Consider the following 57,671-nt stretch of genomic DNA (forward strand, 5'->3'; position numbering starts at 1 on the left):
CGCACCCCAAGTTTTCAGGGAAAAAACAATGTTCTCTTTTGTAAACCACCCATTTTTATGTCCGGCTATCCCAATGGCCTCTTCCAATTTTAGATGCCAAACATCTTCAAAAGTTTCCGAGACTTCTTTATTATGGTATTCGGAATAATCCCGAAAGAATTTTCCAAGTTCTATAAAAGCGTTTAATCTTTCTGCTTGCCCAGCCATAATATTTGTAAAGAAATGATTTTGGGTTTACCTTTGGCAAAAATAAGCATGCTGGAGCTATTTCAGTTTAAAAGAGAAAGAAATTATGGCAATTATTATTACAGATGAATGTATAAATTGTGGGGCTTGCGAACCCGAGTGCCCTAATACAGCAATTTACGAAGCAGCGGATGATTGGAGATACAGTGATGGTACTTCTTTAAAAGGTAGTGTTGTCTTGCCTAACGGTACGGCGGTAAATGCCGATGAAGTTCAGGAACCTGTCAGCGATGAAGTGTACTACATAGTACCTGATAAATGTACCGAATGTAAAGGTTTTCATGATGAACCCCAATGTGCCGCCGTTTGTCCGGTAGACTGTTGTGTTCCCGATGAAGACCATAAAGAAACGGAAGATGAATTATTGGCGAAACAACGGTTTATGCATCCTGAGGATTAGGGTTTCCCATTCTGGAAAACATAACACATTTAGTATTTAATGAACAAATAAAGCCCAGGACCATTGGTTCGGGCTTTTTGTTTGTTAGTAAAAGGTGTAAATACAAATGAAAAACTATCTTTGCACCCAATTTTGAAAATAGTTTTTTTCGAACCCTGAAATGAATTTATAATGAAAGCAGGTATTGTAGGATTACCGAATGTGGGAAAGTCCACCTTATTCAATTGTTTATCCAATGCTAAGGCGCAAAGTGCAAACTTTCCGTTCTGTACGATCGAACCTAATATAGGTGTGGTCAATGTTCCCGATTCCAGATTGGAGAAATTGGAAGAATTGGTAAACCCGGAGAGGGTTTTGCCTGCGACCGTTGAAATAGTTGATATCGCCGGATTGGTAAAGGGCGCAAGCAAGGGAGAAGGACTTGGAAACCAGTTTTTGGGGAATATTCGGGAAACGGATGCCATTCTGCACGTACTTCGTTGTTTTGACAATGATAATATCGTACATGTCGACGGTTCTGTAAATCCTATTAGGGACAAGGAAACCATTGACATGGAGCTACAGTTAAAAGATTTGGAAACCGTAGAAAAGAAATTGGATAAAGTTAAAAGGGCCGCGAAAACAGGAAACAAAGAAGCCCAAAAAGAAGAAGCGGCACTTATAAAAGTAAAAGATGGCCTTGAGGCCGGGATTTCTGTCCGTGCCATTGAGTTTTCAGATGATGAGAAGAAAGAATATGTAAAACCCTTACAGTTCATTACCGATAAACCGGTAATGTACGTATGTAATGTTGATGAAGAAGCGGCCACGACAGGTAATGATTATGTTGAGACCGTAAAAAAGGCAGTTGCCAATGAAAACGCAGAGGTAATATTTCTCGCAGTGGGTACCGAAGCCGATATAACCGAACTGGAAACCTATGAGGAACGTCAAATGTTTTTAGAAGACTTGGGACTTTCAGAACCGGGTTCTGCCAAATTGATACGTGGGGCATATAAATTATTGGATCTTGAAACTTATTTTACAGCTGGTGTGAAAGAGGTACGCGCATGGACCATTCCGGTTGGAGCAACCGCACCACAAGCAGCAGGAGTAATACATACCGATTTTGAAAAAGGTTTCATTAGGGCAGAGGTCATCTCCTATAATGACTACATAGAATATGGGAGTGAAGCCAAGGTAAAGGAAGCAGGTAAAATGCGGGTTGAAGGAAAGGATTATATAGTTAAAGATGGCGACATTATGCATTTTAGGTTTAACGTATAACCAAAATATTCCCACAAATTAAATCATAGAAGCCCTAAAAGTAACACTTGTCCTTTTTGGGCATTGTATTCGTACTTCTTATATCCTTATGATTTTATAACGAATGATATAGCTTGTCGGCATGTTAAAGAATATTTCAGCCACAGGCAGTGGTATTTTGTTCGCCATATTGGGTGTGGTTTTATTTTCCGCCAAGGCGGTCATGGTAAAATTGGCTTACACCTATGATGTTGATCACTTAACACTCTTATTGTTTAGAATGGTGTTCGCGCTACCATTTTATATTATTATCGCTTTCTGGAAAAAACCCTCGCATCCCCAAACCATAAAAACCAAAGATTACCTATGGTTGGTATTCTTTGGATTTATCGGTTATTATTTGGCCAGTCTCTTCGATTTTATGGGACTGCAATATTTAAAAGCCGGATTAGAGCGAATCATCCTATTCATTTACCCAACAATGGTGGTACTACTTTCATGGATTTTCTTCAAGAAAAGAATCACCAAACTTCAAAGTCTAGCCATTTTAATCACTTATGTTGGCGTATTGATTACTTTTTGGGATGAAATTGCCCTTAAGGATGAATCATTGGCCCTAGGTTCCTTTTTAATATTCTTGAGTGCACTTACCTATGCGGGTTATTTGGTAGGTAGTGGCTGGTTGATTCCAAAATTCGGGGTAGTACAATTTACTTCTTACGCCATGATCGTTTCAACAGTTGCAATAATCATACATTACTTGTTTAAAAAGGGTATTTATATTGCCGATTATCCGATTGAGGTCTATGCACTAGGCGGTGCAATGGCCATTCTTTCTACCTTGATTCCATCATTCTTGGTTTCTGCCGCAATTAATCGGCTTGGCGCTTCCACTTTTGCGATTTTCGGAAGTTTAGGACCTATATCAACCATAATCTTGGCCTTTTTCTTTTTAGACGAACGTATTTCAACTTTACAGGTTTTTGGGATGTTGGTGGTTATCAGTGGGGTAACCTTGGTTTCGAGGAAGAAGACTTGATAAGTGACAGCATAAACCTTTACATTTTGGGACTTAACCCCAATAGGATAAACCATAGCACAGAACATTTGGCAGCATTCACATTGATTAATACGAACAAAATTGGTATTTTCGTTGTTGATTACTTTCCAAGCCAAAAGCTTTGAAAATTGCTTTGAAATTTTATATTAGCAGGGATAAACCCTGATTAACTATGGCAGAGTCCCAATATACTGAAGATAACATTCGTTCCCTCGATTGGAAAGAACATATTCGTTTACGACCCGGTATGTATATCGGTAAATTAGGCGATGGTTCTTCCGCTGATGATGGCATCTACATTCTTTTAAAGGAAACCATAGACAACTGCATCGATGAATTCGTCATGGGAGCAGGTAAGACCATTGAAATCACGATTAAAGATAAAATGGTACGCGTAAGGGATTATGGCCGTGGCATACCCCTAGGAAAAGTCGTTGATGTGGTTTCCAAAATGAACACGGGGGGCAAGTATGACAGTAGGGCGTTTAAAAAATCGGTAGGTTTAAACGGTGTTGGTACAAAAGCGGTAAATGCCCTTTCAAGTTTTTTTGAAGTTCAATCTTCGCGGGAAAACCAAATTAAGACCGCCCAATTTGAACAGGGGAACCTTACATTGGAAGAAGGCCCAGCTGAAACATCCAAAAGAAAGGGAACTAGGGTTTCTTTCATTCCGGACGAATCCATCTTTAAAAATTATAAATTCAGGAACGAGTATGTGGAACGCATGCTTAAAAACTACGTTTACCTGAACCCTGGATTGACCATTGTATTCAATGGGGAAAAGTTCCATTCGGAAAACGGATTGAAAGATCTTTTGGAAGACAACAACAATGCCGAGGATTTATTATATCCTATCATCCACCTAAAGGGAGATGATATTGAGGTCGCCATAACGCATAGCAAAACACAATATAGCGAAGAATACCATTCTTTTGTGAACGGTCAGCATACCACCCAAGGAGGAACGCACCAAGCAGCCTTCAGGGAAGCTTTGGTAAAGACCATTAGGGATTTCTATGGAAAAAACTATGATGCCAGCGATATTCGTAAATCCATCATATCGGCTATTTCCATAAAGGTTATGGAGCCCGTTTTCGAAAGTCAGACCAAGACAAAACTAGGCTCGACCGATATGGGAGGTAAATTCCCGACGGTTCGCACCTATATCAATGATTTTGTCGGTAAATACCTAGACAATTATCTACATAAAAATCCGGAAACCGCTGAAAAATTACAGCGAAAGATCATGATGGCCGAAAAGGAGCGTAAAGATCTTTCCGGAATACGGAAATTGGCCCGTGACAGGGCAAAGAAAGCAAGCCTTCACAATAAAAAGTTGAGGGATTGCAGGGTGCATTTGGGCGATATGAAAAACGATCGCCGATTAGACAGCACCCTCTTTATTACAGAAGGGGATTCAGCATCCGGTTCCATTACCAAATCTAGGGATGTAAATACCCAAGCCGTTTTTAGCTTACGTGGTAAACCTTTGAATTCTTACGGTATGTCCAAAAAGATCGTATACGAAAACGAGGAATTCAATTTACTACAGGCAGCTTTGAATATTGAGGAATCTATGGAAGATCTTCGATATAATAATATTGTAATAGCTACGGATGCCGATGTCGACGGTATGCACATTCGCCTGCTGTTGATCACGTTTTTCCTTCAATTTTTCCCTGAATTGATCAAGGAGAACCATTTATATATTTTACAGACACCCTTGTTCAGGGTTAGGAACAAAAAAGAGACTATTTATTGCTATAGCGAGGAAGAACGAAGAAATGCCATATCCAAATTAACAGGGAAACCGGAAATAACCCGATTTAAAGGGTTAGGTGAGATTTCCCCTGATGAGTTCCAATATTTTATAGGAGAGGATATTCGATTGGAACCTGTGATGTTGGATAAAGCAATGTCAATCGAGAATCTATTACAGTTCTACATGGGGAAAAATACCCCGGACCGACAGGAATTCATTATAAACAACCTTAAAGTAGAAATAGACCTTATAGAGGAAAATCAATTATAAATCAAGATAATACGAATCTTTCTTTATGGAAGAGAATGAAGAGCTGAACGAAGCACCAAACGAAAATTTGCCAACTGACGATACTACAGAAAATGATAATACCGGACATGCACTGACCAAAGTCACGGGCATGTACAAAGATTGGTTTTTGGATTATGCCTCATACGTAATCCTAGAGCGTGCGGTACCTGCCATCGAAGACGGATTTAAACCGGTACAACGAAGAATCTTGCATGCACTGAAGGAGCTCGATGATGGCCGTTATAACAAAGTCGCCAATGTCGTGGGTCACACCATGCAATATCACCCCCATGGTGATGCGAGTATTGCCGATGCCATGGTGCAGATCGGTCAAAAAGACCTTTTGATCGATACCCAGGGAAACTGGGGAAACATTCTTACAGGGGACAGGGCAGCGGCTTCTCGTTATATTGAAGCACGATTATCCAAATTTGCTTTGGAAGTGGTTTTCAGTCCAAAGATTACCGAATGGCAACTTTCCTATGACGGACGTAAAAAAGAACCCGTTAACCTTCCAGTTAAATTTCCGCTGTTATTGGCCCAAGGTGCGGAAGGTATCGCTGTTGGATTATCGACCAAGGTGTTGCCCCATAATTTCATTGAACTTATTGATGCTTCCATAAAGCATTTAAAAGGACAACGTTTCACCCTATTTCCAGATTTCCCTACCGCGGGAATCATAGATGTTAGTTCGTATAATGATGGTATGCGAGGTGGCAAGATACGTGTTCGTGCTAAAATATCCCAAAAAGATAAAAATACACTGGTAATCAATGAAATACCATACGGAACCAATACTTCTTCTTTAATCGATTCGATCCTTAAAGCTAACGAAAAAGGGAAGATTAAAATTAAAAAAATAGAGGACAACACAGCTGCCGACGTTGAAATCCTGGTACACTTACCAAGTGGTATTTCCCCGGATAAAACCATAGATGCCTTGTATGCCTTTACGGCTTGCGAATCGTCTATATCACCCTTGGGTTGTATCATCGAGGACAATAAACCACTTTTCACAGGTGTATCGGACATGTTACGACAATCTACCGATCTAACGGTTGAATTATTGAAAGCCGAACTGGAAATAAAGTTATCGGAACTTGAGGAACAATGGCATTTTGCATCCTTGGAGCGCATATTTATCGAGAACCGTATCTATAGGGATATTGAAGAAGAAGAGACATGGGAGGGTGTTATTGCCGCTATTGACAAAGGCTTAAAGCCGCACACCAAACACCTGAAACGAGCAGTTACCGAGGAAGATATCGTACGGTTGACGGAAATACGGATTAAAAGAATTTCCAAATTCGATATCGACAAAGCCCAACAACATCTCGATAGTCTGGAAGAAAGCATAGCCGAAGTTAAACATCATTTGGATAACCTGATAGAATTCGCTATCGACTATTTCAAAAACCTTAAGACCAAATATGGCAAAGGACGTGAGCGCAAATCAGAAATAAGGATATTTGATGACATCGAAGCCACCAAAGTAGTTATCCGTAACACAAAATTGTACGTAAATCGCGAAGAAGGATTTATAGGAACCTCCTTAAGACGCGATGAATATGTTACCGACTGTAGTGATATTGATGATATTATCGTTTTTACCGCAGATGGCAAAGCCATGGTAACCAAAGTGGACAGCAAAACATTCATTGGCAAGAACATTATACATGTCGCCGTATTCAAGAAAAAAGACAAACGCACCACCTACAATATGATATACAGGGACGGAAAAGGCGGCCCTACTTATATAAAGAGGTTCAATATCACCAGTGTAACACGTGACAGGCCTTACGACCTAACCACCGGAAAACCAAATTCATTGGTTTATTATTTTTCAGCCAACCCCAATGGGGAAGCAGAAGTAGTAACCGTGAATTTAAGACAGGTTGGTAGTATTAAAAAATTAAAATGGGACATCGATTTTGCAGATGTATTGATTAAAGGAAGGGGCTCTAAAGGGAATATCGTAACAAAATACACTGTAAAACGAATTGAGTTAAAGGAAAAAGGTGTATCGACCCTTAAACCAAGGAAGATTTGGTTCGATGATGTCGTGAGACGCCTAAATGTAGATGGCAGGGGAGAGTTATTGGGAGAATTTAAAGGTGACGACCTTCTGTTGGTCGTCAATCAAAAAGGGATAGCCAAAACTATTTTGCCCACCATGACCTGTCGTTTTGACGACGATATGATCATTCTTGAGAAATGGAATCCAAACAAACCCTTGTCCGCAATTTATTGGGAAGGGGAAAAAGAACGGTTTTACGTAAAACGTTTTTTAATAGAACACGAAAATAAGGAAGACCAATTTATTTCCGAGCACCCTAAATCCTATTTGGAACTGGTTTCTACCGATTGGCGTCCTGTCGCGGAAATAGAATTTTCCAAACCAAGGGGGAAAGATGCCAAACCAAGCTTAACGATTGATTTAGAAGAGTTTATATCAATTAAAGGAATAAAAGCTTTAGGCAATCAATTAACATCCGAAAAAGTAAAAAACATTAATTTGCTTGACCCTTTGCCTTATGAAGAACCTGAATCCAAGGAGACCAATGAAATGGAGGTGATTGACGAGGAAGATGTAAGTTCCACTGACAAAGCACCAAAAAGCAAAGAGGGTAGTAAGGGGAATGACAAAAAAGACCCTGATACCGATGATGAAGGCCAAACTGCTTTATTTTAGACAATTTTTGCCATGAAGAGTTTCTTTCAAGAATTCAAGGATTTTGCGATAAAGGGAAACATGATGGACATGGCCATTGGTATTATTATCGGTACCGCATTCAACAAAGTGGTCGATGTTCTGGTCAAGAAAGTGATCATGCCACCATTATCACTAATGACAGAAGATGTTCATTTATCCGAAAAAAAGTATATCTTACGCGCTGCAGCGGAAAATGTTTCGGAAATTGCCATTGGCTACGGGGAACTTATAGAGGTTGTAATTGATTTCGGTATTATTGCACTTACGATTTTCGTTGTCATTAAATTCATGAACCGATTTAGAAGCAAAGCCGAGGATCCGAGCGACAAGGAAGAAAAAACCCCTAAGAATATTGAGCTATTGGCCAATTTGGAAAAACTAATGCAAGAACAAAACAATATTCTAAGAAAAAACAAAGAATAAACGTGCGTTTCACAAAGGTCGCACATAAAACGATACCTTTGATATAATTTAAAAAGATATATGGATTTTACCAACCCCCTGGTATACGGAGTACCTTGTTTTATTGCATTTATATTACTGGAATTAACCTACAGTAAAACCCACGGAGATGACGACCTATACGAATGGAAAGATCTTTTTGCCAGTGGTTTTATGGGAGTTGGATCTGCGATAATCGCCCCCTTGATCAAAGTTATTTCCGCAATTGTAATTTTTGAGTTTACTTATGAATTGTTCAATCCCCTTGTAGACGGGGTAAGAACCAATATCATGGGTTACGAATCTTTTGGCTACGCTTGGTATATTTGGCTCCTGTGCCAATTGGCCGATGATTTTACATACTACTGGTTCCATAGGGCCAATCATGAAGTGAGGATATTATGGGCCGCGCACATCGTACACCACTCATCGGACAATTTTAACCTGGGTACAGCTGTTAGAAATGGCTGGTTTACGATATTGTACAAGCCTTTATTTTATATGTGGATGCCAGCACTGGGTTTCCCTCCTGAAATGGTCGTAGTGTGCCTCGGTATAGAAGCCTTATGGCAATTTCAACTACATACGGTTTACGTACCTAAATTGGGATTTTTGGAAAAAATCTTCAATACCCACACTATGCATCAAGTGCATCATGCCCAAAATGTGGAGTATTTGGATAAAAACCATGGCGGATTTCTGAATATCTTCGATAAGATATTCGGCACTTGGAAAGAGTATGACGAAAATATAGATGTTAAATATGGTGTAATTCATGCACCGGACTCTTACAACCCGATCGTAATTCTGACACATGAATTCAAGGATATTTGGAACGATGTAAAAAAGTCCAAAAAACTCTCCCATGCATTAATGTATATTTTCGGCCCTCCCGGATGGAGTCATGACGGTAGTACCTTGACCGTAAAACAACAACAGCGACTCTTTAAGCAACAGAAAAAGAAGAATCCTAAAATAGCTTATTCCAGACCTAATTAATAAGATTATCCGGATTTTGGACCTAGCTAAATCTTTTATCCGAAAAAACACTCTGTTCACAAGGGCATAGCTAACTATTCCAGATATAAGTTTGTTTAAACTAAACTTAAACCAGACAAAGACATAAAGCCATCTTGTAGCGGTTATTGCTTCTTCAAAGGAATCATCATATCATTTAGGACACTAAGCCTTTTAGCTTAGTTGATGTCATCAGAAATCGTTTGTTTCGGATTTTTGTTTTTCTTCATTCGCATATTGAAGAATTCCACCATAAGTGAAAAAGCAATGGAAAAATAAAGATACCCTTTGGGTATGGTCCCTACTTCATTACCGAATACTACTAGATGAGATAAATGCGCCGATTCAGCAATCAACATAAATCCGATCAATATAAGGAAAGACAGGCCTAATACTTGGATTGAAGGGTGTTTATTCACAAATTCCCCAACAGGATTAGCGAACAACATCATAATTATAACAGAGACTACAACCGCAATGACCATTAAAATCAATGCATCATTAGGGTTAGGGGAGATACCATTGGTCATACCTATAGCGGTTAAAATGGAGTCGAACGAAAACACGATATTGATTACGGTAATCTGGACAATGGCATTCGTCAAAGATGTAGACCTATGACTTTTAACCTCTCGCTCATCATGCCCTTTATCCTCGATTTTCTCATGAATTTCACTCGTACTCTTATATAATAGGAACAATCCACCAGCGAACAATATCAATCCTTGCCCGCTAATCCCTCCAGACACCCATTCACCATCCAGAACCCAAAAAGGCTTTTTCATACTGGTCAACAAAGAAATACCGAACAACAACAAAATACGCATGACCATAGCGAGCACCAAACCAAGATTCGTTGCTTTTTTACGTTGCTTTTTTTCCAATTTGCCCGCAGCTATCGATATAAATATGATATTATCGATACCTAAGACTATTTCAAGGAAAGTTAAGGTAAGTAATGCCACCCAGGCATCAGGACTTGTTAAAATGTCGAACATGGTTAGTTGGTTTTTATAGCTGTTCCTCTAGATTTATTGTTATCACCCACAATATTGTATTCAAAGGTATATGAATTCCCCGTAGTTGTCAATATTTTCACATGAATCGACTTTTCCTCGGCTTTGTTCTTCGGATGCATTTTTTTCATGATATATTCACAGTCATTGATCCAGCGCACTGAAGAACTGTCTATCTTACCATCAAAATAATCGATTTCAAGGTCTCCATTTCGCTCAAAAACAGTACTCACTTCCTTATTATCGATTATAGAGGTAAAAGTAAATTTACCATCCTTAAAAGCCTTGCAATCCCTTTGTGGTTGATAGCAGGAAACAAGAAGCGAAAATGCGATAAATATTAGAATGAATCTTATTTGCATAATCACAAATTAAAGGATTTACCAGCAAATAGCACAACCGCATTCCAAATAAAATTACTTTTCAAGCCTAGTTTCATTCCCGATAAGATTTAAAACTCCCGTCAGAAAAGAAGATGACTATCCGGTCAATACTTTTCCCCTCCTTTGTTTTGGGAGGTTTTTTCATTTCTTGGTCTACCGGGGTCGGAGCGGGTAAAGGTTTTACAGACTTGATCTTGGTTTTAGACACAGGAAAATCACCTTCCCCTTTCAAGAGCCAATACAAATCAACTTCGGGAAAAGTATCCACAACCTTCATCACGAACTCTAAACTAGGCTTGTTTCTACCTGATAACAAATGGGAAATACTGGAGCGCTGTACTTTTATGCGATCAGCGAAAACCGACGCCGATAGGTCGTAATAGCGTAGAATTTCCTCCAGACGTTTTATAAAATCCTCTATGTTTACCATTGTAATTAAGTAGTGCGCAAAGGTAAGCAAAAAGTAACTTCAATCTTTAAAATTAAACAATATAAACGGTCCAATTATATATACTATCACTTTACTTAAAATACTTTATATAACTAGTATAATGTTAATTATAAATCTTTTTATACTGTTTAATACTTTTTAGGGGTTTTTGTTTACAATTGTTTATTCAAACGGGATGAAAACCTAATTTTTGAAGTTTACAAATGTAATTTTACGTTTTACATTTGTAACTTAAAGAGGTGTTACATTTGTATCCGCTTGAAAAACATTTAAATGAGATTATCCCATATAGATTACAATTCGATAAAAGAGAAAGCCTTAAAAGGAAGGTATATTACACATAACCACATTACCCCGATTCTTAAAGATCTTCCCGCTGTTTTTAAGTTGGAAGAAATTGGTCGATCAGTAAAAGACCTTCCTATTTATACCGTGACATTCGGAAATGGCCCGAAGAAAATCTTAATGTGGTCCCAAATGCACGGAAATGAATCTACAACCACAAAAGCGATTTTCGACCTTTTTAATTTAATCGTCGGTTCTTCTAAAATCAGCTCAACCATATTAAGTACCTGTACGATTAAGATCATACCTATTCTTAATCCTGATGGTGCAATGGTATATACCCGAATGAATGCGAACATTGTAGACCTGAATCGCGATGCACAAGAAAGAAGTCAACCAGAAAGCAAAGTTCTTCGAAATTGCTATGAACATTTTAAACCTGATTTTTGTTTTAACCTTCATGGACAACGTACCATATTCAATGTAGGAAACTCATCAAAACCGGCAACAGTGTCATTTTTGGCCCCTGCTTTTGATAAGGAGAGAAATATTTCATTTACAAGGGCACAGAGTATGCGATTGATCGTTGCTATGAACCAAGAGCTTCAAGAATCGATTCCCGGACAAATTGGTCGTTACGATGATGGTTTCAATGCTAATTGCGTTGGTGATACCTTTCAAATGTTGAATATTCCGACTATTTTGTTCGAAGCGGGTCACTATCCAAATGATTATGACCGTGAGGAAACACGAAAATTCATATTCATTGCCATGTTAAAGGCTATAGATGTCATTTCTAGCGACACCCTGGAAAATTATGATCAATCTGCTTATTTTGAGATACCGGACAACAATAAACTATTTTTCGATATCCTTATAAAAAATGTACACATTATTGATCCGATTAAATATAAAGAGGGTGATTCATTAGGCATTCTTTACAAGGAAGTTCTTAAAAATGAGCAAATTACTTTTGAGGCTTCATTAGAAAAATCAGGAAACCTAGAAGGTTATTTTGGACATAAAACATATGATTGCACTTCGGAAAATGATTTTTCTTACTTAAAATCAGCAACTTTCGCTAAACTTATTTAAAATATTTTTTGAGCATTAAACTCAAAAAAGAATGTTTAATTACATTTTTGTTAAAAAATAACAACTTTTATTAAGTTTAATTTCTTAATTACTTATTTTTGTACCAAATATTAAGTAACAATGACAAAAGTTAAATTAGACGAAATTGACCACCAGATTCTGGACATGCTGATTGATAACACCAGAACCCCTTTCACTGATATAGCCAAAAAACTATTAATCTCTGCCGGCACAGTTCATGTACGTGTTAAAAAAATGGAAGAAGCAGGAATCATACGTGGTTCTTCTTTGACATTGGATTACGTAAAACTAGGATATGCTTTTATAGCTTATGTTGGTGTATTCTTGGAAAAAACCCATCAGACAAAATTTGTTTTGGAGCGCTTAGAACAGATACCGAATGTTACCGTAGCCCATATAACTACTGGTAAATTCAACATATTCTGTAAAATCAGGGCGAAAGATACCAATCACGCTAAAAATATTATTTTCAAGATAGATGACATCGATGGCATCAGTAGAACCGAGACCATGATTTCACTAGAAGAAAGCATTAACGATAAAAAACGTTTAATGCATATGATTTTTAACGAACTATAACAAGATTTTTACTCTACAATACAAATCCCAAAAACGAAAGTCTTTGGGATTTTTCATTTTCACTTTATGAGAGTCACTGAACTGAAGACTGAAGAATATGGTTCTTTTTACAAAACCTACCTGGATGCATTGGGAGATGCTGAATTATTCAACATTCTTACCAACCAACTTTTAAACTTCCCACAATTTCTTGATAGTATCCCCGACGACAAATTGAACTATGCATATGCAGAGGGTAAATGGACCGTTAGTGAAGTTTTGGTTCACATCATGGATACGGAAAGGGTTATGCAATATAGGGCGTTGCGATTTATGAGGGGAGACCTGACACCCTTGCCAGGATTTGATCAGGATATTTATGTGCCCAATTCCAATTCGGCCCTAAGAACCAAAGAAGATATTATTGAAGAATACAAGATTATAAGGCAATCAACAATCGCACTCTTTACCAATATGGATAAAAAAGCGCTTGGAAATGTTGGAACGGCAAGTAACAACCCTATGAGCGTAGCGGCATTGGGTTTTATTATTTGCGGTCACCAAAAGCACCATAGAAATATAATCAGGGATAGATATTTAAACGGGAAAACTTAGACCCCGTCGCTGAGTTCTTCCTCTGATTGCATTCCCATTTCATTGGCAGATACTTCTTCTTCGAAAATAGGTTCTTCCCTAGTCTCAAGGCCTTTTTCAATATTTTCTTCAAAGTTAGAAATGAAATTCGAAAGACTTTTACTGATTTTCACTAAGTAGATGGTATCATCGGTTCTTAATTCGACCGTTTCAATGATTTCACCTCGGACATTCTTGAAAGTAATAATGTCTTCATCGCCATATCCATCGGAATAGGTTTCTATGAGTTTTGCCACTAAATTGTGATCTAACTTTTTGTAATCGACAAGTTTACGGATCATGATAGCTTGGTTTATTGGTTGTAATTCATTTATACATCCAAACTAACCAATAATACAACGTAAAATATCAAAGAGTTGTAAATCAATGATTTTAGTATACGAAGCGTTTAATCTTTGTAGTAAGCAAAAGCCGCCGTATATAAATCATTGGGGATTTTGACATCTATAACGGGTTCGCCGATCGTTTTCAATAAGACAAAATTGATATTACCATGTGAATTTTTCTTATCAAACTTCAACATCGATAAAATAGTCTTTATGTCTTCGTCCGTAAAGGCTACTTTTGGATATCGGCTCAAAAAAGTGGATTTAATATCTTCCAGTTCACTTAAGGACAACCCTGTCAGTTGATGGGAAAGATACCCTTCCAGAACCATCCCAATAGCTATCGCCTCACCATGCAACAAGGTTTCTTTTTCATTGTTTTCAAGAAAATAAGACTCCACAGCATGCCCCAAAGTATGTCCAAAATTCAATATTTTTCTTAAATGTTGTTCCGTTGGGTCCTGAAGAACAACTTCATTCTTTATCGATACCGATGTTAAAATATGATCATCGATATCTTCGAAAGAATCCATCGCCTTTAATTCTTTCCAATAAGATGCATCTTTTATAAGTCCGTGTTTCAACATTTCGGCGAAACCACTGTGCATTTGGCGATCCTCAAGTGTGTTTAAAAACATACTGGCTACCAAAACCATTTTAGGTTGATTGATTACGCCGATCTGGTTTTTCAATGACCCAAGGTCAACGCCAGTCTTACCACCAACCGATGCATCTACCATTGACAACAAGGTTGTGGGGATATTTATGAAATCGATGCCCCGTTTATAGGTAGAAGCGACAAACCCTCCTAAATCGGTCACAACGCCACCACCTAAATTGATCATGAGGCTTTTACGGTCAGCATCCATTTCCGATAAGGCCAACCATACCTTGTTACATGCCTCGATATTCTTATTTTCCTCCCCAGCTTGTATAGTAATCAATTCGAATGATAAAGCATCCGCCATTAATTCTTCAAATACCGGTAAACAGTGCACTTTGGTGTTTTCATCCACTAAAACGAATACCTTGGAATAAGAATTCAATGTCAGGTATTTTTTTAATTCGAAAAACGCTTTATCATTAAAATGAACAGCGTAAGAAGTTGTCGTTATCGATTCCATGTTTTATTATATCTAAAGCACAAAATAAACGTTATTTTTAATCATTAGAATATAAAATCTGTGATTATATTTGATATGTTAAATTATGTCATAAAATGAAGCGAATTTTTGAGGATACCACAACGGCATTTGCTTTGAAATCAGATTCCGAATTAGAGAGAGCCTACTTTCTGTTTAAAATGATAGCCAATGAACCACTCGTTCGCATTGGTACGGCAATGACCAATTTTGCCCTAAAAGCACATCTCCCCGTTGACGGATTGATACGTGCCACGGTTTTTGATCATTTTTGCGGAGGTGTTAGTGAAAAAGACTGTATGCCGGTCGTGGACAAAATGTATGAAAAAGGGGTTTCTTCCGTACTTGATTATTCCGTAGAAGGCCAAGATGACGAAGACCCATTAGATCACGCACTTGCCAAAATATTGGAAATCCTGGATTTCGTGAAACTGAAAGATGGAATACCTTTTGCTGTTTTTAAGCCGACAGGATATGGTCGATTGGCTTTGTTCACTAAGGTTACAGAAGGTCAGCCGTTATCGGACAAAGAGCAGGAAGAGTGGAAGAGGGTAGTGAATAGATTTGACATAACCTGTAAAAAAGCACATGACCTAGGGGTTTCGTTATTGATCGATGCCGAGGAAAGTTGGATGCAAAGCGCTGCTGACGAATTGGTTGAGGATATGATGCGCAAATACAATAAAGAGAAAACCATTGTATTCAACACTTTACAGATGTACCGATGGGACCGAATGGAATATCTTGAAAATTTATATGCCCAAGCACAGAAAGAAGGCTATAAAATCGGGGTAAAAACCGTTAGAGGGGCTTATATGGAAAAAGAAAATGAACGAGCTGAAGAAAAGGGGTATAAAACGCCTATTTGTGCCACCAAAAAAGAAACGGATGAGAATTATGATACTTGCACCAAGTATATTTTGGATCGAATAGATACCATTTCCTTGTTTGCAGGCACCCATAATGAAGAAAGCAGTTATTATTTAATGGATTTAATGGCAGAAAAGGGATTGAAACCTAATGATGAGCGCATATGGTTTGGGCAATTATACGGCATGAGCGACCATATTTCGTTTAATCTGGCCGCACATGGTTACAATGTGGCCAAATATCTTCCGTTTGGACCTGTACGTGATGTTATGCCATATTTGATTCGTAGGGCTGAAGAGAATACTTCGGTGGCCGGGCAAACCAGCCGTGAACTAAACTTGTTGAAACAAGAAAGAAAACGCAGAAAAATATGATTTCTGGTTTGTTTAAAACCTTATGTTTTGAACAACCGCACTGTCCGGGCAATTTTGAACGGTCATTTTGGCAAGTACATCATTAACCTCTGACTCGATCAAATAGGTTTTACAAGGCGTTGACTTGGTATCACTATTTTTAAAATCGACCTCGCCATCATTCAGGAATCCCATTATCGTAAGGGAATCGAGTTGTTTGTCCCGAATCATTTGGTCTATTTCGTTAGAATAGGATATTTTTTTAGATCGAATATCCTTCAGGGTTCGGCAATTTGGGAAATAACAAAACTCAACACCGGTTTCCTCTGATTTGTTCTTAAGAAAAATAGTTAGAAAAACAAGCCCGATAGAAAGCCCGAAAAGATAAAATCCCAAACGTTTTAAAAATGCCATGTGAATTTAAAATGGTTTTTAATAAGCGCGCAAGATAGGGTTTTGTTTACAAAAGTCTAGTTTTAAAGGAGAGGTCTTCCCTAAAAAATCAAGAAATTAATATCGCTGTATTGCAGGTCGAACCATTCTCCTACAGCCTTACTGGTAAGTATCCCATGGTAAATATAGAGTCCGTTCCTCAAACCTTTGTCAAATCGAAGGGAGTTTTCCAATCCACCATCTTCACCCAATTTTAAAAGGTAGGGTGTAAAAATATTGCTTATTGATATGGATGCCGTTTTTGGATAACGAGACGGAATATTGGGGACACCATAATGTATTACCCCGTACTTTTCTACAATAGGCTTAATGTGATCGGTAACTTCACTCGATTCGAAACAGCCCCCCATGTCTATACTAACATCTATGATAACCGCTCCTTTTTTCATATGTTCTACCATGGTGTTCGTTACCACGATCGGGGCCCTTTCTTTGCCTCTTACAGCTCCTATGGCAACATCACACCTTTTCAATGATTTCAATAGGTTTTTAGGTTGAATGGTAGAGGTGTAAACCGTCTGTCGAAGATTGGTCTGTATATTCCGAAGCTTCGTGATTGAATTATCGAATACCTTCACATTAGCCCCTAGACCGATTGCCGAACGGGCAGCAAATTCACCTACCGTACCAGCGCCGATAATAACTACTTCGACAGGAGGCACACCACTGATATTCCCGAACATTAATCCGTTACCCTTATTGGTTGCCGCCATTAACTCAGAGGCAATCAGAACAGAAGAAATCCCCGCAATCTCACTCAAGGAACGCACAGCGGGATACTTCCCGTCCTCATCCCTGATAAACTCAAAAGCTATAGCGGTTAGGCGCTTTTTCGCCATTTGTTCAAAATACGCTTTTTGTTGTGTTTTTATCTGAAGTGCTGAAATAACGGTTGTTTGCGGATTCAACATTTCAATCTCAGAAAGGGTAGGGGGCTCAACCTTTAGAATAATAGGGCATCCAAAAACTTTTTTTACGTCATTGGTTACCTCTGCTCCAGCATTTGTATATTCTATATCTGAGTAATCGGCTCCTTCTCCGGCTCCTGCCTCGATCAATACTCGATGGCCGTGTGCCGTAATGGCATTGACCGCATCTGGGGTTAAACAGATACGTTTTTCCTGGTATTGATTTTCTTTGGGAAGACCTATAAAAAGTTCCCCCTTTTGTTTAAGGACTTCTAAGGTCTCTTCTTGGGGCAACAATTGTTGTTTGCTAAACGGTGAGGTGGGTTGCTTCATAAAATATACTTCTTATCGCAAAAAAATGACGATAAAAGTAAATTTACAACTTTAAATTGAAAATAATAATGAATTGGGATTGTTCAAAGTGGGATTATGGGAATCTTGTTCTTATGCCCGACTTGTATCAACATTTTTCAACTCCCTCTGATTTTCCGAACTAATTGATTTTTTGGAATTCTTTAGATCTTCTTTTTCTTTCATTGCTTGTTGTTTATCTTTCAGACCTTTCAATTCGGCTTCCATAGCTTCCAAATCAATTCCATGTACATATTTATCATATAGCTTGATCCTGATAAAATATACGATGGGTATAATGACCATTAAAATCGGCAACAACCACCAGATATTTTCCGTATCTACATAATCATCAGAATCGAATACCACCTCAAAAACTTGAAATGCGTACATGGCTATTGGTATTAAAATAATGTGATACCACCAATTCTTTGCGGTCATAAACCAGAAAACCATTAAATAAAGGGGGATGATCTTGCTCATTAAGAACCAAAAATAGGTGGCAACATCTGAAAATCCATGATTGTCAATTACAAAACCAAATATTGAGATTGTTTCTTCAGGTTCCTTTGGCATAAAATCATAAATTTTATACAAAAAAGGGGAAATTGCAATAAAAAACACGAACACGGACTCAATGATAATCTTCCGTTTCACCCTTAATCTAGCCTTCGAATCGTTCATCTCCTTATTAAATTATATAAGGCGCTAACGTAAGAATTCTGTAAATAGTATAAAAAAAGGGACAACTTACATTGTCCCTCGATAAACGGTCAATATAACCGATTAAATTCTTCTATCAAGTTTATCTTTATGAATTCCTTGCTCAATTGATTGTCCTTCATCAGCACTAGAGCCGGTGTCATAAGTAACTGCTGCTAATGCAACAAAAGCCAAAATTCCAAAAATTAGATTTTTCATTTTCATTTTAGAGGGTTTTTTAGGTAATTATTCTCGTTTGATGTCTCGAATGTAGGAAAAAAAAACCAAACATGAAGTATTTCGTCGAAAAAAACTTACATTTCAACTTAAAAAATGTACTTTTTGTCGAATAACCCGCGTTTCATCGAATAATTATACTAAAAATTGGCGGGTTCCGTTGCATCGTCCCCCATCCTAACCAGGTAAAACCAAGGCTCTGGTCATTTTATCAACTATACTAATAGTGATTTCTGTTGTATCCTCCGGTAAGATATTCGATACTTTTTCTGCCCATTCCATAAAAATCCAAGCATCGGAATTAAAATAATCCTCAATACCCAAATCGTAGGCCTCATTTTCATCGTTTAATCGATAAAAATCAAAATGATAAGCCAAAATATGCTCGTTTTCATCTTGATATTCATTAACAATACCAAAAGTAGGACTACTTGCATCACCCACAACTCCCAATTCCTTAACGATAGCCTTTATAAGGGTCGTTTTACCAGCACCCATTGGACCATGAAAACATACGATTTTGGAAGGAAAGGCAGCAATCAATTTTTTGGCAACATCAATTATTTGGTCCTCGGTATAGGTTATTTTCATCTTTTAAAAGACTTATTTAGATTCAAAAACAATAAAAGGTATAATCATTTCTTCTAGAGAAACCCCACCATGTTGGTAGGTGTTTCGATAATAACCCACGTAATGGTTGTAATTATTGGGATAAGCGAAAAAGAGGTCGTTTTTGGCAAAAATGAACGAGCTGCTCATGTTAATACTGGGTAAATGTATATCAGCAGGGTTCTTTGCCTCTAAAACATCCTTATCTTCATAACTTAAACTACGTCCTGTTTTGTACCGAAGGTTTAAACTGGTTTCTTTATCCCCAATCACCTTAGATGGCTGTTTTACGTTAATGGTACCGTGATCTGTGGTAATAATCAATTTAAGCCCCATATGTTGGGCTTGCTGAATAATTTCCAATAACGGGGAGTTCTTGAACCAACTCTGGGTCAAGGAACGATACGCCTTATCGTTCGATGCCAGTTCCTTGATAACTTCCATTTCTGTTTTTGAGTGGGATAGCATATCCACAAAATTATAGACGATTACCGTTAAGTCATTGTCTTTTTGTGATTTGAAGTTTTGGGACAACTGTTTTCCCTGCTTTAAACTACTTATTTTATGGTATTCCCATTTAAGAGGTAAGTTCAAACGCTTAAGCTGCTCTTCTAAAAACCTATCTTCAAATAGGTTTTTCCCCCCTTCTTCCGTGTCATTTTTCCACCATTCGGGGAACCTTTTTTCCATGGCCAAAGGGGTTAGCCCTGAAAAAATTGCGTTACGTGCGTATTGCGTGGCCGTTGGCAAAATACTGGTATAGGACTTTTCTTTTGTTTTTTTGTAGAACGGACTAACCGTACTTTCAAAAGCCAGCCATTGATCATATCTTAAATTGTCGATAACGACTAGTAAGGTCGGAGTATCGATTATTTCTGGTTTGATCCATTTTTTGAATAGGGTATGGGACATTACCGGGCCGTCATTATCATTTAACCATTCTTCATAATTACGCTCCACGAATTTACCAAACTGATTGTTGGCTTCGGTTTTTTGGGACTCCAATATTTCAATTAACCCGGTATCTTCGATATTCTCAAGACGCAACTCCCAGTGTATCAATTTTCGGTATAACTCGACCCATTCATCATAAGAATTGACCATCGAAAGATCCATTGCTATTTTTCTGAATTCTTGTTGGTAATCCGCTGTAGTGCGTTCCGATACCAGTCGAGAATGGTCCAAATTCTTTTTTAGGGACAATAATATCTGATTAGGGTTAACAGGCTTAATTAGATAATCCGCTATTTTTGAACCAATGGCCTCTTCCATGATTAGCTCTTCCTCACTTTTGGTAATCATGACCACGGGGATTGAGGAGTTTATCAATTTGATCTCACTCAAGGTTTCCAATCCTGAAAGACCGGGCATATTCTCATCCAAAAAAATAATATTGACAGGTATTTTCTGGATCTCTTCCAACGCTTCCTGTCCACTTTGGCAAGTAACAACCTCATAATTCTTCTTTTCCAAAAACAGAATATGTGGTTTTAAAAGATCGATTTCATCATCGACCCAAAGGATTGTTATCTTGTTCATAGTATGATAAATGTATTATTTATGGCTTGAAAGGTTTAAAAAAATCAGAAATACAGACTATTCAAATCCAAACACTAGGGCAACCCGGTTAAATGCTAGGGTTATCGTTTCAAATGTATAACTTTGATCTTTATTTAAAAAAAGCCATTTTGACAAATTCAAACAAGCTTAAAATATTCAATGATCCAATTTACGGATTTATTAGAATTCCCAGCACACTGATATTTAACCTCATTGAAGAACCCTATTTTCAGCGTTTACGCAGAATTTCACAAATGGGATTGTCCTATTTGGTATATCCTGGGGCCCATCACACCCGTTTTCACCACGCCTTGGGCTGCATGCATTTAATGCAACATGCCGTACAAGTGCTTCGTTTTAAGGGTATTGAAATAACAAAAGAAGAGGAAGAAGGTTTGTTGATAGCTATTTTATTGCACGATATTGGTCACGGCCCTTTCTCACATGCGATGGAGAACAGTATCGTAGAGGGTATTTCCCACGAAGAAATCTCCTTACTGTTCATGAAGGAACTTAATAAGAAGTTTAACGGAAGTTTAACGCTTGCCATTGATATCTTTCAAGGGGTTTACCATAAAAATTTCTTCCATCAATTAATGTCCAGTCAATTGGATATGGACAGAATGGATTATTTAAAACGTGATAGTTTCTATACAGGGGTTGCTGAAGGAAGCATAAATGCCGAAAGACTCATTAGCATGCTCAATGTTGTGGACAATGAACTTGTGGTTGAGGAAAAAGGGGTGTATTCGGTCGAAAAATTCTTGATGGCAAGGAGATTTATGTATTGGCAGGTATACTTACATAAAACCGGTCTAGCGGCCGAACAACTTTTAATTAGAATTTTAAAAAGGGCCAAGGAACTTTTGGTAAAAGGAGTACAACTGAATTGCAGTGAATCTTTATTGTTCTTCATGGAGAATAAGGTTGATGTGAATAACTTCTCCTCTAAAAATTTATATCAATTCTCCCAATTAGATGATACTGATATAATTTCAGCTTTAAAGCAATGGCAATATCATGATGATTTTATTCTTTCCAAATTAAGTGGAATGATCATCAATAGAAAGTTGCTTACGATTAAGTTGAAAAACAAAGCTATGTCATCTAGAAAGGTGCGCGAACAGTTCGACAAAACCAAAAATAAATGGGGACTTTCCGATGATGAAACCTCATATTTCGTGTTTACCGGGGAGATCACCAATAGGGCTTATAATATTGACAAACAGAATATTAACATCTTGCGAAAGGACGGTAAACTTAAAGATGTAGCAAAGGCCTCCGATCATTTGAATTTAAAAACCCTCTCAAAAGAAGTAACGAAATATTATATCTGTTACCCTAAAGAAACTGTTTAACTATTTTTCTTACTTTTGTGGCCATGGTATTTACAGCAGGTCAGATTGCGGGCATTTTAGAGGGCGAAGTCGAGGGTAACCCCGAGATTTCAGTCCATAAACTCGCTAAGATAGAAGAGGGCGAGACAGGTTCGTTGACATTTTTGGCCAACCCCAAGTACACTTCTCATATATACACTACGAAAGCTTCGGTTACTATTGTAAATAAGGATTTTATTCCCGAACAGCAGATTGAAACCACTATGATAAAGGTGGATGATGCTTATGAATCCTTTTCAAAATTATTGCAATATTACAATGAAGTAAAGAATAATAAAACAGGTATAGAATCACCTGTTTTCAAAGCCGAGGACGCAGTCTATGGAGACAATTTTTATCTCGGTGCGTTCGCATATATCGGTAACAAGGTAACTATTGGCAATAACGTAAAAATCTATCCGAATGCATTTATAGGCGACAATGTCAAGATCGATGACAATGTGACCATATTTGCAGGAGCCAGGATTTATTCTGAAACTGTCATAGGTAAAAATTGCATGATTCATAGTGGTGCCATCATAGGCGCCGATGGCTTTGGATATTCCCCTAATAAAGACGGTGAATTCATTAGGATACCCCAAACAGGAAACGTTGTTTTAGAAGATAATGTAGATGTGGGTGCGGGTACTACTATTGATCGGGCCACTCTGGGCTCCACCCTTATAAAAAAAGGGGTTAAATTAGATAACCAAATACAGATAGCACATAATGTCGAAATCGGGGAAAACACGGTCATTGCTGCCCAAACGGGAATTGCGGGCTCTGCCAAAATCGGCAAAAATTGCATGATCGGTGGGCAAGTAGGCATAGTTGGCCATATTACAATAGGTGACAATGTTAAAATACAGGCTCAATCCGGTATTGGTAGAAATATAAAGGACAATGAGGTTTTGCAAGGATCACCTTCGTTGGCCTATGGAGATTTCAATAAATCCTATGTTCATTTTAAGAACTTACCAAAGATTATAAAGCAAATTGAAAAACTTGAAAAAAAGATTAACGGTGATCACAACAACGAATAAACAAAGAACCATTGCAAAGGAGGTTACACTAACAGGTGTAGGGCTACATACAGGGGGTAATGTTACTTTGAAATTCACACCTGCTCCCGAAAACCATGGTTATGCCTTTAAAAGAGTAGATTTAGAGGGTGAACCTATTATAGAAGCAGATGCCAATTATGTGGTCAACACCCAAAGAGGCACCAACTTAGAGAAAAGAGGGGTAAAGATCCAAACTTCAGAACATGTTTTGGCCGCTTTGGTCGGTTTGGAAATCGATAACGTTATTATTGAGCTAAACTCACCAGAACCCCCGATAATGGACGGATCTTCCAAATTTTTCGTTGAAGCCTTGGAAAATGCAGGAATTGTTGAGCAAGAAGCTGAAAGAGAAGAGTACGTTGTCAAAGATGTCATATCTTATAAGGACGAGGCCACCGGGAGTGAGATAACCATTATACCTTCAGATACTTATCAAATAACCGCAATGGTAGATTTTGGTACGAAGGTGTTGGGAACCCAAAATGCCAACTTGCAAAAATTATCCGATTTCAAGACTGAAATCTCCAATGCACGAACCTTTAGTTTCCTTCATGAATTGGAAACGCTTTTGGAAAACGGTTTGATAAAAGGAGGAGATCTCAACAATGCCATCGTTTATGTGGATAAGGAGATTTCACCAGAAACCATGAGCAAACTGGAGAAAGCCTTCAATAAGAAGAAACTTTCCGTAAAACCAAACGGAATCTTAGATAATTTGACACTTCATCAACCCAATGAGGCAGCCCGTCATAAATTACTGGATGTAATCGGTGATTTGGCATTGGCCGGGATTAGGATTAGGGGTAAGGTCATTGCGAACAAGCCTGGACATTTTGTGAATACACAATTTGCCAAGAAATTATCGAAAATCATTAAAATGGAAAAAAGGAATAACATTCCTAAATATGACCTGAGTCAGCCGCCATTGATGGATATTCATCAAATCATGGCCATGCTGCCCCACAGGCCCCCGTTTTTATTGATCGATAGGATCTTGGAACTTTCAGAAACCCATGTTGTAGGCATGAAGAACGTCACCATGAACGAACCCTTCTTTGTAGGGCATTTTCCTGGGGCTCCCGTTATGCCAGGTGTGTTGCAAGTAGAAGCAATGGCTCAAACCGGAGGAATACTCGTCTTAAGTACGGTTCCGGATCCAGAAAATTACCTCACCTTGTTTATGAAAATAGACAATGTCAAATTCAAACAAAAAGTACTACCCGGAGATACACTTATTTTCCATTGTAGCTTAATTACTCCTATACGTAGGGGAATTTGTCATATGCAAGCGTATGCTTATGCCAATGATAAATTGGTATGTGAGGCCGAAATGATGGCCCAAATCATAAAAAAGAATTAATATGAACCAACCGCTTGCCTATATTCATCCGGGCGCTAAGATTGCAAAAAACGTTGTCGTTGAACCATTTACCACCATACATAATAATGTTACTATAGGTGATGGTACTTGGATCGGATCTAACGTAACCATAATGGAGGGGGCTCGTATCGGAAAAAATTGTAATATTTTTCCAGGTGCAGTGATCTCTGCTTCACCCCAAGATTTAAAATATGAAGGGGAAGAAACCGTGGTGATTATTGGGGATAATACTACAATTAGGGAATGTGCGACTATTCATAAAGGCACTTCTGACAGGATGAAAACGGTAATTGGCAATAATTGTCTTATTATGGCCTATTGCCATATTGCACACGACTGTCTTGTTGGGGATAATTGTATTTTCTCAAACAATTCTACACTGGCCGGTCACGTTACCATTGGAGATAATGTTATTTTAGCCGGTCTTGTGGCTGTGCATCAATTTGTATCCATAGGTGGTCACGCTTTCGTTACTGGGGGATCCTTGGTACGAAAAGACGTTCCTCCCTACGTAAAAGCGGCACGTGAACCATTATCCTATGTGGGTATAAATTCAGTAGGTTTACGAAGAAGAGGTTACACTTCAGAAAAAATACACGAGATACAGAACATATATAGAATACTGTATCAAAAACATTATAATAATACCCAAGCTGTCCAGATTATCGAAGCAGAAATGGAAGCAACTCCTGAACGGGATGAAATCCTTCAATTTATCAGGGATTCACAACGAGGTATTATGAAAGGATATTTCAGTACTAATTAAAATAAAATATGGCATCAACATCAGATATTAGAAAAGGACTTTGCATTAGATATAGTAATGATATTTATAAGGTTATAGAGTTCTTACATGTAAAACCGGGAAAAGGCCCTGCATTCGTAAGAACCAAACTTAAAAGTGTTACTACCGGAAAAGTAGTTGACAATACATTTTCTGCAGGTCACAAGATTGAGGATGTACGTGTTGAAACCCAATCTTTTCAATATTTATATGCGGAAGGGGACACCTTTCATTTTATGAATACGACGGACTATAATCAGATTACGCTTGAAAAAAGCTCTTTAGATGCTCCGGATTTGTTGAAAGAAGGAGAGGTTGTAACAATATTGTTCAATACGGAAGACAATATGCCTTTATCCGTAGATATGCCGGCCAGTGTAATATTGGAGGTAACCCATGCAGAACCGGGAGTAAAAGGTAATACTGCTACCAATGCAACCAAACCTGCAACGGTAGAAACAGGAGCTAGGGTCAATGTTCCTCTTTTCATTAACGAAGGTGATAAGATCAAAATCGATACCGAAAAGGGCAATTACATGGAAAGGGTAAAGGAATAATTTATTTAATATTTCTTACCAAATGAGATTTCCAAATCCGCATACCTTAGAACAGATCGCTACCATTATCAATACCAAATTTGTTGGTCCCGCCGACTTTCAAGTATTGGGAATGAACGAGATTCACGTGATACAACAAGGTGAAATAGTTTTTGTTGATCACCCCAAATATTATGATAAAGCTCTAAGCTCCAGGGCCTCTGTTGTTCTTATCAACAAAGAGGTGGAGTGCCCTGAAGGAAAAGCACTATTGATTTCCGATGATCCATTTAGAGATTTCAATAAATTATCTACATATTTCAAACCCTTTATTAAATCTACATCTTCCATATCCGAATCGGCAAAAATCGGTGAAGGAACGGTAATACAACCTAACGTATTCATAGGCAATAATGTTACCATCGGAAAAGACTGCCGTATTCATTCGAATGTAAGCATTTATGATAATTGTGTCATTGGAGACAATGTCAGTATTCACGCAGGAACCGTATTGGGAGCAGATGCATTTTATTATAAAAACAGACCTGAAGGATTTGATAAATTGATATCTTGTGGTCGTGTTGTCCTCGAAGACAATGTTGATTTGGGCGCCCTCTGTACAATTGATAAAGGGGTTACCGGTGACACGACTATAGGAAAAGGATCTAAGTTGGATAACCAAGTTCATGTAGGGCATGATACGGTAATTGGTAAAAAATGCCTTATAGCTTCCCAAACAGGAATTGCCGGTTGTGTAATTATCGAGGATGAAGTTACGATTTGGGGCCAAGTTGGTACTAACAGTGGAATAACCATTGGTGCAAAAGCCGTTATTATGGGGCAAACGGGAGTGACAAAATCCGTAGCGGGAGGAAAAAGCTATTTTGGGACCCCTATTGAAGAATCCAGGGAAAAGCTAAAGCAATTGGCTTATGTGAAGAAAATTCCAGAAATAATTGAGAAATTAAAAGAATAACAACTTTAGTTTTTGAAATAATAATCAAAAACATATTTTTGTTTCCATATAATTAAAAAAAACTTACATGAGTGTTCTAGTCAACAAAAACTCCAAAATAATAGTTCAAGGATTTACCGGCAGTGAAGGTACCTTCCACGCAGAGCAAATGATAGATTACGGTACCAATATTGTTGGTGGTGTAACTCCAGGAAAAGGGGGGCAAGAACACTTGGGAAAGCCCGTTTTCAATACTGTTGAAGAGGCTGTTGAAAAAGTAGGTGCGGATACCACTATAATTTTTGTGCCGCCAGCTTTTGCTGCTGATGCCATAATGGAGGCGGCTAATGCCGGTATCAAGGTAATCATTACCATTACTGAAGGTATACCTGTGGCCGATATGGTAAAAGCTGCGGATTATATTAAAGATAAAGACTGCCGTTTAGTAGGTCCAAATTGCCCTGGAGTAATAACCCCGGGTGAGGCCAAAGTGGGTATAATGCCCGGTTTTGTTTTCAAAAAGGGAAATATAGGCATTGTTTCCAAATCAGGAACTTTAACTTATGAAGCTGCTGATCAAGTGGTTCGCCAAGGGTTAGGTATTACCACTGCTATTGGAATCGGTGGTGACCCGATTATCGGAACAACAACAAAGGATGCAGTAGAACTATTGATCAATGATCCTGAAACGGACTGCGTCGTGATGATCGGTGAAATTGGTGGGCAATTAGAGCCAGATGCAGCCAAATGGTACAAAGAAAGTGGTAGTAAGAAACCTATTGTCGGTTTTATCGCCGGTGAAACCGCACCAGCGGGAAGAACAATGGGACATGCCGGTGCTATTGTTGGAGGAAGTGACGATACCGCACAAGCCAAAAAACGTATAATGCGGGAATGTGGAATACATGTGGTGGATTCTCCCGCCGAAATCGGAATAAAAGTTAAGGAAGTAATGGGGTAACCCGTTTCAAAACTTATAAAAGTTAAATGGAATACTCCCGATTATTCTGAAGATAATTCAGGATTTTCGGGATTTTTTTCATCTTTGGATAAACATAGACTATCTTTGATAAACAACATAATAAAGAATTGACCAATGAAATTATTAGAAGGGAAAAACGTAATAATTACCGGGGCCAGTAGAGGAATTGGAAAAGGCATAGCTCAAATTTTTGCCGATCATGGGGCCAATGTTGCTTTTACTTTTAGTTCAAGTGAAGGTCCGGCATTGGAATTGGAAAAGGAATTAACCGCAAAAGGTGTAAAGGCAAAAGCTTATAAAAGTGATGCGGCCAGTTTTGAGGCTTCTGAGCAATTGGTGGCTGATGTATTAAAGGATTTCGGCGGTATAGACGTATTGATAAACAATGCAGGTATCACCAAGGACAACCTTCTTATGAGGATGGGTGAGAACGATTTTGACCAAGTAATCGAAACCAACCTAAAGTCGGTATTTAATATGACCAAGGCCGTACAACGCACCTTTTTAAAACAAAGAAACGGTTCCATAATAAATATGAGTAGTGTAGTTGGCGTTAAAGGAAATGCCGGACAATCAAATTATGCTGCTTCCAAAGCCGGGATGATCGGTTTCACCAAATCCATTGCTTTAGAACTAGGCTCCAGGAACATTCGTTGCAATGCAATAGCACCTGGTTTTATCGAGACAGAAATGACAGATAAATTGGATGATAAGGTTGTACAATCATGGCGCGATGAAATCCCTTTGAAAAGAGGGGGTACCCCAGAGGATATTGCGAATGCATGTCTATTCTTGGCATCGGACCTATCTTCTTATATCACAGGAGAGGTATTGCATGTAAACGGAGGAATGTTAACCTGATAATTGGGCAAACCACTCGTTCATTTGCTTCTTGTTTATAATCGAAACAAGAAATAAAGCACTGAAAATTATAGTATAACGATAAATGCAAACAACAACGGTACTCGCCATTACATTAGCTGCAATAGCTGCTTTGTTACTTGTATTTTTTCAATATTATTACAAATCCGAATTAAAGGGAAAGCTACGTTTTTGGCTTTCCCTTTTACGTTTTATAGCTATTTTCGGTACATTGTTATTATTGGTCAATCCAAAATTCATTAAAAAGGATTTTTTTCTTGAAAAATCAAACTTGATAGTTTTGGTAGACAACTCGTCCTCGATAAATAATACCATTGGGGAGGGCCATGTCAATTCTTCTTTGGAAAATATTAAGGGGTCTACCGAATTAGCCGAAAAATTCAATTTGCATTACTACAAATTCGGCAAAGAGACAAAACTATTAGACAGCCTTGACTTTAACGAAAAGGTTACCGATATAAGTAAAAGTCTAAAAACCCTAAATACGATTTTCGGCCATTCTGAAAGTGGCGTAGTTTTATTAAGCGATGGTAATGCGACATTAGGGGAGGATTATGAGTTTTATGGCAGAAAACAGAAGTTGCCTATCTTCCCGATTGTATTGGGTGATACGACCCATTATGAAGATTTGAAGATCGTTCAAATCAACAGCAATAAGTATGCTTTTCTGAAAAATAAGTTTCCTGTAGAGATTTTTGTTTCCTATGAAGGTAATAATGATGTTAAATCACTTTTAAATGTTACCATGAACGGGAAAAATGTGCATTCCCAACGAATGGATCTTTCAAATAAACAAAATTCTAAATCCGTTACGGTGCTCTTGAACGCTGCTACAGTGGGTCTAAAGACCCTTCGCGTAAGTTTGGAATCCTTGGAAAATGAAAAGAACATAGTAAATAACACTAAGAATATTGCCATCGAAGTTATAGACGAGAAGACCAATGTTGCCATTGTTTCCGATATTATTCACCCAGATATTGGTGTGCTTAAGAAATCCATAGAAAGTAATGAACAACGGTCGGTCACGATTATTAATCCAAAAAGTAAAGATAATGACCTAAAGGATATTGATTTGATGATCCTTTATCAACCAACTCCTACTTTTCAGGGGATATATGATTTAATAGCAAAGTCGAACATCCCGACATTCACTATCACGGGGCCAAAAACTAATTGGAGTTTTCTCAATAAGGTCCAAAATTCGTTTACTAAAAATAGTTTCGGTCAATCCGAGGAAGTAATCCCATCACTAAACAACAGTTTTGGCAAATTTATCCTCCCTGAAATCCAATTTGAAAATTTTCCGCCATTGGAAACTAATTTGGGCGAAACCATGATTATCAAAAGTCATGAAGTACTGTTATCCCAAATTATAAAAGGAAACGATATTGGAGAACCTTTGCTTGCATTACTTGATATGGATAAAAGGAGGGAAGCCGTGCTTTTTGGGGAAAATATCTGGAAATGGAGGGTACAGAACTATAGGGAACGACAAAATTTTGAAGATTTTGATGAGTTGATCGGTAAAATTATTTTTTATCTCTCAATCAGTGAACCAAAGAATAGACTGGTATTGAATTATGAATCATTTTATGATCAAGGTAAAGAAGCGAAGATTTCCGTCACTTATTTTGACGAATCCTTTACCTTCGACCCCAATGCCCAGATTACATTAGAACTTAAGCGACGGGATGATGGTACTGCACAAGAATTTCCCATGTTGTTGAAAGGACGTTCTTATGAGGCCGATTTAAATAACTTGTCTCCAGGGGAATATGATTTTACGGTCAAGGTCATTGACGGAAACTTGATGAAATCAGGTAGGTTCAGCATTATGGATTATAATGTGGAACAGCAATTTACTACGAGTGACCAACATAAATTGAAAAGACTGGCCGATGAAACAGGCGGCTCACTTTTTTATCCTTCGGAAATAGTTGGTTTGATTGGCAATTTGAAGGATAACGCTAAATTCAAACCTGTCCAGAAAAGCAATCAAAATGTCGTATCTTTGGTTGATTTCCGATTCTTATTGGGAATTATAATTGCTGCTTTGGCAATTGAATGGATTATAAGAAAATATAACGGATTAACTTAAATAAAAATACAAATGGATAAATTACCAAAAATAGCACTGCCAGCAGTTTTTATATTGATCGTACTGGTCATATTATTTTCAAAATCGGCCATTACCATTGGCTCTGGAGAGGCCGGGGTACTTTACAAAACTTTTGGTGGCGGTGTGGTTACAGATGAACCACCATTAGGGGAAGGCTTTCATATCGTTGCACCTTGGAACAAGGTGTATATCTATGAAGTACGTCAGCAAGAGGTGTTTGAGAAAATGCAGGTATTGTCATCCAACGGATTGGAAATCAAATTAGATGCCTCTGCTTGGTTTGAGCCTAAAAGAGAAGTACTTGGTAAACTACATCAGGAAAAAGGTGAAGCCTACGTTCAAAGGGTATTATTACCAACAATACGATCAGCAGCAAGAAGTGTTGTAGGGCGTTATACACCTGAACAATTGTATTCTAGTAAAAGAGATGCCATACAGGCTGAGATTTTTGAAGAAACTAAAAAAATCGTCGACGGTCAATATATTCAATTGAACGAGGTACTTGTAAGGGATGTAACATTGCCTGCGACTATAAAAGAGGCTATTGAGCGTAAATTAAAACAGGAGCAAGAATCTTTGGAGTATGAGTTTAGATTGGTTACGGCCCAAAAGGAAGCTCAAAAAGTAACTATTGAAGCTCAAGGTAAGGCTGATGCGAACAGAATTCTTAGTGCTTCGTTGACCGATAAGATCTTACAGGACAAAGGTATCGATGCTACTTTGGAACTTTCAAAATCACCAAACGCCAAAATCATAGTTGTTGGTGGAGGTGAATCTGGACTACCTTTAATACTGGGTAACAACTAACCTGTTGAATATGATACGTTCTAAATAAAGAATTGTTCTATTTTCAACAATTCTTTTTGTGAATTGAAAATAAGTTATAATTTTACAACTGTAATGAAGAACATTAATACACATCATCATCATTTTTATACTTGCTCTCAAGCGAGGTAAAAATGTATTGTAGTATTACAACATATTTAGAACCCGTTTGAGCAATCAAACGGGTTTTATTTTTAGAGCCTATTTGATTGCTCGGACCAAACCAATAAACAAAAATGACAAAAATTAGAATTGCTATCCAGAAATCGGGCCGATTAAATGAGGATTCCCTTGAAATCCTAAAAAATTGTGGCATATCAATAGACAATGGAAAAGACCAATTAAAGGCCTCTTCACGTAATTTCCCTATGGAAGTTTTTTACTTGCGTAATGGGGATATTCCTCAATATCTTAGAGACGGAGTGGTAGACATTGCCATTATCGGAGAGAATGTATTAATTGAAAAAGGCCATGATATAGATATAGCCGTAAAATTGGGATTCTCTAAATGTAGGGTGTCCTTGGCTGTGCCAAAATCAGTAAAGTACAACTCGGTTCAAGATTTTGAAGGTAAGCGAATAGCTACTTCATATCCGAATACCGTTAAGAATTATTTAGAGGAAAAAGGGGTGAAAGCAGATTTGCATATTATTAATGGATCTGTTGAAATTGCTCCTAACATTGGTCTAGCAGATGGCATTTGTGATATTGTCTCTAGTGGCAGTACCCTTTTCAAAAACAATCTGAAAGAAGTTGAGGTTATGTTGAAAAGTGAAGCAGTATTAGCGGTTTCACAAAAAATAACGGAGGAGAGAAAAGCCATTCTTTCCAAATTACAATTCAGGATCAAATCGGTTCTACAGGCCAGACAATCAAAATATGTTTTATTGAACGCTCCGAACGATAGATTGGATGCCGTAATAAAATTATTACCCGGAATGAGAAGTCCAACGGTCTTACCGCTTGCCGAAGAAGGGTGGAGTTCGGTTCACACGGTTATCAATAAAGATAAGTTTTGGGAAGTAATCGATGAGTTAAAGCAAGCTGGGGCAGAAGGTATTTTGGTTTGCCCTATTGAAAAAATGGTGTTGTAATGAATAAAATATACAATCCAGACCGAAAAGATTGGCTAAGCATTTTAAAAAGGCCTACGCAAACTGTATCAGATATTGAAGATGTAGTTAATGAAGTGTTTGCAAAGGTCGAAATGGAAGGCGATTCAGTCTTAATGGAGTACACCCAAAAGTTTGATGGGGTTACCTTGAAAAGTTTGCAGGTTTCTGAATCAGAAATAGCTGAGGCTGCGGACTTAGTTGGTCAAGAATTAAAAACGGCTATTGCCTTGGCCAAAAGAAATATTGAGGCGTTCCACAAAGCACAGGAAACAGACAAAGTAGAGGTCGAGACTACTAATGGTGTTTTGTGTTGGCAGGAAAAAAGACCTATTCAAAAGGTCGGATTATATATTCCAGGAGGTTCTGCTCCTTTGTTTTCCACAATTTTAATGTTGGCTGTACCCGCAAATATTTCAGGATGTTCAGAGATAGTTTTATGTACACCACCGAATAAAGAAGGAAAAGTTCACCCAGCCATTTTATATACAGCAAGCTTATGTGGTGTAACCCAAATTTATAAAGTTGGGGGAATTCAGGCAATAGCAGGAATGACCTTTGGTACTGAAAGCATTTCCAAAGTGTATAAGATTTTCGGGCCAGGCAACCAATATGTAACAGTGGCAAAACAGATAGCAACCAAACATGGTGTAGCCATTGATATGCCAGCGGGTCCCAGTGAACTTCTGGTAATGGCTGATGACACTGCCAATGCTGCATTTGTAGCATCAGACCTTTTGAGTCAAGCTGAACACGGTGCCGATAGTCAAGTCATTTTAGTGTCTACTTCAAAGAAAATGATTGATGATGTAGAAAAAGAGGTGGAAAATCAACTTGAACAATTGCCAAGAAAAGACATTGCGACCCAAGCCATAGAAAACAGTAAATTAATATTTGTTGATCAGGAGCAGATTGCCATTGATTTGATCAATGAATATGGTCCTGAGCATTATATCCTTTGCGTCGAAAAAGAAGAAGAATACTTAAACCAAATCATGAATGCTGGTTCGGTATTCATTGGCAATTACACTCCTGAAAGTGCAGGTGATTACGCATCGGGTACAAATCACACCTTACCCACAAATGGGTATGCCAAACAATATAGCGGTGTAAATCTTGATAGTTTTAAAAAGAGTATGACCTTTCAAAAAATAACTGAAGAGGGAATTAAAGAGATAGGTAAGGCAATTGAGGTAATGGCAGATGCAGAGGGTCTACAAGCCCATAAAAATGCTGTAACACTTCGATTGAAAAGTTTAAAAGATTGACCCAAATAAATAGGAGATAGGTAAGATTCCTTAATGGTAGATAATTATAAAAATGTCAGGATTTAATATAAACAATATAATCAGGGAGAATATCAAAGGTTTACAACCGTATTCCTCTGCTAGGGATGAATATGTATCAGATGGTACTGAAATGGTATTCCTTGATGCCAATGAGAATCCATTTGAGAATGGGGTAAATAGGTATCCAGACCCACATCAGCGCAGTCTTAAGTCGGTTTTGGTAGAACAAAAGGGAGTAAAAGTTGATAATATCCTATTGGGAAATGGTAGCGATGAGGTTTTGGATTTGATTTTCAGGGCTTTTTGTGAACCCAAAGTTGATAACATCATTACCCTGCCACCTACATACGGAATGTATAAGGTCTTATCAGGCATCAATGATATTGGGAATAGGGAAGTACTTTTGACGAAAGATTTTCAATTGGATACCGATACTATTTTGGCTTCTGTTGATGAAAATAGTAAACTTATTTTTATCTGTTCCCCGAACAATCCCACAGGAAACAGTATTGAGGAAACGGCCATCCTAAAGCTTCTAAAGAAATTCAACGGTTTGGTAGTTATCGATGAGGCATATATCGATTTTTCGGATAAAGAAAGTTGGTTGAAACGTTTGGATGAATTTCCGAACCTGATTGTGACCCAAACCTTGTCTAAAGCTTATGGGTTGGCGGGTATTCGTCTAGGACTCTGTTTTGCCTCCTCTAATATCATTACGGTATTGAATACGATAAAACCACCGTACAATGTAAACGGATTAACCCAAAGACGGGCATTGGAGCAAGTACTGAAACCAGAGGTTTTAAAACATGAAGTGACCCAGATTCTTAAAGAGAAAGATCGACTGTTGAAAGTATTGGCAAAAGTGGATATTATCGAGAAGGTATATCCATCAGATGCGAATTTTGTATTGGTAAAAGTGAATAATGCCAATGAGATGTATGATCTACTATTGAAAAAAGGAGTTGTTGTCAGAAATAGGACTACACAGCCCCTTTGTGAAAACACCTTACGTTTTACCATAGGTACCATAGAAGAAAACGAAAAATTGATTACCGCGTTAAAGGAAATAGCATAACATGAAAAAAGTATTATTTATAGATCGAGACGGTACCATCATCAAAGAAACGGCTGATGAGCAGATTGATGCGTTCGAGAAAATGGTTTTTTATCCAAAAGCCTTTACCTATTTAGGCAAAATTGCGAAGGAACTGGATTACGAGCTGGTGATGATCACGAATCAAGACGGTCTTGGTACCGATGTTTTTCCTGAGGAAACATTTTGGCCCGTACACAATTTCATCCTAAAATCTTTTGAGAATGAGGGAGTGGTATTCGACAAGGTATTCCTTGACCGAACATTTCCCCATGAAAATGCAGATACCCGAAAACCGGGAACAGGGTTGTTGACCGAATATTTCTCCAAGGAATATGATTTGGCCAATTCTTTTGTGATCGGAGACCGTTTAACCGATATGGAACTAGCCAAGAACCTAGGTTCAAAAGGTATATTCATCAATGACAACACCAATTTGGGAACTGATGAAATTTCGGTAAAAAGGGATGAATTGAATAGCGTGATAGCATTGGAGAACAATGACTGGGAAAAGATATATGAGTTTCTGAAATTGAATGACCGCATCTCTGAAATCACGCGTAAAACCAATGAAACCGATATTTTCATCAAGTTAAATCTTGATGGGACCGGAATTGGAAATATTGATACAGGTCTATCTTTCTTTGATCATATGTTGGATCAATTGGCAAGACATGGGCAAATGGATTTGGAAATCAAGGTCAATGGTGATCTTGAAGTAGATGAGCACCATACCATAGAGGATACCGCCATCGCACTGGGTGAAGTTTTCAATAAAGCCTTAGGCAACAAATTGGGTATTGAGCGCTATGGTTTCTGTCTTCCCATGGATGATTGTTTGGCTCAAGTTGCCATTGATTTCGGAGGCCGTAACTGGTTGGTTTGGGAAACCGATTTTCAACGTGAAATGATCGGCAAAATGCCTACGGAAATGTTTTATCACTTTTTTAAATCGTTTACCGATGGTGCCAAAGCCAATCTGAATATAAAAGCCGAGGGTAAAAATGAACACCATAAGATCGAAGCCATTTTCAAGGCTTTTGCCAAAGCGATTAAAATGGCGGTGAAGCGCGATGTGGAAAAAATGGTTTTACCTTCAACAAAGGGTATGTTATGAAAATAGTAATCATAAATTATGGAGCAGGGAATATTCAAAGCATAAAATTCGCTTTTAAACGATTGGGATATGATGCCATATTGACCAACAATGTGGAAGAAATCAAAAATGCCGATAAGGTTATTTTCCCAGGGGTAGGCGAGGCAAGTAGTGCTATGAAAATGCTTAGGGAAAGTGGTTTGGATACCTTGATTCCCAATCTGAAGCAACCCGTTTTGGGAATTTGTTTGGGAATGCAGTTAATGTGCAATTATTCGGAAGAAGGAAATACGAAGGGGTTGGGAATTTTCGATTGTGATGTGGTCCGCTTTACGAATGAAGTCAAAGTTCCGCAAATAGGTTGGAATGCCATCACTGATTTGAAAACAGGTTTGTTTAAGGATATAGTGAAGACAGAGTACATTTATATGGTTCACAGTTATTATGCCCCTAGTTGCGAAGAAACCATCGCTATTGCCGATTATGGAATTCCATACAGTGCTGCATTGGCGAAGGACAATTTTTATGGGGTACAGTTCCATCCCGAGAAAAGTAGTACCGTGGGGGAACAAATATTAAAGAACTTTTTACAATTATAATATGCGAATAATACCTGCCATCGATATTATCGAAGGAAAATGTGTTAGACTCTCCAAAGGGGATTACAGTACTAAAAAGATATACAACGAAAATCCGTTGGAGATTGCCAAGGAGTTCGAGGCCCATGGCATCGAATACCTACACTTGGTAGATTTAGATGGGGCAAAATCACACCAAATCGTAAACCACAAGGTCTTGGAGCAACTAGCGACCAAAACCCATTTGAAAATAGATTTCGGTGGTGGATTAAAACGGGATGAGGATTTGAAAATTGCTTTTGAAAGTGGAGCCAATCAGGTAACAGGTGGTAGTATTGCAGTTAAGGATAAGGTAACTTTTTTAAGTTGGTTTGAAAAATATGGAGCCGATAAAATAATCTTAGGCGCAGATGCCATGAACGAGAAAGTAGCGGTTTCAGGCTGGTTAGAGGAGTCTGAAGAAAACCTGGTACCTTTTATACAATCGTACCAAAAAGAAGGGATTTCTTATGTTATTTGTACAGACATAAGCAAAGACGGTATGTTAGAAGGGCCTTCTTTCAATTTATACCAAAAAATATTAAAAGAGGTGCCGGATCTTAATTTAATTGCCTCTGGCGGAATCTCAACGTTTGATGAGCTTCCCAAATTGGCTGAAATCGGTTGTGAAGGTACTATTATCGGCAAAGCGATATATGAGAACAGAATCAGCTTAAAACAATTGGAAGAGTATATTTTAACCACCTGAGCATGGAAGAAATCATAAAAGAGGAGTTTGTGCAGAATTCATTGTACCGTTTAGACGAGAACACGAGAATGAATACTATTTCCTTGGAAAAACTGTCAGAGGCTGATGTATGGAAACGACCCAACGAATCCCTAAACAGTATCGGTAATTTAATACTACATATATGTGGTAACATAAACCAATACGTTATTTCCTCATTGGGTCAACAAGAAGATACCCGTGAACGTGATTTGGAATTCGAAACACGATCCGGACATACAAAAACAGAACTTCTGGAAAAATTAAAAGAAACGGTAGAAACGGCTAAAAGAGTTATCAATGATGCCAGTATTGAACAATTTGTTAGAAAACGTGATGTTCAAGGATTCTATTTTTCAGGAATAGGGGTTGTATTGCACGCCGTTGAACACTATTCGTACCATACCGGACAAATCGCGTTTTGGACCAAACAGTTGAAAAATACAGATTTGGGATTTTATGACGGATTGGATTTGAACATAAAAAATGAATAAAGGTTTTGGAACGATTACTTTGCCATATAAAGACAAATAGTATAAGGCCAAAAACATAATATTAATCAAGAAATAGGACAAAGTGCTGACAAAAAGAATCATTCCTTGTTTGGATATAAAAGATGGCCGTACGGTAAAAGGTATCAATTTTGTTGATCTTCGCGATGCGGGAGATCCAGTAGAGCTAGCTGAAATTTACGCCCGGGAAGGTGCTGATGAATTGGTCTTTTTAGATATTTCGGCTACAGAAGAGAAACGCAGAACCCTTGCTGATCTAGTTTATCACGTGGCTGAAAAGGTGAATATTCCGTTTACCGTAGGTGGTGGTATTTCATCTGTGGCAGATGTTGATGTATTACTTCATAATGGGGCCGATAAGGTCTCGATTAACTCATCAGCCGTAAAAAATCCACAATTGATCAATGACTTGGTGGCCAAATTCGGATCCCAATGTGTTGTTGTTGCCATAGATGCCAAGGTTATAGATGGGGAATGGATCGTGCATTTGGTTGGGGGTAAGGTCCCTACGGAAATTAAACTGTTCGATTGGGCCAAGGAAGTAGAGGAACGTGGTGCAGGCGAAATTTTATTCACTTCTATGAACCATGACGGTACCAAAAATGGTTTTGCCAATGAAGCTTTGGCCAGATTGTCAACAGAATTGAACATACCCATTATTGCTTCCGGAGGTGCCGGAAACATTCAGCATTTCGCTGATACATTTATCGATGGAAAAGCCGATGCGGCCCTAGCCGCAAGTGTTTTTCATTTTAAGGAAATAGAAATAAACGATTTAAAAAAGGAACTCCGATCAAAAGGGATTCCCGTACGATTATAAAAAATAAGTCCTTGCATAATTAAGTTATCCAAGGCATTTAAAAACATTTAAAATGGATATTGATTTCAATAAGAATAACGACGGACTTGTACCTGCCATCATTCAAGATGCAACTACAAAAACAGTATTGATGTTGGGGTATATGAACAAAGAAGCCTATGAAAAAACCATGGATACCAAAAAGGTTACCTTTTATAGTAGAACCAAAGAACGTTTATGGACAAAAGGTGAGGAAAGTGGTAATTTTTTGAACCTTGTCGATGTTAAGAATGATTGTGACCAAGATACCCTTTTGATACGGGTAAATCCTGTAGGGCCCACCTGTCACAAGGGTTCCGATACTTGTTGGAACGAAAATAACAATCAGGACTTCGGTTTTTTAACCGAATTAGAGAGTGTTATAGAGCAACGAAGAAAAGCTGCCGATGGCAGTAAATCCTATGTAGCCTCATTGTTCGACAAAGGCATAAATAAAATAGCCCAAAAGGTCGGGGAAGAAGCCGTTGAAGTAGTGATCGAGGCCAAAGACGATAATGATGATCTGTTCTTGAACGAGAGTGCCGATCTTCTATTCCACTATTTAATTCTTTTACAAGCAAAAGGGTATGCCCTTAATGACATTGTAGAGGTCTTAAAAGGAAGGCACTGAGATTACGCCCCTAACTGTTTTTTAAAGTAAGCGGTCTATTTATTCATGGGATTCGGCCCAAAGGTCCAAAATAGTAATCAACTCTTGAGTATTTAAATATACCTTTTTACTATAATAACGTCCACGTGCCCAATCTACAGGATCAGCGGCTTTTTTGGCATCCATGGTAATGTCTAGTATAAGCTCGGCTGCGTTTTTACAGTCACACGCTTTCATGCCATCAGCTATTTTTTTATAAGCTTCCAAGGTTTTACCGGAATAATAAACCTGATGGTCAAAATTATGGGCTTTTAAGGCCTTCTTGGAATGGGACAAGGCATACGTTGCCCTATTATAAACAGCAGAGCAATCATCATCGTTGGTTCCAGGAACCATTGATACTATAAATAGGAAAAGTAAAATCAACTTGTTCATAGGTTATATAGATTGGGATCGATTTCATGTTTAACGATATAAACAAATCAATATTGTAAGAAATAACTTATAATTTAAGCTATCTAACCTTATCCATAATCCTTCTAAAAAAAGTCTGGAACGAAGTTTTTGGAAATTCGTACTATCGTTAAGTTTTTCTAAAAACGAATTACCTTCATTTTTAATACCTTAATTTTATGATATGGCTATGAATTTAAGAAAAGGATTTCGTTTTACAACCTACGAAGCTCCAGAGCAAACCCCGTTTGAAAAACTCTTCGAAATTTTTCAAGAGTTGATCACACATACATCCGGTGATGTGGATGAGGCCTTGGATTGGTTACGGGAGTTGGATAAGGAATATGAGCTTACAGATGAGAACTACACCATTGATGATTTTATAGAGGACCTAAAGGCAAAAGGATTCCTGAAGGAAGAATTTAAAGATGGTGGGGGTGAAGGTGAAGAAGAGGAAGGCCCCAAGGGGAACCTTTCGATTACGGCAAAAATGGAGCGTATAATACGACAACGTGCCTTGGACCAGATCTTCGGTAAGTTGAAACGTAAAGGTGCCGGTAACCATAGAACCAATAAGGCAGGCCAGGGAGACGAACATACTGGGGATTTTAGGGAGTACAGGTATGGTGATGGTTTAGAACACATTTCTATGACCGAAAGTTTAAAAAATGCCCAAATCAATAATGGTGTGGGTGATTTTTCGTTGACCGAAGATGACCTCGTTGTTGAGGACACCCATTTCAAGGCACAAATGAGTACGGTTCTAATGATCGACATTAGCCATAGTATGATTCTCTATGGTGAGGACCGGATTACACCTGCAAAGAAAGTAGCCATGGCATTGGCCGAATTGATTACCACGAGATACCCTAAAGATACATTGGACATTCTTGTTTTTGGAAATGACGCATGGCCCATACCCATAAAAGACCTTCCGTACTTAAAGGTGGGGCCTTACCATACCAATACCGTAGCCGGCCTACAATTGGCCATGGATATGCTCAGAAGAAAACGGAACACCAATAAACAGATTTTCATGATTACCGATGGCAAGCCAAGTTGTCTTCGTTTACAGGATGGCACATATTATAAGAACAGCGTAGGCCTTGATGATTATATTGTGGAAAAATGCTACAATATGGCCAGTCAGGCCAGAAAACTACATATTCCCATAACAACGTTCATGATTGCCCAAGACCCTTATTTAAAGCAATTTATTAGACACTTTACCGAAGCAAACAAAGGGAAGGCGTTCTTTACAGGGCTTACTGGTTTGGGAGAAATGATCTTTGAGGATTATGAAAGTAATAGAAGGAAAAAATTAAGAGGTTAAAAAATTAATTTGAATTCCTATTCAACCGAGAATTCAATAAAAACATCAAAACTTGAAAAAGGAAAAAATAACAACACTAGGCGAGCTGAAAAAAGCGGGCTATGAAACCAAAAGCATCAAGGATGAACTGCGGGACAATCTACGTGATAAAATAAAAAGCGGGGAAGAGTCCTTTCAAGGTGTATGGGGTTATGAAAATTCGGTAATTCCCGAATTGGAACGTGCCATTTTATCCCGTCATAACATCAATTTATTGGGATTACGGGGGCAGGCCAAGACCAGGTTGGCCAGATTAATGGTAAATCTTCTCGATGAATACATTCCCATAGTAAAAGGTTCGGAAATAAACGATGACCCTTTAAATCCAATATCACGCTATGCCATTGAAATGATTAAAGAACAAGGAGACAATACCCCGATAACATGGCTTCACAGGAGTGACCGTTTTTATGAAAAACTGGCCACACCAGATGTTACCGTTGCCGATTTAATAGGGGATGTGGATCCTATAAAAGCGGCAAACCTTAAGTTATCCTATGCTGACGACAGGGTTATACATTTTGGTATGATCCCGAGGGCAAATCGCTGTATTTTCGTAATCAACGAACTGCCCGACCTGCAATCCAGAATCCAAGTTTCGTTATTCAATATTTTGGAAGAAGGAGACATTCAAATTCGGGGCTTTAAAATAAGAATGCCTCTAGACCTTCAATTTGTGTTTACTGCCAATCCTGAGGATTACACCAATCGGGGCAGTATTGTAACCCCTTTAAAAGATAGGATCGGCTCACAGATATTGACCCATTATCCCGATGACATTCCCACGGCAAGGAAAATCACCGAACAAGAATCGAACTTGGACAAAAGACAGACTGATACCGTTTATGTTCCTGAAATTGCCAGGGATTTATTGGAGCAAATCAGTTTCGAGGCGAGAAACAGTGAATATGTAGATGCCAAGAGTGGGGTTAGTGCGAGGACCAGCATAACTGCATTTGAAAATCTATTGAGTACTGCGGAACGTAGGGCACTATTGACCGGAGCTGAAAGAACAACCATAAGATTGAGCGATTTTATGGGGGTTATTCCATCCATAACCGGAAAAATAGAGCTGGTCTATGAAGGTGAACAGGAGGGGGCCGATGGTGTCGCGGCAATTTTAATCGATGATGCCGTTAAAACGTTGTTCACTTCATATTTCCCCGAAATAAAGAAATTGGAACGTAAGGATGAAGAGAGTCCGTATGATGAACTTTTAAGTTGGTTTTTCCAAGGGGAAGGCTTTGAGTTGTTGGATGATTATACGGATACGGAATACAAAAGAGCGTTGGATGATGTTCCTCCACTGAACCAATTGATCAAGGAATACAACCCAGAAGTTTCAAAAGAAGATGCTTATTTTTTGAAAGAGATACTGCTTTGGGGGTTGGTTGCCCATAGAAAATTGAGCAAACATAGGTTTTCTGAAGGATTTCAATTCAAGGATTTATATGGTAGTTATATCAGTGGCCTTTAATTACATAAAGATTTCCTAATATAAAAAGCCTTCTATGATAGAAGGCTTTTTATATTCATTACGCTGCATAATCTTTTATACTTGGTAAGCCGGCAATTGAAATATAAATGAACTTCCTTCAGTAGGTTTGCTCAATACCGTAATGGTGGTATCATGAAGATCCATAATTTTCTTCACAATGGCCAATCCTAAACCATGACCTTGTTTTTTGGAGCTTGTGACCACTTGCTTGTAGCGATCGAATATAAAAGGCTGTTCACTCAAAGGAATCCCAGTTCCCGTATCTTGAATACTGATTTCAACTTGATCATTTTTAGGATTAAGGGAAAGTGTAACCTTGCCACCTGATGGTGTATACTTTATGGCATTTTCCAAAAGATTCTGTAAGGCACGCTCAACAAGACCTACATCGGCAAATACGATAGAGTTATTTTGTGCATTGTTCAATTGAAGGTCGATTTGTTTCCGTTGGGCCAAAACCCTGAACTTAGCAATAAGATCATGTGATAATTCGGTAATGGAAAATGGTTCTTTAATGGGAGTGATCTGTTCGGCTTCCAACTTGGAGTACTCAAATAATTGATTGATCAGTTTGGAAAGTTTATCCGCATTATCATAGGTGATTTGAAGATATTCTTGTTTTTCCTCTTCCGTTAGGGAATCCTTCTTCATTTGCATGGTTTCAATATATCCCTTTAAAATGGCCAAAGGCGTCCTAAGATCATGGGAAACATTGGCGATAAGTTCTCTCCTTAATAAATCCACCGACTTCATCTTGTCCATATTCTCAACAATGGAATCGGCCATTTGGTTGAATGCATTTGCAAACACCTCTATATCAGAACCTTTTGGGTTTTCAATCCTAGCCTCCAGATCGCCTTCTTGGAATCTTTTAACCGTACCGGTCATAAGTCTAAGGTTCTTGGTAAGAAACCATATGCTTAAATAGCCTATTATTCCGGCAAAAAGAATGGCGAGTAAAAATCCCCCAATGCCCAGATTGGAATAATAACGACCTAGCAAAGTTTCACTTACCTGTTGTAGTTTTTGGCCGGCCAATACAATATATATATAACCTTCTTTCCCATTCACATTATAGGGTGCCGCCGAAAATATATTTTTCTCATTAGGGTTTCTGGGATCGTCCCCAAGAATATGTTCTTGCCCATTTGAGGCGATAAAGGACTTTATGGGATTTAGTGATACTTGTTTGGTCTCGGAGCCATCTCCATGGTCCAAAACAACGGAATAAAGGATACTCCCTTTTTTATCCAACAAATAAACCTCTATACTTCGGTTTACCGCCATCATGTCGTGCATTAAATCTCCGAACAATGCTTTGTTCACGCTACCGTCCTCCAAGAATGGGGAGGCATTCTGAAACTTCTCCTCAATAAGATGTTCCGCTAAACTGGCATTGATCTTTTGAATGGTAGCCTCACTATGCTTATTGCTGAAATAACCGGTTATAAAAATGTACGAAGTTCCTATTATCGCGATTAATACAATAAATGCCAGCCATAATTTCTTGACCAATCTTGGTGTTAAGGTTTTATCGGTATTCATTCTATAATCTCTTCATTAAATTTATATCCAACACCCCAAGTGGTCAAAATAAAAGTAGGATTTGCCATATCGGATTCGATTTTTGCCCGTAACCTATTTATATGTGAATTAACGGTATGTTCGTAACCTTCAAAATTATAACCCCATATCATATTCAATAATTCAGAACGGGTATAATTTCGGCCGGGATTGGAAGCCATAAGCACCAAAAGTTCAAATTCCTTTGGGCTAAGCTCAATTTTTTGTCCGTTTAAACCGACCTTTCGTTTGTCAACGTCTATTTTTAAGCCTTCTGCAATAATCGAGGATGTATCCTTTTCTTTGATTTCCTTTATATCGGCCCTACGCAGAACCGCCTTTACCCTTGCAAGTAGTTCACGAATACTGAATGGTTTGGTAATGTAATCATCCGCACCTATTTCCAAACCAAGTACCCTGTCTATCTCCTCCGATTTGGCAGTTAGCATAATTATGGGGGTATTTTTAACCGCCCTAAGTTTTTTACAGATTTCGACACCATCCAACGTAGGTAAGGTGAGGTCCAATAGAATCATATCATAGTCATTCTCAAGGGCCATTTGAAGTCCTAGTTCCCCATCCATCGCTTTGGATGTCTTATAAATTAAATCGGTTAGATGAATCTCCAATAATTTAATTATCTCGGGATCATCTTCTATTATTAAAATATTTTTCATAATTGCATTTACGAATAAAACCAAAAGTTATCACATAAATATCACAGCAAACCAATTTAATCCTAAAACAATTGATTGTCGTTGAAATATGGTGATTAATCGAAACTTTTAACCCTGAAATAGTTGAATTCTACAGACGTTCCTTACAATAAACAAATAGAAACGTGTCTAATTTTTCATGATATTACTCTGAACCGTGATCAATTCGTGATAATCCTATATAAAAAGTTTACTCTTCTGTGACCCAACTGTAACATGTTCTGTGTTAGTTTGTTGCATAACTAAAAAACATAAGAAATGAAAAAATTAAACCTTAAGTATGCGTTGATTATGTTATCGACTGTGCTGATTTCATCATGTAGTGTAAATGATGATGATGGCGATGAACCACAAAATTCCTCCATTTCATTGAATATAGATGGATTGGAGGATTTAGGCCCTGATTTTCTATATGAAGGATGGATAATCGTAGATGGTGCCCCGGTAAGTACAGGAACCTTTTCCGTAAACTCCAACGGTGACCTTTCCCAAACTTCTTTTGAATTGGATGCCACGACTTTGGCCAGTGCAACAAAATTCGTGCTTTCCATTGAACCAAACCCAGACCCCTCGACCGACCCGGCCGACACTAAGTTGTTCGTAGGCGATTTCAATGGTAATTCGGCAACATTGGGCACTGGCACCGTAGCTCCTTCATTTGATATGATTGAAGGTAAATTCATTGTTGCCGCACCAACAGGTACAGGGGCAGAGGACGAAAAATACAGTGGTATATGGTTTTTGGACAATAGTAGTGGAAGTGCGGTGAATGGTCTGGAATTACCTGCTTTGGAACCGGGATGGAAATACGAAGGGTGGGTCGTTATGGACGGCATTCCCGTAACAACAGGTACATTCACTTCTGTTACAGGGAGTGATGATGCAAGTCCGTTCAGTGGTACCAACCCAGGTCCACCGTTCCCAGGAGAGGACTTTTTGGTCAATGCTCCGGATGGTCTTATGTTCCCAACCGATATTAGGGGCAAGGTAGCAGTAATAAGTATTGAACCCTATCCGGACAATAGTACCGCACCATTTGTTCTAAAACCCTTGGCAGGTATGATTCCGGCAGATGCCATGGGCGTACAGGAAATAGGTAGTAACGTTTCAGGTAGTTACCCAACAGGCACGGTAACGAGATAAAACCTACAGAATCAATAAAAAAGCTCCTTGAAATAAACCAAGGAGCTTTTTTTAATTGCTATTAAGAACTGACTAGTCCCAAGAATCTATCTCATCATTGATCCTATTGAAATTGTATGCACCTACGATAGTTTTTCTATGGGAAAATGATGTCACCGTAAGAAACAAGAGTATAACATAGAGTACAACAATCAAAATTCCTATAGGTATGAAGGTTGCGGGAATTACGTGACTCTCAAAATCACCATAACTCATCAATATCATGACCGTATCCACCAATTTATATAGATATAAAATAACGACTACATAAAGCGTGTACTCCAAATTACGCATTTGTTGATCCGCTATCTCATCCTCCATTATTTTAAACCGTAAAGCATATAGAAATGTAAAATGTATAAGGGTCAATACGGGTAAAATGTAATTATCTATTTTAAAAAAATAGAACTTATTGGTGTATAAACCATAAAAACTGAAAACATTCAATATTAAAAGTACTATTATAGAAAATACAATAGTCTTTTCCCACGACAAAAATCGCGATAATAACTTCATACCTACTTTTATTTCCGGGATTCGGGGGAACCCTAATTCATTAACAAATAAAACGTATTGAATTATTTATTATTCAAATTAATCGATAAACGACATTTAATGTTGACAACCATAAAAAAAGTGTGGCCAAAGCATATAAATCGCTTTGCCACACTCAATAGGAATCAAGTCAACTTCAATTGATCCAAGTCTTTTTTCGGGCAGAATTTGCGAAAAGAACCAATCCCACACCGATAAGGAGCAAAACAATGGGCATTACCATACCTTGTGCCGGCCCATAAACCTCTAAAGCATTGGTCATAAAGAAGGAATATCCCAATTGAACCAATAAGCCGACCAAGGAAATTACCAATACAGGTTTTGCCCATTTCTTACGTAAGAGTAAAGCTATGCAGCCCAAGACCCCTCCCCATACGGCAAATGCAAAGGCCGCTGTTACCCAAGCTGGGGTATTTTCCAATAAAGTTACCTGTTCAACAGGCATTGTTGCCTTAATTTCATCGGTAATAAAGGCTTGTCCCAAATAGGCCATTGCCCCTATAAGATTCCATATTAAGGCCAAAATACTAACAATCCAATACCATACGGGTACTTTAACTTTGTTCTTCATATCTAGAATGTTTAGGTTGTTTTAGTTTTTTAATATACAAAATTCAGCAATATTGTATTTTACGCAAATTTTAGCTGAAATTTGCTATCTATGAACGACAAGCGTTTTTATTATTTGGTAAACATCCAATATCTGGGGTTTAGATTCAGTGGTTGGCAAAAACAACCACAACAAAAAACCATTGAAGGCATGATTCATAAAACGTTGAAGTTCATTATGCCACATGTACAATTTAAAATCTTGGGAGCAGGCCGTACAGATGCCAAAGTATCGGCCTTGGATGCTGCTTTTGAACTTTTTTTGGATGATGGCCCCATTGAGGATCTAGATGCTTTCTTGGCTTTGTTCAATAAAAACCTACCATCGGACATTAGGGCTACGGCAATTAAACCGGTCAATGCAGAGTTTAACATCATCAAAGACCCAAAAATGAAAGAATATGTTTATCTCTTTTCATTCGGTTCAAAAAACCATCCTTATAGCGCTCCGTTTATTACCAATATCTTGGAACAGCTAGACTTGGATTCAATGAAAAAGGCAACTTCATATTTTGTTGGCACCCATGATTATACATCATACACCGTTAAATCCCAAAAGAACTCCCATAAGTTGAGAACCATTGAACTGTGTGAGATACGAAAAAACACCATTCTCGAAGCTAACTTTTTTCCTGAAAAATCCTATGCCCTCCATATAAAAGGAAAAGGGTTCATGCGATATCAAATTCGCATGATCATGGGTGCATTGATCCAATTGGGAAAAGGTGAATTAACCTTAGCCGATATTGAAGATTCGCTGTCGTCACCAGGTGCCAAATTACTTACAAGCGTTGCCCCTGGGTCGGGACTTATGTTAAAACACTTGGATTTCAGTTAATACCAAAGACCTTCATTTCTTTTAGTATATTTATATAAACATCCCGCTATGGCCAAGAAAAAGGACATTTTAAAAAGACAGTTCAAAAAGCACAAAAAAGTGGGTAAAGCTCCCGGGACCATTACTTATATGGGGCATCGGGAAGCTACGGAAACCAAGGTAACGATCATTGAATATACCGAGGACCTTCATAAAATCCATTATCCTGGTGAAATTGAGCAAATCGTTGCCCATAAAGATACCCCAACCACATCATGGGTTAATATCGTTGGTTTAAGTGATGAATCCTTTATAGAGAAAGTGGGTAAGCACTTTGGCTTAAATGCATTGATTTTGGAAGATATCGTGAATACCCAGCAACGGCCGAAAATAGATGAATATGAAGACTATATTTTTGGCACTTTCAGAATGCTGTATATAAATGATGACAATGAATTGATCGGGGAACATGTGGCCTTGGTCGTAATGCAAAATTGTGTTTTGGTTTTCCAAGAATTGGATTACGATGTTTTCAATGGGGTACGAGATAGGATCAATGCCAAATCAGGACGAATAAGAACTAAAAATTCGGACTATTTGTTTTTTGCCTTATTGGACTCCATCATTGACAATTACTTTATAGTGTTGGAGAATGTCGGCCATAAAATAGAATCCTTGGAAGAGGAACTATATGAAAACCCTACTCCTGAAGTTGCCAAACAGATTCAGCAATTGAAAAAGGAAGTCCTTAAAATTAGGCAATGGATCTACCCGGTAAAAGAGCTCGTGAACCGATTGATTGATTCTGAAAGTCCACTAATGAGCAAGGATACCAAATTCTTTTTACGAGATGCCCTTGACCATTCTTATGAAATAAACGAAAGCCTCCAGATCTATCGGGAAATGGCCATGAGTTTAATGGAAATGTACATGAGCAATATGAGTAATAGAATGAACGAGGTAATGAAGGTACTCACCATTATGTCTTCCATATTTATTCCCTTGACATTTATAGCCGGAATCTATGGTATGAATTTCGTTCATATGCCCGAACTACAATGGGAAAACGGTTACTTTATGGTTTGGGGCCTAATGGTCGTTATTTTTATTGGCCTTTTGATCTTTTTTAAAAAGAAAGACTGGATTTAATGGCCATTCAATACTAGAACCTAATCGAACAAATCTGATGAAAGATAACGGTCCCCACGGTCACAAATAATGGATACTATAGTTCCTTTATCTATGGTCTTGGCTAATTTTAAAGCCGCCACCGTTGCACCACCGCTACTCATACCTGAAAAAATACCCTCTTCTTTGGCCAATCTTTTAGCCATTTCCCTCGCTTCTTCAGTATCCACTTCAATCACCTGGTCAACTTTTTTGGCATCGAATATCTTAGGTAAATAAGCTTCAGGCCATTTTCTAATTCCGGGAATACTGGAACCATCTGTAGGCTGAACCCCTACAATCTGAATATTAGGATCTTGTTCCTTTAAAAATGTTGAGGTGCCCATTATGGTTCCCGTAGTGCCCATTGCCGAAACGAAATGAGTTACCGCTCCTTCGGTATCGCGCCAAATTTCGGGCCCTGTTGTTTTATAATGTGCTTTCCAATTATCTTCATTTGCAAATTGATCGAGCATAATGAACCCTTCCTGCTTTACTTTATTCTCTGCGTAATCCCTTGCCCCTTCAATTCCGACATCGGAAGGCGTCAAGGTAACCTTTGCTCCATATGCCCGCATGGTCTGTACCCTTTCCTTAGTGGAGTTTTCAGGCATTACAAGCTCTATATCCAATCCGTAAATACCAGCTATCATTGCAAGTGCAATTCCTGTATTACCACTTGTCGCTTCAATTAATCTCGAATTTTTTGAAATCGCACCTTTTTCCAATCCGGATTTGATCATATTGAAAGCTGCACGATCTTTAACGCTTCCTCCCGGATTATGGCCTTCCATCTTAAAAAGGAGTTTAACGTTGGGATTGGTATTTAGTACTTGTGAGGCTATTAAAGGGGTGTTCCCTATAATGTCGAATATTGTCCTAGACATTGGTTGCTGTTTTTATTTTAATTTCTGGTGTATGGAAAACGGTAGAGTTGGGAGGAACCGACTCGGTCACCCACGCATTACCACCGATAATACTGTTGGCCCCAATAACGGTTTCACCACCAAGTATTGTTGCATTCGCGTATATGGTAACATTATTTTCTATAGTCGGATGCCTTTTGGTTTCCTTTAAATCTTTGGCCACATATAGCGCTCCTAGGGTAACCCCTTGATAAACTTTTACATGGTCCTTTATTTCGGCAGATTCCCCAATAACGACCCCTGTGGCATGATCAATAAAGAACGATTTACCAATTTTTGCCCCTGGATTAATATCCACACCGGTCTTACTATGCGCGTACTCGGTCATAAGTCTAGGCACCAAAGGGAAACCTACCTTATATAATTCATGGGCCAATCGATAAATGGCAATCGCATAGAATCCGGGATATGCCATATAAACTTCTTCAATGGACAAGGAAGCAGGGTCACAATCAACAATTGCTTCCGCATCAAGGTTTAGACTTTCAAGTACGTTCGGAAGTGATTCCAAATAGCCTTTCCAAACCTTACTACATGGGTTTTCGCATTCCCAACAAGCCAATTTGGCCAATTCCTCAAAATCGGATTTCAAAATATCCAAGTTGCCTTCAACAGGAGTGTCTATATCAAAAAGTGTATAAAAAAGTTTATTGGTGAACGCCTCAACCCTTTCTTTTAAAGCAAACCTTAGATTAGGTTGTTTCTTGTGCTGCTTTATTTTATCGATTATTGCTTGCTGATCCATTACTTGCTGATTGTAAAAACGAAATTAATGAATATTTTAAAAGGAGTTCCTCCCATTTGGTTAACTTTAGCTAAAAATAACCTCAGTTAAGTCGTATGCAAAGTGCTGTAATTACTAAAGAAGTCTTTTTATTTTTAAAGGATTTGGAACAAAATAATACCAGAGAATGGTTTACCGCAAACAAAGACCGATTTAAAGCACTGGAGTCCAGTGTCAAAGATTTTTTCAGTACGGTCATGGAGAGAATGAAACAGCATGATGACATCGAAAAAATGAAGATGTTCCGTATTTATAGGGATGTTCGATTTTCAAAGGACAAAACACCTTATAAGACCCATTTTGCGGGTTCATACGCCAGGGCAGGGGCTAAGTTGCGAGGAGGATATTATGTACAGATAAAACCAGGGGACAGTTTTATTGCAACAGGATTTTGGAATCCGGAGAAAGAAGATCTGTTGCGCATTCGTAAAGAATTGGAGTTGGATGCAGAGGAATTTAAAACGATCATCAATAATAAAAAATTTGTTGATGTCTGGGGCAATTTGATAGGCGAGGAGCTGAAAACAGCACCAAAAGGATTTGATAAAGGCCATCCCGATATTGACCTTATCAGAAAGAAACAATACATTTTTATCCGAAAATTTACGGACAAGGAAGTTCTTTCACCAGATTTTGAAATGAAAATAAATGACTCCTTTAAAGCTATCAGGCCCTATTTTGACCTAATGAGCGATATTCTTACGACAAATCTCAACGGCGAATCATTATTGGACTAATTCAGGAACTTCAAAAACCTGTATTTGCCCTTTTAAACGTTCTACAACCATATTCATCATACGCTTGTTCAAGGCGGAAGAATTTTTTATATAATCATTATATTCTTCAACTGTAAATTGCCCAATGACCATGCCCTTTAATGAATTTCGGAATTTGATATCCTTTTGGATGGCATTTTCGATATACATTAACTTGTTTTCCAAACTCAAATCATAATATCTTTTCTTGTGTTTGTTAATGTAATTCTGGAAAGCCGCCAACAAAAGATCGTTCTGTAATTTTAAGACCGGTCTAATGGTTTTGTTCTGAAAATACTCATCGGAACTCATAGAATCATTAACCTTGGCCGACCCTATTTGAGGACGTATATGCAAGAGATTGTGGGATCTATCACTCATTTTACAAAGTTTTACTAAAGGTACCCGTTTATATTACCTCGTTTTACCACTTTGGTTTAAGTTTTTAACGAGGTTATGAACAGAAAAGGCCATTGGCGTAATCGCCAATGGCCTTTTTAATACAATCCAAACTCTTTACTTGCTCTCTAAAAACTCTTGAAAGGTCTTTACAGAAAAATCATCCTTTGTCTTAAACTTTTTTTTCAATTTCATAAAATCCGCTTTTGCCGTATCGAACCGTTCTGAGATTATACTCAAACTCTCCAATTCAGATTTGGTAGGCTTATCATAATTGTTGGCCAATTTACTATAAAGATCGGCCATTTTTTCCCGTAATTGGGGTTCTGCAGAGCCCACATAATTATCACCTGTGGTAATGACCAAAGTTTCTTTAAGGCCATTTAATTTAGAAACCATCTTGGTATTCTTATCACTTTCTGCCTTTACAATCATTTCGTCCAATTCATATACCAAATAGGCAAGTTCTTGGGTCATGTTGTACATTTTCATTGTGGTCTTGTTCTTAAAACCCCTTTCCTCTGCTGTTAATGATGATTTTTCGTCATAAACCAATTCAAAGGTCTGCTCATACGTTTCTTTACCTTTGGTCATAACGGCTTTATACGTACCAGCGGCTACATATGGGGAAGTAAACCCACCGAAAGAGAATGTTTTTCCTTTGGCGACTTTAGGTTGTCTTATTTTACCGGTCCAATTAACGATATTGATTCCTTTTGATTTTCCAGGACCCAATTCAAAAATGGTATTCCCTTCCATATCCTGAACTTCCATTTTCATCTTTCCAAACGTATGCCTTTTCTTTAAATAGTATTTTATTTGGGCATTTTTACTCTTGTTTCGGCCTACAAATTGCGTTTCAGCACCGAAACTGCCCGAAAAATTACTTTTTTCATTGATAACGGTTGGCTTGCTAGCAAAGAAATGAACGTTCTTGTTAAGCACTTCAGGTGTCAGTTCCCTTAAAGGTGAAATATCATCGATGATGATAACCCCGCGACCATGGGTTCCCATGACCAAATCATTGGTTTCTTTTTGTAGATCAATGAAGTGTACGGCCACCGATGGCATATTATTAGTGAACTTTTTCCAGTTTTTACCACCGTCCAAGGTTATGTAAAGTCCAAATTCAGTACCTAGGAACAATAAATCGGGATTTACATAATCTTCCTGGATATTTCGAACAAAACCAACCACATCATCGGTAATGATATTCGTCCAAGTCTTGCCAAAATCAGTTGTTTTGTAAGTATAAGGATTCATATCATTTTGTGTGTGGCCCTCAAACACAGCATAGGCCGTACCCTTATTGAAAACACTGGCCTCGATATGATAGGTCCATGTATTTTTTGGCAATCCGGAAATATTACCAATGGTATTCGTCCAAGTTTTACCACCATCTTGGGTAACTTGTACATTACCGTCATCGGTACCCACCCAAATCACATTTTCATCGAGAGGGGATTCCGCTATGGTAAAGATCGTCGTATGGTTTTCAGCTCCTGAGTTATCCTTCGACAATCCGCCTGAGTTTTCCTGAGCCTGTTTTGTTGGATCATTCGTGGTTAAATCGGGGGAGATGATTTCCCATGTATCCCCCATATCATCAGACTTGTGCAAAAATTGACTCCCCATGTAAAACCGGTCAGGTTGATGGGTACTAACCGCCATAGGAGCGTTCCAATTAAATCTCAATTTGGCAACACCTTTTGAGGGTAGAGGCTGTATGGTTTTAGAAAGGTTACGGTCTACATCAAAGCGCCAAACATTCTCCGCACCCTGCATTTCTGAATAAATAATATTTTTCGTCGGATGTTTTAATACACGGAACCCATCGCCATAACCCACAGAATTCCAATCCCTGGCCTCAACACCACCAGGAGAGGAGGAAGGTCCGTACCATGAACCATTATCCTGCAATCCGCCATATACATTATACGGACTGGCATCATCAACACTAATATGGTAAAACTGCGAAAGGGGAAGGTTTTCCACTATCTCCATATTGGTACCACCATCCCATGAACGATAAACCCCACCATCTGTACCTACGTACATAATATCCGAATCTTTGATACTAAAGGCAATATCATGTATATCACTGTGCATATTTCCTAGGTTCTTGAACGTTTTACCGCCGTCCCTGGAAATAGAACCGCTTAGTCCGCCTTTTACGATAACATTTTCATCAAGGGGGTCCACTACGATACGGGAAAAATAAAAAGGCCTAACCGTAATTCCGAAATCATTGTTCAATTGCTTCCAAGATTTTCCTGCATCATCACTTCGATACAACCCTTTACGCTCATCTTTTTCAGCCTCAATGACCGTATAAAGAACATTAGGGTTCGATGGGGCCACCGCTATTCCCAATCGCCCTAGTTTACCGGAAGGAAACCCATTATGGATTTTGGACCAATTTGCACCCCCGTCAGTTGATTTATACAATGCACTATTTTCCCCGCCGGATTCAAAACTCCAGCCCGTACGTCTAAATTCCCACATAGAAGCATAAAGCACATTGGGGTCATTAGGATCCATGGCCAAATCAGCACATCCCGTTTTTGGGTTTATATAAAGGAGTTTGTTCCATGTTTCACCGGCATCTGTTGATTTGTAGACACCCCTTTCCTCGCTATCTCCCCAAAGTGCACCTAAAACGGCTACATAAACTTCTTTTGGGTTCTTTGGATTCACAATGATATTGGCAATACGTTCTGATTTATCAAAACCGAGCTTTCTCCAGTTGGCACCACCATCTGTTGATTTATATAGACCGTCACCTACAGAAACACTATTTCTGGTCCAAGTCTCTCCCGTACCAACATATATGGTATTGTCCGGATCATTGGGATCTAAAGCAACTGCTCCGATCGATTGGCAATAATCATCAAAAATAGGGTTGAAGGTAGTACCGGCATCATTCGATTTCCAAACTCCGCCACCAGCCGTACCTGCATAAATGATTCTACTATTGGTAGGGTGCACCTCCATATCGTTGATACGACCACTCATAAGGGCAGGGCCAATATGCCTAGCGGTCATATCTCCAAACAAAGCCTTACCATCGTTATTCTTATCTTGTGCAACTATTGTATACGAGCTTACAAGCCCCAATAGGGCTATAAGGATATATATTTTTTTCATGATAAAAGATATTAAATAAAAAGGCCCTTTGAGAAGAAAGGGCCTTTAAAAATGTTGTTGTTATTTTTCGTCTACTGCTATTTCCTCTGGAAAAGCAAATATTCCATCTTCAACGGTGGGATTCAGCTCAATACTTTCTATAGTCAAAGGATTTCCTGGCTGGCCTTTTACCCCTTGGGTCATTGAAAAAGCAAAATATATACCATCAACCTCCTCATAGTCGCTGAATGTCATTTCTTGAACCATACCTTTTCCTTGCCCCGATTTAATTTCGGATTGAACGGCAATAGGGACAAAATTATCCGTATCGAAAAAATAGAAAGATACATCTTCTTCTTCTTTACCATCTACGGTAATAGGCTCTTTGACCAATTTTATCTTGAAAGTCTCCGTTCCACTTATGGTTTCTTTCCCCAATAATTCTACGGTATATCCCTTCTCTTTATAATCTATAAATGAATCAGGGAAATCATTTGAATTCAATTTAAAGTTTGCAGTGGCCTCCGCATCACTTTTTTCAGCCTTCATGGTCATGAAATTATGGCTCCATAAGGTTTCACCATCGAAAACACCTTGCTTTATTTCTTTTCCTTGAAAATTAATAGTGGTCATCTGTCGACCATCGCTCAATTGCAATACTTCCAGAGGAATCTCCATTCCCTGTTGATTTATTTTCGCTACCATTTTCATTCCCTCTACACTTTTGAGCTTTTCAAGCCCTCCGATATTTTCAAAATAGGTGTCCAGGATTTCATCCGCGGTCTGTGCGCTTAAAGGTGCAACAAAGGTCATGGCCAAAATTGCAATACATAGTTTTAGTGTTTTCATGTTCTGAGTTTATTGAATTAATTTTCTGATTAGTATCAAATATAAATGGAATGTTACATTATTTTATTACAAAAACATTAAATCGTAAGAATTATCTCCATTTAATCTTAAAAAAATTTCTTATTGTCAATTTCGGATAAGAAAGTACCCCTGAATTATAAGTAATGGCATAAAAAAAAGGATAGAACTTATTTGAAGTCTATCCCTTTTATTTAAAAATAAAATTATTGAATCGCTTACGTTGTTTTTTTACTAAGTTCATCAGCAACGGCCTGTACTTCATCAAGAACCCGAAGTAAGTTACCTCCCCAAAGTTTTTCAATCTCTTCTTCGGTATATCCTCTTTTTACAAGTTCAGCGGTCACGTTCATGGTTTCTGAGGCATCTGACCATCCTTCAATTCCGCCACCACCATCAAAATCGGAGCTGATACCCACATGGTCAATGCCTATTAGGTCAACCATGTAATCAATATGATCCACAAAATCGACCACACTCACATCTTCCGGAACATCGGTTTTTGTTTTGGCTATTTCGGTGCCGATATCCATTACCTTTCGGTAATTATTGAAAAATTCTTCTTTCTGGCTCTCGGTCAGATCTTTTATCTGTGACCTTTCATACCAAGCTATTCCCAACGAATCGGCAACTTGAGTATATATGTTTTTCATATAGGCCGTACGCTTATCGTTCTTTTTCGTATTGAGATAAGACCTGAAGGCAACGGTTTGTACAACCCCACCATTTTCTTTCATCATCAACAGTTGTTCGTCATCTAAATTACGGCTATGGCCACAAAGCGCCCTTGCTGAAGAATGGGAAGCGATAATCGGTGCCTTTGATAAATTGATCATTTGTACCATGGATTCTTTTGAAGGATGGGAAACATCTATCATAATGCCCAAACGGTTCATTTCTTTTACAGCTTCCTTGCCCAAGTCACTTAGCCC

The 57,671-nt window shown here is 38.3% G+C and carries 59 protein-coding genes (2 of these 59 cut by a window edge); 36 read left to right on the forward strand and 23 right to left on the reverse strand.

The annotated features are described in order from the left end of the window. A protein-coding gene (locus tag GJ691_RS07035; RefSeq protein ID WP_154365241.1) for an acyl-CoA reductase crosses the window boundary here: on the reverse strand, nucleotides 1-207 show its 5' end (the start). Its footprint begins 852 nt before the window's first position; only the first 207 of its 1,059 coding nucleotides appear in the window; it begins with the start codon at nucleotides 205-207; its stop codon lies off the left edge, out of view. Between the two features lie 85 nt (nucleotides 208-292). On the opposite strand from GJ691_RS07035, the gene GJ691_RS07040 reads away from it, so the two are divergent. The 7 genes from GJ691_RS07040 to GJ691_RS07070 all read left to right on the forward strand — a co-directional run bounded on the left by GJ691_RS07040 (nucleotide 293) and on the right by GJ691_RS07070 (nucleotide 9,157). After that, a complete protein-coding gene (locus tag GJ691_RS07040; RefSeq protein WP_154365243.1) occupies nucleotides 293-646 on the forward strand; it encodes a 4Fe-4S dicluster domain-containing protein in 354 nt (117 codons plus the stop codon). A gap of 171 nt (nucleotides 647-817) precedes the next feature. After that, on the forward strand, nucleotides 818-1,912 hold the full coding sequence (ychF, locus tag GJ691_RS07045) for a redox-regulated ATPase YchF (RefSeq protein WP_154365245.1): 1,095 nt from the start codon (nucleotides 818-820) through the stop codon (nucleotides 1,910-1,912). 121 nt (nucleotides 1,913-2,033) lie between these two features. Continuing rightward, nucleotides 2,034-2,930 carry a DMT family transporter gene (locus GJ691_RS07050; RefSeq protein WP_154365247.1) on the forward strand — a complete coding sequence of 299 codons (897 nt, stop codon included), beginning with the start codon at nucleotides 2,034-2,036 and terminating at the stop codon, nucleotides 2,928-2,930. A gap of 193 nt (nucleotides 2,931-3,123) precedes the next feature. Then, nucleotides 3,124-4,983, forward strand: coding sequence for a DNA topoisomerase IV subunit B (locus GJ691_RS07055; protein ID WP_154365249.1), 1,860 nt, complete (start codon nucleotides 3,124-3,126; stop codon nucleotides 4,981-4,983). 25 nt (nucleotides 4,984-5,008) lie between these two features. Continuing rightward, entirely contained in the window at nucleotides 5,009-7,696 is a 2,688-nt protein-coding gene (locus GJ691_RS07060) for a DNA gyrase/topoisomerase IV subunit A (protein ID WP_154365252.1), read from the forward strand. Between the two features lie 12 nt (nucleotides 7,697-7,708). Next, nucleotides 7,709-8,140: a large conductance mechanosensitive channel protein MscL gene (mscL, locus tag GJ691_RS07065; protein ID WP_154365254.1), complete on the forward strand. Its 432-nt coding sequence runs from the start codon at nucleotides 7,709-7,711 to the stop codon at nucleotides 8,138-8,140. Between the two features lie 60 nt (nucleotides 8,141-8,200). Beyond that, the gene (locus GJ691_RS07070; protein ID WP_154365256.1) at nucleotides 8,201-9,157 is read left to right on the forward strand and encodes a sterol desaturase family protein; all 957 of its coding nucleotides are present in this window, start codon (nucleotides 8,201-8,203) and stop codon (nucleotides 9,155-9,157) included. A gap of 197 nt (nucleotides 9,158-9,354) precedes the next feature. On the opposite strand, the gene GJ691_RS07075 is transcribed toward GJ691_RS07070, so the two are convergent. From GJ691_RS07075 to GJ691_RS07085, 3 genes are all read right to left on the reverse strand, one after another. Then, nucleotides 9,355-10,173 (reverse strand): TerC family protein, encoded by an 819-nt coding sequence (locus GJ691_RS07075; RefSeq protein ID WP_154365258.1) that lies wholly within the window; start codon nucleotides 10,171-10,173, stop codon nucleotides 9,355-9,357. Nucleotides 10,174-10,175: 2 nt separating this feature from the next. Then, the gene (locus GJ691_RS07080) at nucleotides 10,176-10,553 is read right to left on the reverse strand and encodes a DNA topoisomerase IV (protein WP_154365260.1); all 378 of its coding nucleotides are present in this window, start codon (nucleotides 10,551-10,553) and stop codon (nucleotides 10,176-10,178) included. Nucleotides 10,554-10,626: 73 nt separating this feature from the next. Further along, the gene (locus tag GJ691_RS07085) at nucleotides 10,627-11,004 is read right to left on the reverse strand and encodes a helix-turn-helix domain-containing protein (protein WP_154365262.1); all 378 of its coding nucleotides are present in this window, start codon (nucleotides 11,002-11,004) and stop codon (nucleotides 10,627-10,629) included. Between the two features lie 294 nt (nucleotides 11,005-11,298). On the opposite strand from GJ691_RS07085, the gene GJ691_RS07090 reads away from it, so the two are divergent. The 3 genes from GJ691_RS07090 (at nucleotide 11,299) to GJ691_RS07100 (ending at nucleotide 13,599) form a co-directional block, all read left to right on the forward strand. After that, nucleotides 11,299-12,405, forward strand: a complete 1,107-nt coding sequence (locus tag GJ691_RS07090; RefSeq protein ID WP_154365264.1) for a M14 family metallopeptidase — start codon at nucleotides 11,299-11,301, stop codon at nucleotides 12,403-12,405. Between the two features lie 120 nt (nucleotides 12,406-12,525). Further along, entirely contained in the window at nucleotides 12,526-13,005 is a 480-nt protein-coding gene (locus GJ691_RS07095) for an Lrp/AsnC family transcriptional regulator (protein WP_154365266.1), read from the forward strand. Nucleotides 13,006-13,071: 66 nt separating this feature from the next. Continuing rightward, entirely contained in the window at nucleotides 13,072-13,599 is a 528-nt protein-coding gene (locus tag GJ691_RS07100) for a DinB family protein (protein WP_154365268.1), read from the forward strand. On the opposite strand, the gene GJ691_RS07105 is transcribed toward GJ691_RS07100, so the two are convergent. Both GJ691_RS07105 and aroB read right to left on the reverse strand, forming a co-directional pair. Then, complete coding sequence (locus GJ691_RS07105; protein WP_154365270.1) at nucleotides 13,596-13,919, reverse strand: hypothetical protein; 324 nt, start codon at nucleotides 13,917-13,919, stop codon at nucleotides 13,596-13,598. The two genes, GJ691_RS07100 and GJ691_RS07105, sit on opposite strands and share 4 nt — an antisense overlap. A gap of 107 nt (nucleotides 13,920-14,026) precedes the next feature. Beyond that, nucleotides 14,027-15,088: a 3-dehydroquinate synthase gene (gene aroB / locus GJ691_RS07110; RefSeq protein WP_154365272.1), complete on the reverse strand. Its 1,062-nt coding sequence runs from the start codon at nucleotides 15,086-15,088 to the stop codon at nucleotides 14,027-14,029. Between the two features lie 95 nt (nucleotides 15,089-15,183). On the opposite strand from aroB, the gene GJ691_RS07115 reads away from it, so the two are divergent. After that, entirely contained in the window at nucleotides 15,184-16,350 is a 1,167-nt protein-coding gene (locus GJ691_RS07115) for a proline dehydrogenase family protein (protein WP_154365274.1), read from the forward strand. 12 nt (nucleotides 16,351-16,362) lie between these two features. On the opposite strand, the gene GJ691_RS07120 is transcribed toward GJ691_RS07115, so the two are convergent. The 6 genes from GJ691_RS07120 to porX form a co-directional block, all read right to left on the reverse strand. Then, nucleotides 16,363-16,743, reverse strand: a complete 381-nt coding sequence (locus GJ691_RS07120; RefSeq protein ID WP_154365276.1) for a DUF4258 domain-containing protein — start codon at nucleotides 16,741-16,743, stop codon at nucleotides 16,363-16,365. A gap of 80 nt (nucleotides 16,744-16,823) precedes the next feature. Continuing rightward, nucleotides 16,824-18,023, reverse strand: coding sequence for an alanine dehydrogenase (locus GJ691_RS07125; protein ID WP_154365278.1), 1,200 nt, complete (start codon nucleotides 18,021-18,023; stop codon nucleotides 16,824-16,826). A gap of 111 nt (nucleotides 18,024-18,134) precedes the next feature. Beyond that, nucleotides 18,135-18,617, reverse strand: a complete 483-nt coding sequence (locus tag GJ691_RS07130; protein WP_179955057.1) for a hypothetical protein — start codon at nucleotides 18,615-18,617, stop codon at nucleotides 18,135-18,137. A 210-nt stretch (nucleotides 18,618-18,827) separates the two neighbouring features. Then, on the reverse strand, nucleotides 18,828-18,968 hold the full coding sequence (locus GJ691_RS07135; RefSeq protein WP_154365281.1) for a hypothetical protein: 141 nt from the start codon (nucleotides 18,966-18,968) through the stop codon (nucleotides 18,828-18,830). 189 nt (nucleotides 18,969-19,157) lie between these two features. Beyond that, complete coding sequence (gene tsaE / locus GJ691_RS07140; RefSeq protein ID WP_154365283.1) at nucleotides 19,158-19,571, reverse strand: tRNA (adenosine(37)-N6)-threonylcarbamoyltransferase complex ATPase subunit type 1 TsaE; 414 nt, start codon at nucleotides 19,569-19,571, stop codon at nucleotides 19,158-19,160. Between the two features lie 12 nt (nucleotides 19,572-19,583). Then, entirely contained in the window at nucleotides 19,584-21,128 is a 1,545-nt protein-coding gene (gene porX / locus GJ691_RS07145; RefSeq protein WP_154365285.1) for a T9SS response regulator signal transducer PorX, read from the reverse strand. Between the two features lie 149 nt (nucleotides 21,129-21,277). Between porX and GJ691_RS07150 the strand changes: the two genes are divergently transcribed. The 19 genes from GJ691_RS07150 to hisIE all read left to right on the forward strand — a co-directional run bounded on the left by GJ691_RS07150 (nucleotide 21,278) and on the right by hisIE (nucleotide 39,971). After that, the gene (locus tag GJ691_RS07150) at nucleotides 21,278-22,507 is read left to right on the forward strand and encodes an HD domain-containing protein (RefSeq protein WP_154365287.1); all 1,230 of its coding nucleotides are present in this window, start codon (nucleotides 21,278-21,280) and stop codon (nucleotides 22,505-22,507) included. Nucleotides 22,508-22,530: 23 nt separating this feature from the next. Further along, a complete protein-coding gene (gene lpxD, locus GJ691_RS07155) occupies nucleotides 22,531-23,568 on the forward strand; it encodes a UDP-3-O-(3-hydroxymyristoyl)glucosamine N-acyltransferase (protein ID WP_154365289.1) in 1,038 nt (345 codons plus the stop codon). Beyond that, nucleotides 23,522-24,949, forward strand: a complete 1,428-nt coding sequence (locus tag GJ691_RS07160; protein ID WP_154365291.1) for a bifunctional UDP-3-O-[3-hydroxymyristoyl] N-acetylglucosamine deacetylase/3-hydroxyacyl-ACP dehydratase — start codon at nucleotides 23,522-23,524, stop codon at nucleotides 24,947-24,949. Before lpxD ends, GJ691_RS07160 begins: the two co-directional genes overlap by 47 nt. Nucleotide 24,950: 1 nt before the next feature. Next, a complete protein-coding gene (gene lpxA, locus GJ691_RS07165; RefSeq protein WP_154365293.1) occupies nucleotides 24,951-25,736 on the forward strand; it encodes an acyl-ACP--UDP-N-acetylglucosamine O-acyltransferase in 786 nt (261 codons plus the stop codon). 8 nt (nucleotides 25,737-25,744) lie between these two features. Next, nucleotides 25,745-26,311 (forward strand): elongation factor P, encoded by a 567-nt coding sequence (gene efp / locus GJ691_RS07170; RefSeq protein ID WP_154365295.1) that lies wholly within the window; start codon nucleotides 25,745-25,747, stop codon nucleotides 26,309-26,311. 22 nt (nucleotides 26,312-26,333) lie between these two features. Continuing rightward, a complete protein-coding gene (locus GJ691_RS07175) occupies nucleotides 26,334-27,266 on the forward strand; it encodes a UDP-3-O-(3-hydroxymyristoyl)glucosamine N-acyltransferase (RefSeq protein ID WP_154365297.1) in 933 nt (310 codons plus the stop codon). 67 nt (nucleotides 27,267-27,333) lie between these two features. Next, entirely contained in the window at nucleotides 27,334-28,206 is an 873-nt protein-coding gene (gene sucD / locus GJ691_RS07180; RefSeq protein WP_154365299.1) for a succinate--CoA ligase subunit alpha, read from the forward strand. Between the two features lie 135 nt (nucleotides 28,207-28,341). After that, nucleotides 28,342-29,088 (forward strand): 3-oxoacyl-[acyl-carrier-protein] reductase, encoded by a 747-nt coding sequence (gene fabG, locus GJ691_RS07185; protein ID WP_154365301.1) that lies wholly within the window; start codon nucleotides 28,342-28,344, stop codon nucleotides 29,086-29,088. 85 nt (nucleotides 29,089-29,173) lie between these two features. After that, nucleotides 29,174-31,207 carry a VWA domain-containing protein gene (locus GJ691_RS07190; RefSeq protein WP_154365303.1) on the forward strand — a complete coding sequence of 678 codons (2,034 nt, stop codon included), beginning with the start codon at nucleotides 29,174-29,176 and terminating at the stop codon, nucleotides 31,205-31,207. 12 nt (nucleotides 31,208-31,219) lie between these two features. Continuing rightward, on the forward strand, nucleotides 31,220-32,035 hold the full coding sequence (locus tag GJ691_RS07195; RefSeq protein ID WP_154365305.1) for a prohibitin family protein: 816 nt from the start codon (nucleotides 31,220-31,222) through the stop codon (nucleotides 32,033-32,035). Nucleotides 32,036-32,289: 254 nt separating this feature from the next. After that, a complete protein-coding gene (gene hisG, locus GJ691_RS07200; RefSeq protein ID WP_154365307.1) occupies nucleotides 32,290-33,147 on the forward strand; it encodes an ATP phosphoribosyltransferase in 858 nt (285 codons plus the stop codon). Beyond that, on the forward strand, nucleotides 33,147-34,433 hold the full coding sequence (gene hisD / locus GJ691_RS07205; RefSeq protein WP_154365310.1) for a histidinol dehydrogenase: 1,287 nt from the start codon (nucleotides 33,147-33,149) through the stop codon (nucleotides 34,431-34,433). The genes hisG and hisD overlap by 1 nt, the downstream gene beginning before the upstream one ends. A gap of 52 nt (nucleotides 34,434-34,485) precedes the next feature. Then, the gene (hisC, locus tag GJ691_RS07210) at nucleotides 34,486-35,532 is read left to right on the forward strand and encodes a histidinol-phosphate transaminase (protein ID WP_154365312.1); all 1,047 of its coding nucleotides are present in this window, start codon (nucleotides 34,486-34,488) and stop codon (nucleotides 35,530-35,532) included. Between the two features lies 1 nt (nucleotide 35,533). Further along, nucleotides 35,534-36,667 (forward strand): bifunctional histidinol-phosphatase/imidazoleglycerol-phosphate dehydratase HisB, encoded by a 1,134-nt coding sequence (gene hisB, locus GJ691_RS07215; protein ID WP_154365313.1) that lies wholly within the window; start codon nucleotides 35,534-35,536, stop codon nucleotides 36,665-36,667. After that, nucleotides 36,664-37,245, forward strand: coding sequence for an imidazole glycerol phosphate synthase subunit HisH (gene hisH / locus GJ691_RS07220; protein ID WP_154365316.1), 582 nt, complete (start codon nucleotides 36,664-36,666; stop codon nucleotides 37,243-37,245). The genes hisB and hisH overlap by 4 nt, the downstream gene beginning before the upstream one ends. A gap of 1 nt (nucleotide 37,246) precedes the next feature. Beyond that, on the forward strand, nucleotides 37,247-37,972 hold the full coding sequence (gene hisA / locus GJ691_RS07225; protein WP_154365318.1) for a 1-(5-phosphoribosyl)-5-[(5-phosphoribosylamino)methylideneamino]imidazole-4-carboxamide isomerase: 726 nt from the start codon (nucleotides 37,247-37,249) through the stop codon (nucleotides 37,970-37,972). Nucleotides 37,973-37,974: 2 nt separating this feature from the next. Next, nucleotides 37,975-38,484 (forward strand): DinB family protein, encoded by a 510-nt coding sequence (locus GJ691_RS07230; protein ID WP_154365320.1) that lies wholly within the window; start codon nucleotides 37,975-37,977, stop codon nucleotides 38,482-38,484. A gap of 82 nt (nucleotides 38,485-38,566) precedes the next feature. Beyond that, entirely contained in the window at nucleotides 38,567-39,322 is a 756-nt protein-coding gene (gene hisF, locus GJ691_RS07235) for an imidazole glycerol phosphate synthase subunit HisF (RefSeq protein WP_179955058.1), read from the forward strand. A gap of 52 nt (nucleotides 39,323-39,374) precedes the next feature. Next, nucleotides 39,375-39,971, forward strand: a complete 597-nt coding sequence (gene hisIE / locus GJ691_RS07240) for a bifunctional phosphoribosyl-AMP cyclohydrolase/phosphoribosyl-ATP diphosphatase HisIE (RefSeq protein WP_154365322.1) — start codon at nucleotides 39,375-39,377, stop codon at nucleotides 39,969-39,971. 39 nt (nucleotides 39,972-40,010) lie between these two features. On the opposite strand, the gene GJ691_RS07245 is transcribed toward hisIE, so the two are convergent. Further along, nucleotides 40,011-40,385 (reverse strand): hypothetical protein, encoded by a 375-nt coding sequence (locus GJ691_RS07245; protein WP_154365325.1) that lies wholly within the window; start codon nucleotides 40,383-40,385, stop codon nucleotides 40,011-40,013. Between the two features lie 202 nt (nucleotides 40,386-40,587). On the opposite strand from GJ691_RS07245, the gene GJ691_RS07250 reads away from it, so the two are divergent. Together GJ691_RS07250 and GJ691_RS07255 are read left to right on the forward strand one after the other, a co-directional pair. After that, nucleotides 40,588-41,736: a vWA domain-containing protein gene (locus tag GJ691_RS07250; protein ID WP_154365326.1), complete on the forward strand. Its 1,149-nt coding sequence runs from the start codon at nucleotides 40,588-40,590 to the stop codon at nucleotides 41,734-41,736. A 52-nt stretch (nucleotides 41,737-41,788) separates the two neighbouring features. After that, nucleotides 41,789-43,252, forward strand: coding sequence for an AAA family ATPase (locus GJ691_RS07255; protein WP_154365329.1), 1,464 nt, complete (start codon nucleotides 41,789-41,791; stop codon nucleotides 43,250-43,252). Nucleotides 43,253-43,327: 75 nt separating this feature from the next. Here GJ691_RS07255 and GJ691_RS07260 read toward each other — a convergent pair whose 3' ends face one another. Further along, complete coding sequence (locus tag GJ691_RS07260) at nucleotides 43,328-44,818, reverse strand: sensor histidine kinase (protein ID WP_154365331.1); 1,491 nt, start codon at nucleotides 44,816-44,818, stop codon at nucleotides 43,328-43,330. After that, nucleotides 44,815-45,513, reverse strand: coding sequence for a response regulator transcription factor (locus GJ691_RS07265; protein WP_154365333.1), 699 nt, complete (start codon nucleotides 45,511-45,513; stop codon nucleotides 44,815-44,817). Before GJ691_RS07265 ends, GJ691_RS07260 begins: the two co-directional genes overlap by 4 nt. A gap of 297 nt (nucleotides 45,514-45,810) precedes the next feature. On the opposite strand from GJ691_RS07265, the gene GJ691_RS07270 reads away from it, so the two are divergent. Next, complete coding sequence (locus tag GJ691_RS07270; RefSeq protein ID WP_154365334.1) at nucleotides 45,811-46,695, forward strand: anti-sigma factor; 885 nt, start codon at nucleotides 45,811-45,813, stop codon at nucleotides 46,693-46,695. A 72-nt stretch (nucleotides 46,696-46,767) separates the two neighbouring features. Here the strand turns inward: GJ691_RS07270 and GJ691_RS07275 are convergent, their stop codons facing one another. Then, nucleotides 46,768-47,250, reverse strand: coding sequence for a hypothetical protein (locus tag GJ691_RS07275; RefSeq protein WP_154365336.1), 483 nt, complete (start codon nucleotides 47,248-47,250; stop codon nucleotides 46,768-46,770). 175 nt (nucleotides 47,251-47,425) lie between these two features. Then, nucleotides 47,426-47,860 (reverse strand): hypothetical protein, encoded by a 435-nt coding sequence (locus tag GJ691_RS07280; protein WP_154365338.1) that lies wholly within the window; start codon nucleotides 47,858-47,860, stop codon nucleotides 47,426-47,428. Between the two features lie 90 nt (nucleotides 47,861-47,950). Between GJ691_RS07280 and truA the strand changes: the two genes are divergently transcribed. Together truA and corA are read left to right on the forward strand one after the other, a co-directional pair. Next, entirely contained in the window at nucleotides 47,951-48,736 is a 786-nt protein-coding gene (truA, locus tag GJ691_RS07285; protein WP_154365340.1) for a tRNA pseudouridine(38-40) synthase TruA, read from the forward strand. Nucleotides 48,737-48,784: 48 nt separating this feature from the next. Then, entirely contained in the window at nucleotides 48,785-49,864 is a 1,080-nt protein-coding gene (gene corA, locus GJ691_RS07290; protein ID WP_154365342.1) for a magnesium/cobalt transporter CorA, read from the forward strand. A gap of 20 nt (nucleotides 49,865-49,884) precedes the next feature. Here corA and cysM read toward each other — a convergent pair whose 3' ends face one another. Next, entirely contained in the window at nucleotides 49,885-50,769 is an 885-nt protein-coding gene (cysM, locus tag GJ691_RS07295) for a cysteine synthase CysM (RefSeq protein ID WP_154365344.1), read from the reverse strand. Then, nucleotides 50,762-51,553, reverse strand: a complete 792-nt coding sequence (gene epsC / locus GJ691_RS07300) for a serine O-acetyltransferase EpsC (protein ID WP_154365346.1) — start codon at nucleotides 51,551-51,553, stop codon at nucleotides 50,762-50,764. The genes cysM and epsC overlap by 8 nt, the downstream gene beginning before the upstream one ends. Before the next feature lie 95 nt (nucleotides 51,554-51,648). Between epsC and GJ691_RS07305 the strand changes: the two genes are divergently transcribed. Next, nucleotides 51,649-52,329 (forward strand): DUF2461 domain-containing protein, encoded by a 681-nt coding sequence (locus GJ691_RS07305; protein WP_154365348.1) that lies wholly within the window; start codon nucleotides 51,649-51,651, stop codon nucleotides 52,327-52,329. On the opposite strand, the gene GJ691_RS07310 is transcribed toward GJ691_RS07305, so the two are convergent. From GJ691_RS07310 to GJ691_RS07325, 4 genes are all read right to left on the reverse strand, one after another. Further along, the gene (locus GJ691_RS07310) at nucleotides 52,318-52,728 is read right to left on the reverse strand and encodes a glyoxalase (RefSeq protein WP_154365350.1); all 411 of its coding nucleotides are present in this window, start codon (nucleotides 52,726-52,728) and stop codon (nucleotides 52,318-52,320) included. The two genes, GJ691_RS07305 and GJ691_RS07310, sit on opposite strands and share 12 nt — an antisense overlap. Before the next feature lie 135 nt (nucleotides 52,729-52,863). Continuing rightward, complete coding sequence (locus GJ691_RS07315; protein WP_154365352.1) at nucleotides 52,864-55,893, reverse strand: WD40/YVTN/BNR-like repeat-containing protein; 3,030 nt, start codon at nucleotides 55,891-55,893, stop codon at nucleotides 52,864-52,866. A 60-nt stretch (nucleotides 55,894-55,953) separates the two neighbouring features. Further along, nucleotides 55,954-56,721 (reverse strand): outer membrane lipoprotein-sorting protein, encoded by a 768-nt coding sequence (locus tag GJ691_RS07320; protein ID WP_154365354.1) that lies wholly within the window; start codon nucleotides 56,719-56,721, stop codon nucleotides 55,954-55,956. Between the two features lie 236 nt (nucleotides 56,722-56,957). Further along, a protein-coding gene (locus GJ691_RS07325; protein WP_154365356.1) for a dipeptidase crosses the window boundary here: on the reverse strand, nucleotides 56,958-57,671 show its 3' portion. It continues 582 nt past the right edge of the window; only the last 714 of its 1,296 coding nucleotides appear in the window; the start codon falls outside the window, past its right edge; its stop codon occupies nucleotides 56,958-56,960.

It is taken from the genome of Maribacter luteus (assembly GCF_009674825.1).
GTDB classification, from domain to species: domain Bacteria; phylum Bacteroidota; class Bacteroidia; order Flavobacteriales; family Flavobacteriaceae; genus Maribacter_A; species Maribacter_A luteus.

Coding starts and splice junctions, on each gene's coding strand:
- GJ691_RS07040 (WP_154365243.1), top strand. CDS start 293: ATGGCAATTATTATTACAGATGAATGTATAAATTGTGGGGCTTGCGAA.
- ychF (WP_154365245.1), top strand. CDS start 818: ATGAAAGCAGGTATTGTAGGATTACCGAATGTGGGAAAGTCCACCTTA.
- GJ691_RS07050 (WP_154365247.1), top strand. CDS start 2,034: ATGTTAAAGAATATTTCAGCCACAGGCAGTGGTATTTTGTTCGCCATA.
- GJ691_RS07055 (WP_154365249.1), top strand. CDS start 3,124: ATGGCAGAGTCCCAATATACTGAAGATAACATTCGTTCCCTCGATTGG.
- GJ691_RS07060 (WP_154365252.1), top strand. CDS start 5,009: ATGGAAGAGAATGAAGAGCTGAACGAAGCACCAAACGAAAATTTGCCA.
- mscL (WP_154365254.1), top strand. CDS start 7,709: ATGAAGAGTTTCTTTCAAGAATTCAAGGATTTTGCGATAAAGGGAAAC.
- GJ691_RS07070 (WP_154365256.1), top strand. CDS start 8,201: ATGGATTTTACCAACCCCCTGGTATACGGAGTACCTTGTTTTATTGCA.
- GJ691_RS07075 (WP_154365258.1), bottom strand. CDS start 10,173: ATGTTCGACATTTTAACAAGTCCTGATGCCTGGGTGGCATTACTTACC.
- GJ691_RS07080 (WP_154365260.1), bottom strand. CDS start 10,553: ATGCAAATAAGATTCATTCTAATATTTATCGCATTTTCGCTTCTTGTT.
- GJ691_RS07085 (WP_154365262.1), bottom strand. CDS start 11,004: ATGGTAAACATAGAGGATTTTATAAAACGTCTGGAGGAAATTCTACGC.
- GJ691_RS07090 (WP_154365264.1), top strand. CDS start 11,299: ATGAGATTATCCCATATAGATTACAATTCGATAAAAGAGAAAGCCTTA.
- GJ691_RS07095 (WP_154365266.1), top strand. CDS start 12,526: ATGACAAAAGTTAAATTAGACGAAATTGACCACCAGATTCTGGACATG.
- GJ691_RS07100 (WP_154365268.1), top strand. CDS start 13,072: ATGAGAGTCACTGAACTGAAGACTGAAGAATATGGTTCTTTTTACAAA.
- GJ691_RS07105 (WP_154365270.1), bottom strand. CDS start 13,919: ATGATCCGTAAACTTGTCGATTACAAAAAGTTAGATCACAATTTAGTG.
- aroB (WP_154365272.1), bottom strand. CDS start 15,088: ATGGAATCGATAACGACAACTTCTTACGCTGTTCATTTTAATGATAAA.
- GJ691_RS07115 (WP_154365274.1), top strand. CDS start 15,184: ATGAAGCGAATTTTTGAGGATACCACAACGGCATTTGCTTTGAAATCA.
- GJ691_RS07120 (WP_154365276.1), bottom strand. CDS start 16,743: ATGGCATTTTTAAAACGTTTGGGATTTTATCTTTTCGGGCTTTCTATC.
- GJ691_RS07125 (WP_154365278.1), bottom strand. CDS start 18,023: ATGAAGCAACCCACCTCACCGTTTAGCAAACAACAATTGTTGCCCCAA.
- GJ691_RS07130 (WP_179955057.1), bottom strand. CDS start 18,617: ATGCCAAAGGAACCTGAAGAAACAATCTCAATATTTGGTTTTGTAATT.
- GJ691_RS07135 (WP_154365281.1), bottom strand. CDS start 18,968: ATGAAAATGAAAAATCTAATTTTTGGAATTTTGGCTTTTGTTGCATTA.
- tsaE (WP_154365283.1), bottom strand. CDS start 19,571: ATGAAAATAACCTATACCGAGGACCAAATAATTGATGTTGCCAAAAAA.
- porX (WP_154365285.1), bottom strand. CDS start 21,128: ATGAACAAGATAACAATCCTTTGGGTCGATGATGAAATCGATCTTTTA.
- lpxD (WP_154365289.1), top strand. CDS start 22,531: ATGGTATTTACAGCAGGTCAGATTGCGGGCATTTTAGAGGGCGAAGTC.
- lpxA (WP_154365293.1), top strand. CDS start 24,951: ATGAACCAACCGCTTGCCTATATTCATCCGGGCGCTAAGATTGCAAAA.
- efp (WP_154365295.1), top strand. CDS start 25,745: ATGGCATCAACATCAGATATTAGAAAAGGACTTTGCATTAGATATAGT.
- GJ691_RS07175 (WP_154365297.1), top strand. CDS start 26,334: ATGAGATTTCCAAATCCGCATACCTTAGAACAGATCGCTACCATTATC.
- sucD (WP_154365299.1), top strand. CDS start 27,334: ATGAGTGTTCTAGTCAACAAAAACTCCAAAATAATAGTTCAAGGATTT.
- fabG (WP_154365301.1), top strand. CDS start 28,342: ATGAAATTATTAGAAGGGAAAAACGTAATAATTACCGGGGCCAGTAGA.
- GJ691_RS07190 (WP_154365303.1), top strand. CDS start 29,174: ATGCAAACAACAACGGTACTCGCCATTACATTAGCTGCAATAGCTGCT.
- GJ691_RS07195 (WP_154365305.1), top strand. CDS start 31,220: ATGGATAAATTACCAAAAATAGCACTGCCAGCAGTTTTTATATTGATC.
- hisG (WP_154365307.1), top strand. CDS start 32,290: ATGACAAAAATTAGAATTGCTATCCAGAAATCGGGCCGATTAAATGAG.
- hisD (WP_154365310.1), top strand. CDS start 33,147: ATGAATAAAATATACAATCCAGACCGAAAAGATTGGCTAAGCATTTTA.
- hisC (WP_154365312.1), top strand. CDS start 34,486: ATGTCAGGATTTAATATAAACAATATAATCAGGGAGAATATCAAAGGT.
- hisB (WP_154365313.1), top strand. CDS start 35,534: ATGAAAAAAGTATTATTTATAGATCGAGACGGTACCATCATCAAAGAA.
- hisH (WP_154365316.1), top strand. CDS start 36,664: ATGAAAATAGTAATCATAAATTATGGAGCAGGGAATATTCAAAGCATA.
- hisA (WP_154365318.1), top strand. CDS start 37,247: ATGCGAATAATACCTGCCATCGATATTATCGAAGGAAAATGTGTTAGA.
- GJ691_RS07230 (WP_154365320.1), top strand. CDS start 37,975: ATGGAAGAAATCATAAAAGAGGAGTTTGTGCAGAATTCATTGTACCGT.
- hisIE (WP_154365322.1), top strand. CDS start 39,375: ATGGATATTGATTTCAATAAGAATAACGACGGACTTGTACCTGCCATC.
- GJ691_RS07245 (WP_154365325.1), bottom strand. CDS start 40,385: ATGAACAAGTTGATTTTACTTTTCCTATTTATAGTATCAATGGTTCCT.
- GJ691_RS07250 (WP_154365326.1), top strand. CDS start 40,588: ATGGCTATGAATTTAAGAAAAGGATTTCGTTTTACAACCTACGAAGCT.
- GJ691_RS07260 (WP_154365331.1), bottom strand. CDS start 44,818: ATGAATACCGATAAAACCTTAACACCAAGATTGGTCAAGAAATTATGG.
- GJ691_RS07265 (WP_154365333.1), bottom strand. CDS start 45,513: ATGAAAAATATTTTAATAATAGAAGATGATCCCGAGATAATTAAATTA.
- GJ691_RS07270 (WP_154365334.1), top strand. CDS start 45,811: ATGAAAAAATTAAACCTTAAGTATGCGTTGATTATGTTATCGACTGTG.
- GJ691_RS07275 (WP_154365336.1), bottom strand. CDS start 47,250: ATGAAGTTATTATCGCGATTTTTGTCGTGGGAAAAGACTATTGTATTT.
- GJ691_RS07280 (WP_154365338.1), bottom strand. CDS start 47,860: ATGAAGAACAAAGTTAAAGTACCCGTATGGTATTGGATTGTTAGTATT.
- truA (WP_154365340.1), top strand. CDS start 47,951: ATGAACGACAAGCGTTTTTATTATTTGGTAAACATCCAATATCTGGGG.
- corA (WP_154365342.1), top strand. CDS start 48,785: ATGGCCAAGAAAAAGGACATTTTAAAAAGACAGTTCAAAAAGCACAAA.
- cysM (WP_154365344.1), bottom strand. CDS start 50,769: ATGTCTAGGACAATATTCGACATTATAGGGAACACCCCTTTAATAGCC.
- epsC (WP_154365346.1), bottom strand. CDS start 51,553: ATGGATCAGCAAGCAATAATCGATAAAATAAAGCAGCACAAGAAACAA.
- GJ691_RS07305 (WP_154365348.1), top strand. CDS start 51,649: ATGCAAAGTGCTGTAATTACTAAAGAAGTCTTTTTATTTTTAAAGGAT.
- GJ691_RS07310 (WP_154365350.1), bottom strand. CDS start 52,728: ATGAGTGATAGATCCCACAATCTCTTGCATATACGTCCTCAAATAGGG.
- GJ691_RS07315 (WP_154365352.1), bottom strand. CDS start 55,893: ATGAAAAAAATATATATCCTTATAGCCCTATTGGGGCTTGTAAGCTCG.
- GJ691_RS07320 (WP_154365354.1), bottom strand. CDS start 56,721: ATGAAAACACTAAAACTATGTATTGCAATTTTGGCCATGACCTTTGTT.